The organism is Hydrogenobaculum sp. Y04AAS1 (assembly GCF_000020785.1).
Classification (GTDB): domain Bacteria; phylum Aquificota; class Aquificia; order Aquificales; family Aquificaceae; genus Hydrogenobaculum.
This window is the reverse complement of sequence record NC_011126.1, coordinates 909,165-965,809: the sequence shown is the minus strand read 5'-3', so window position 1 is coordinate 965,809 and position 56,645 is coordinate 909,165. Positions and strand designations below refer to the sequence as shown.

Below are 56,645 nucleotides of genomic sequence, written 5' to 3'. Positions count from 1 at the left end.
TCCAACCCAAAAAAATATAGTGGTAGAAAACGGTGTTTTTAAAATGTTTTTGCACAACATATACACAGCTAAAAAATCCAATAAAGAGTCTACCGCCAACAGCGTAAGAGCAGGTTATAGATCTGTACCACAAACTGGAATTCACAACTTTTATTTGGTACCTAAAAACAATTCTTTAGAAACACTTCTTGGTGCTTATGAAGAGTGTGTATATATTACGGAGCTTATGGGTCTTCATATGGCAGACCCTATTTCTGGAAACTTTTCTTTGGGTGCTTCTGGTATTGTTTATCAAAATGCAAAACCTATGTATGCTATAAGAGCGGTAACTGTAGCCTCAAACTTTTTGGAGCTTTTAAAGAAAATAAAATTGGTAGGAAATGACTTTAGGTTTTTTGGACATGTGGGATCTCCTTCAGTGTTGGTAGAAAATATCACAATAGGGGGAGTATGATATGAACATCTTTACATCGCTTTTTGCCATGTTTTGCGCAATATTTTTTATAGTGGGAAGTTTTTACATAGCTTCAGATTATTATTATTATACAAAAGAAGAGCATATATCAAAAGATATGGCAATGGCTTTATACAGCATAAAATCAAATTCAAATCAAATAGTGTTACCCTATGGTGAAGATATGGTGGTGGTTGTGAGGACTCCAAACGGTGTTATAAAATCTACAAACCTTATAAACCATCCCATAGACCAAAACCTATTTCATGGGGCCACCCAGAAGATAGGAAACGATACAGTAATAGTAGGTATCAAGATAACTAGTTTTGGCGATATTATGACAGAGCTTTTTAGGACGCCTATAGCCGTTGGTATGTTTTTGATAGGGCTTGCGATAGCAACATGGATAGTATGGAGTCTTAGGAAAACCTTTGTAGATTATCTTGATGAAGAGTTGATAGAAAGGCTAAAGGCGTTAAGGCTTACCATCGCCACAGCAAAGATAATACCCCAAGAAAGCTCGGAAGAAGCAAAGCGTATAATAGACATAATACTAAGTTATGCAAAAGAACGCTCTAAGGAGAGCAAATCATGAAGATTTTGGTATCTTCTTTTGATAGGCTTTTAATAGAAAAGTTACAATATCTTCTTTCGGGAGAAAACATTATTTTTGTGAAAAACGGCGAGGAAGCTATAAGAAATGCACTAAAAGACATAGATATAATAATTTACGATGCGGTCTCTGGCCTTGTGTCTGAGAACGATTTGAACTCTTTATTTGAAAAAGCCTATAGAAACTCAAAATATATTGTCCTGATGGATGATCTTTTTCCCATAGACCCAGACAACCTAAAAATACCTGGTAAGATCATTATATCAAGGGATAGAGAGTTATCTGTTTTACCAGAGCTTATAAAGAAATACAAAGAGCTAATTACATCAAATACAAATGTTTCAAGAGATAAATCTGTAAACGAATATTCTTTAAAAACTCAAGGAAGTTATGAGTATGATAAGGAATCTCATACAGGCGTTGAAATATCTGTAATATCAAAAGACAAAGAGCTCCTAGACAACATAAAAAGCGCTTTAGAAAATATAGCTTACGTAAAAATATTTTCACCAGAACAAATAAATAAAGATGAGATATTTAATTCAGATATTATAATATACGATACCACAGAAGGCGTATCGGCGGCAAGAGAGCTTATAAACATGTATAAAAATGCAGATATTCCTGTTATCATCGTGTTAGATGATATGTTTCCTATAGATATAAGCCGTATACCTATCGTCAAGAAGGTGGGTATCGTAAAAGCAGAAATAGAAAATTCTTTAAAAACAATAGTTTTAAAGCTTATATCGGAATATAATATTAGTTCAAGAAAGGCTAAGAAAGGATTAGATAAGATATCGGAGGTTTTAGCTATGGATTCTTCAAAAAGCCATTTAAAAGATATTATAGTAGATGTACTAAAAGAAGAGATAAGAAACTCTGTAAGAGAGTCTTTGTCTGGTATAGATTTTAGAGAGCTTGCAAAAAACGCTATACAATCTCAGATAGCCACTGAGGATATAAAATCACTTATGTTAAACAGTGTCAACGAAATAGTAAACAACATGAGAAATGAAATTATGAACATAGCCACAAAAGAGATAGAAACAGCTATAAAAGAAGAAGATATAAAAGCTATAATAAGAGAGATCACTACTACAATATTAAAAGAGCGAATAGATAGCTTGTTGGCATAAAAAGTTATGAAAAGACTTATATTGGCTGAAAAACCATCTGTGGCAAGAGATATAGCTTCGGCTTTATGTAAAAGCCTAAACAAAGACGCTTCAAAGAAAGGGTATTTTGAATGTGAAGAAAAAAACCTATATATCACTTGGGCTATAGGGCATTTGGTAGAAATAGACGATGAGATAGCCCCAAGAAAGTGGAGCTTAGAAACGCTTCCAATACTGCCAGAGACTTTCAAATATAAAGTTATAGATAAAACTTCGAATCAGTTTAAAGTAATATCTAAGCTTTTAAAAGAAGTAGACGAAGTGGTGATCGCCACAGATGCTGGAAGAGAAGGTGAGTTGATAGCAAGGCTTATTTTGATGTTAAACCACTTTAAAGGCTCTGTAAAAAGATTTTGGACATCCGATGCTCTTACAAAAGAAGTGATTATAAGGGAGATGGAAAATTTAAAAGATGCTTCTTTGTTTGATAGTTTATATTATTCTGCTTTAGCTCGTTCACATGCCGATTGGATAGTGGGTATAAATCTTACAAGGCTTATGACGGTAAAAGCAGGAGGTGGTGTATGGTCTGTAGGTAGGGTACAAACTCCTACTCTTAAGCTTATAGTTGATAGGTACAAAGAGTTTAAGGATTTTATACCAAAAGAATACTATGTAATAAAAGCTGTGTTTAGTGCTTGTGATGATTGTATAGATACTATATCTAAATCTTATGTAGGGCTTTTGGTATTAGACAAAGCTCAAGAAAAAACGTATAAGACGTTAAAAGATGCTTTGGAAGAGGAAGAGTCAGAAAAGACTGCAGGTGCTCCAAAGTCCAAATATTTTACACCGCTTTTAAAAGAATCAAAAAATCAAATAATGGAAAAACTGGAAAAAGTTAAAGAAGGTATTGTAAAAGATGTAAAAATCACTAAAAGAAAGGAAAACCCACCGCTTTTACACTCTTTGACGTCTTTGCAAAGAGAAGCCAACAGAATATATGGATACTCTTCCATGAGAACGTTAAATATAGCTCAGAAGCTTTACGAATCTTACAAGTGTTTATCTTATCCAAGAACGGACTCAAACTACCTTGGAGAGGATCAAGAAACCAAAAATCTTGTTAAGAACCTTTTAAAAAAGTTAGTTGATAAAAATATTTATGAGTTTTTATCAAAAAATATAAACAAAGTTGGCAAGAGGGTATTTGATAGTTCAAAACTTACAGACCACCACGCTTTAATTCCTTTTGGACCTATACCGGAAGATGCTTCTAATGAAGAGAAAAATATATACAACCTCGTTTTTAGACGATTTGTAGGTGCTTTTATGGAACCTTACGAATATGCCATTATTACTATAAAAACGATGTTAGGAGAATTTACTTTTATATCAAATATAAACATAGAAACGTTGACAGAGGAAGAGTATCAAAAGACTTACCTTTCTTTATATAGACCTTACAAGCTTGAAATTAAAGAATCTTTGTCTGAAGATGAGGATATAGAACCTAATAATATAGAGCGATATCAGCGTGTTTCGGAGCTAAGGAACAGGCGCAGCCACCAAGGAGAAGAGAGAAATGCTTACAGCACACTAGATTTTGATTATATTAAAAGCCTGAAACCAGATGATAAAGTTTATAAGAGATCTTTAGAAGCTTTACAAAAGTTTACCAAGCCACCAGCTCTTTACACAGAAGGTACACTCCTCAAAGTTATGGAAAAGCTAGGCCTTGGTACACCAGCTACGAGGGCTTCTATAATAGAGACGCTTTTAGAAAGAAAATACATATCAAGGGTAGATAAATCTTTACTACCTACGCTAAAAGGAGAGGAGCTTATAAAATCTCTAAGAGATAGCGATGTATCCAAGCCAGAGATGACCACAACATGGGAAGAAGAGCTTGAACGAATATACAAAGAAAGAAAATCAAAAGAGGGTTATATAAGGTTTATGCACAATATAAAAGAATTTGTATCAGACAACATAGATAGACTTAAGTTTGTAGAAATGAAAAGAGTGCCGATGGCTACAAAGAAGATGATAGAGTTTGCAAGATCTTTGGCAAGGGCAAAAAATATAAAACCACCTCATTCTACGGATTATGAAACTATAAAAGCTTTTATAGAAGAGCATAATCCTAAAAAAGAGGGAAATACCGAAGAAAACACAAATGGATATACACCCCCCACAGAAAAGCAAATTGCTTTTGCCAAATCTTTGGCCCAGAAATTAAACCAAGAAATACCAGAAGACGCTTACGTTTCTACGAAAACGATGTCAGAGTGGATAAAAAACGCCATAAAACAAACCGGGTATAAAAAATCCTACAGAAGGGGCAAAAAATGACAATAAAGGATGTACAAGAACTAAAAACTAAGATAGACCAGCTTAAAATACTTTACAAACAAGGTAAAACGGATGTAGAAAAAGATTTGAGGGCTTTTCAAAGAGAATCAAAACAAATATCAAAAGAGTTTTGTAAAAATTTAAGCCCTTGGGATAGGGTAAGTATAGCAAGACACAACGAAAGGCCCCAGACTTTAGATTATATAAAAGCTGTTTTTAAAAACTTTGTAGAGCTTCACGGAGATAGATGCTATGGAGATGATCCAGCCATAATATCTGGGTTTGCGAAGTTTTACAACAAGAGCGTATGTATAATGGGGCATCAAAAAGGAAGGGATACGAAAGATAAGATATATAGGAACTTTGGCATGGCTCATCCGGAGGGTTATAGAAAAGCACAGAGGATAATGAAGCTAGCGGAGAAATTTCAAATACCTATTATAACTTTTGTAGATACGGCAGGTGCTTATCCTGGTATAGGGGCCGAAGAAAGAGGCCAAGCTCAAGCTATAGCTACAAGTATAGAGCTTATGGGTAGTCTAAAAACCCATATCATAACAATTATAATAGGAGAAGGTGGTTCTGGCGGTGCTTTGGCTTTGGCGGTGGCTGATAAAGTACTTATGCTTGAAAACGCCTGGTATTCTGTAATATCACCAGAGGGTTGTGCAGCTATACTCTACAAAGATCAATCAAAGGTTCAAGAAGCTACAAAATCCCTAAAAATAACAGCTCAGGATTTGTATGAGCTAGGTGTAATAGATTGTATAATACCAGAGCCCTACTGCGGGGCTCATATGTCTCATAGGCTTACCTTTTACAATGTAAAGTTTTTCCTAAGAAAAGCCTTAAACGAAGTATTGAAATACAATATAGATGAAATAGTACAGAAAAGACACGATCGCTATCTAAATATAGGCTTTTACGAAAACGCTTAATTATTAGTCTCTATGCCACTTTACCCTTAGAAAATGAGCCCCTTCTTGGTAGTGTAGCTCTAGTTTGCCTTTATAAGCTTTGTGTACAGCTTCTCCTATGCGTCTTGCTATATGTTCGTAAGTGGTTTTGATTGTTATATTGTCATCGTTTTCTTCTATTAGGGCTATTCTTTCTAGGGGTCTTAGGTTTTTCTCTTTTTCTTCTTCATTTTTTATAAGATTCATTATCTCTTCTTTATGAGTTTTTAGGAAATTTCCGCTTAGTTCCACTATACCACCGTAATACTTATCTTGAATTCTTCTGCAAGCTGGGCATATCATCTTTTTTGCATTTTTTGGAGCTTCTTCCCATCTAAATGCTCCATCCCTAAAGACAACCCCACAAACTTCGCATACAGATGGTTCTTCAAGCTTTTCTTTGTTAAAGTAAGGATCGTGAATGTACTCTTCTATCATCTTGTCTTTTCTGTTGTTCATACTGTTAACCTCCTTTTAAATTTCATCTTTCTTCTCTAGCTACACCACGTTTCGAGTTTTTAATAAAATCCACAAACATAAGAGCGTATTTGTTGTCTTTGTACAAAGAGAGGACTTCTTCAATGGCATCTTTTTTTAGTTTTTGGCTTCTAAAAATTATTTTGTAAACATGCTTTATAATCTCTATATCTTCTTTGGAAAAGCATCTTCTTTCAAGCCCTATTGTGTTTATTCCATAAAGCTTAGCATGAGGACCAGCCGCTTTTACAAAGGGTGGAATATCCAAAGATACTCCGCTTAGTCCCCCCACCATAGCATAAGCTCCTATTTTTGTATGTTGATGAGCTGCTGAAAGCCCTCCCACAAAAGCGTATTCACCTACCTCAACATGCCCACCAAGTGTAGCACAGTTTGCCATAATAACACCGTCTTTTACCACACAATCGTGAGCTACGTGTGTATAAGCCATCAAGAAAACGTTTGCACCAATTGTTGTTTTCTTCTTATCAAAAGTGGTACCTCTATGTATTGTGACGTACTCTCTTATGATGGTATTTTCCCCTATTTCTACAGTAGAACCCTCGCCGTTATCTTTTAAATGTTGTGGGTCTTCGCCTATTATTGCTCCGTCGTATATCTTTACGTTATCTTTTATGATAGTACCTTTTTTTATAAGTACTTTGTTCTTTATCTTTACGTTGTTTCCTATCTTTACATCATCTTCTATGATGCAAAATTCACCTATTTCTACATTTAAACCTATTTCAGCTTTTGGACTTATTATAGATGTCTTCATAAGTCTATAATTTTACCATATATTTAACGAAGGGTATAAAAGTTTAGATAAATTTCTAAGCTTAGCTCTTACTTCTTCAACATCTCTCCCAACAACGTTTATATGTCCTAATTTCCTGCCTTCTCTTGGTGTTTTCCTATACCAATAAAGACTAGCACCTTCTAAAGACAATATACCATCTTTTAGTTCTTTTGTAAGATTTATATTGCCTATTATGTTTATCATCCCACCTTGTGTTATAAGAGAGGGAGAGTATATTGGCATATCTAACATTGTTCTTAAAAGCAGTTCAAACTGGGAGTATTCGGCATCGTTCAACGTGTGATGACCGGTGTTGTGTACTCTTGGGGCAAATTCGTTTATATAAACGTCTTTGGCTTTTACAAAAAATTCCACCGCTAAAACACCTTTTTCTATACCAAGGGCCTTTAGAAGCCTTGAGGTTATAGCTTTAGCTTTTTCTTGCACTTCGTTTGTAAAAAAATCTGTATGGTTGTATAACAAAATACCGTTTTTATGTATATTTTTTGTCATTGGCATGAAGACGATTCTATCTTTTGATATACCAGCTATCAAAGACATTTCAAAATCAAAATAACAAAACTCCTCTATTAAAAAACTGTCTTTAGAATCTTTTAGTTTATCTTTTAAAAGTTCCAAATCTTCTCTTGTATGTATTACATACTGTCCTTTACCATCGTAGCCGTTTGATATTGTTTTTACTACCGCTTCTTTGTTTAAACTTTCTACAATCTCAAAAAGTTCATCTGTATTTTTAGCTTCGTAAAAAGGGACTGTTGGAAAGTTGTGGTCTTTTAAAAACTTTTTTTCTAAAAGCCTGTTTTGTTTTAACTCTATTGGTTTTACACCAGGATAAAGCTTGTCCAGTAGTTTCGTGCAGTCAAATATCTTTTTGTTAAAATGCTCAAACTCATAGGTTATCACATCGCTAAAAGCCACAAACTCTTCCACTTCATTTTCTTTGAAAACATGTTTAGTTACGTAAGAAGCTGGAGGGTCTTTTTCAAAAGATAAGACAGCAAAATCTATATCCATCATGAGCCCTTCCATTACGCTCATCATGGCAAGTTGTCCATCGCCTATTATACCAACTCTCATAAAATAATATTATAGCATTATAAGGTTTTAATAAATATATCTCTTTTTGCTGGTGGATAATTCTTGTTTTTTAAGCCACAGCCTGCTCCACAATACGGACACCTGGCTTTTGCAGCGAGGTTTTATCATGCTTTTACCTCATATGTGTTCACGATGTATTGAACTTGTACACAACTTATACAATGTGTGTATTATAATAGTATTATGAAAAAGTTTATTTTTATGTTAGGATTGGTTGGGGTTTTGTGTTTGGCTTTTGGTGGTGAGAAAGATACGCATCAAGTTATATACCAGACAATATATCAAAAGCAAATGGCAGCTGGGCCTAAGATACCAGCGTCAAATCAACCAGCTTACATACAGCAATCTTATAGCAGAGAATATTATTATAGATCATGTATGATGGACCATGAAAAGCCAATAACAAGCGTGGATGAGATGGCAAAGGATATAGCAAATCAGTTGGTTTGTAGTGAGCTTACGCCTATACGAGCTCCAATAGGTGTCTCTGTGATAGTAGATCTAAACAAGTTGCATCAAACCACGGATTTTGGTAGGCTTTTATCGGAAGATTTGATATCCCAACTTCAAAGGAAAAATATGGCAGTTATAGATATAAGGGCTCAAACCTTCATGCTTATAAATCCAAAAGGGGAGTTTTATCTATCAAGAGATATAAATAATTTAAGAAAAGAATACAAGATAGGTTATGTGTTAGTTGGGACATACTCGGTAGGGGATTACTCGACGTCTGTAAATGCTAGAATAATAGATGCCTCAAACGGTTTAGTGGTGGCTACTGCACATGCTTCTATACCTACGCAAATAATAAGCGATCTGCTTTACAACTCATCCCAATCTGTGCCAGAACTACAGCTAAGAGGTTCTTCAATGGTACCCTCTTATCAAAACGCAGCTCAAGCAATGAGTGTACCAGCACAAACTACTCCAGAGGTAAAAAATCCTTCTAAAAGCGTGAAAAAATAGTTTAAGCCGGTGTAGCTCAGTCGGCAGAGCGAGGCATTCGTAATGCCTAGGCCGTGGGTTCGAGTCCCATCGCCGGCTTTTGTTGATTTCAAAATATAAACATGCTATAATAGTAAAAACTTTTTAAAAGGTGGCAAGTATGAAAGAAGGAAAGGTGGTTCAAGTAATAGGAGCGGTGTTAGACGTAGAATTTGATACAGAAGAATTACCCCCAATAAGACATGGGCTCGTTATGGACAGAAGGTTTATGGGGGACAACGACGAGTGGCTTACTGAAAAGCTTTACTTAGAAGTGGCTCAGCACATAGGAGAAAAAAGAGTAAGAGCTATAGCAATGGGACCTACAGATGGTATACAAAGAGGTGCCAAAGTTCAATATTTTGGCGGTCCTATAAAAGTACCAGTGGGTGATGGTGTGTTGGGAAGAGTTTTTAATGTAGTAGGACAGCCTATCGATGAAGCTGGCGATGTAAAAGCCACAGACCATTGGCCGATGTTTAGGGACCCACCACCTCTTACAGAACAATCAACTAAGGTAGAAATACTTGAAACCGGTATAAAAGTTATAGATTTGTTAGAGCCCTACGTGAAAGGTGGTAAAGTAGGCTTGTTTGGTGGTGCTGGTGTTGGTAAAACCGTTTTAATGCAAGAGCTAATACACAACATAGCAAAATTTCACAAAGGTTATTCTGTGGTTATAGGTGTTGGCGAGCGCACCCGTGAAGGAAACGACCTATGGCATGAAATGAAAGACTCTGGTGTTTTGCCATACACCGTTATGGTTTATGGACAGATGAACGAGCCACCAGGTGTTAGGTTTAGAGTAGCTCAAACAGGCATTACAATGGCTGAATATTTTAGAGATATTCAAGGGCAAGATGTTTTGACATTTATAGATAACATATTTAGATTTGTTCAAGCGGGTTCTGAGGTTTCTACGCTTTTAGGAAGATTGCCATCTGCCGTTGGATACCAGCCCACGCTGAATACAGACGTTGGTGAAGTGCAAGAGCGTATTACTTCCACCAAGAAAGGTTCTATTACATCTGTGCAAGCGGTTTATGTGCCTGCTGACGACATCACAGACCCTGCTCCTTACTCTATATTTGCTCATTTGGACGCCACAACGGTGTTGGCTCGTAGGCTTACAGAGCTTGGTATATACCCTGCTATAGACCCGCTTGAGTCCACATCCAAATACTTGGCTCCAGAATTTGTAGGACAAGAGCACTACAGCGTAGCCATGGAAGTAAAGCGTATACTACAAAGATATAAAGAGCTCCAAGAAATCATAGCTATACTTGGTATGGAAGAGCTTTCTGATGAAGATAAGGCTATAGTAAATAGAGCTCGTCGTATACAAAAATTCTTATCTCAACGCTTCCACGTAGCAGAACAATTTACTGGTATGCCTGGTTCTTATGTAAAACTTGAAGACACTATAAGAAGCTTTAAGGAAATACTCACTGGTAAATACGATGATCTTCCAGAAAATGCTTTCTACATGGTGGGGGGCATAGATGAAGCTATAGAAAAAGCTAAGAAAATGTAATATATTATATATATATGAGAAACTTAGCTTTGACTTTAGGACTTCTGGCCATGGTGAGTTTCGGGGCTTTTGCTTTGACCCCGCAAAAGATATTTGAAATGCATTGTATGAAATGTCATAACGGCAAGAGAGCCCCATCTGCTAAAGAGCTTCACACAAAGTTTGCTGGCAAGAAAAAAGAACTCGTAAAAGCTATATCTCACTGCAGACCAGCTATGGCTCTGCCAGCATCAGAAAGAGAAGCTATAATAAATTGGCTTTCTTCTAAGTAATATAAAGGCGGTATAGCTCAGGGGCTAGAGCGGAGATCTCATAAGTCTTAGGTCGGAGGTTCGAATCCTCCTACCGCCATTTTTATTTTATATAACTTCTTCTACTATCTCAAAGTCTAGCTTTCCTTTTTGTTCATCTACTTTTATTACTTTTACTTTTACACTATCTCCCAACCTATAGGTTTTATGGCTTTTGGTATCTATAAACCTATGATTTTCTTGGTCGTAGATAAAATCACCTTCCATAGAGCTTATGCTTACAAACCCTTCGGCCAATATGGTTTTTATCTGCACGAAGATACCGTTTTGTATTATACCGGTGATAATGCCTTCAAATATCTCTCCTATCTTATCTTTCATAAACCTTGCTCTTAAGAAATCTATAGCTTCGTATTCAATTTTATCAGCCAAACGTTCTTTTTCAGACAAATGCACTGCTGCTTCTTCAAGATAGCTCATATTAAAAGCTAAAGGTTTTTTCTTTAAAATAGATTTTATTATCCGATGTACTATAATATCTGGATACCTTCTGATGGGAGAGGTAAAGTGCGTATAATGTTTTGATGCAAGGCCAAAGTGTCCTATGTCTATGGGTGAGTACTTGGCTTTTTGCATACTTCTTAAGGTTAAAAATCTCACCAAAAACTCCTCATCTTTTCCCTCAAAATGTTCTATAATACGTTGGAAAAATTTTGGCTCGAAATCATCTGGCATTGTAGTTTTGTATCCAAGTCCAGATAGTATATCTAGAAGGTTTTGGACTTTGTCTTTATTTGGTTTTTCATGAACTCTATAAAAGCCTAAATCTGATTTCTCATTCATGAATGTCGCTATTACCTCGTTGGCAGATACCATAAATTCCTCTATTATCCTATGAGCTATATGTCTTTCGTAAGGTAGTATAGCACTTGGTTCACCCGTTTCGTCTATTACGATCTCAGCCTCTGGTAGGTCAAAGTCTATACTTCCTAAGTCCCATCTCATCTTATGTCTTTTTCTATAGAGATTTTCCATCTCAATAAGGGTTTCTCTTATGCTTGGAAGTGGTGGCTTGATTTTACCAGTTATTATATCTAAAGCTTGGTCGTAGGTGAGCCTTGCCTTTGAATTTATAACGCTTTCATATATCTCGTAATGTTTTAATTTTGCGCTTTTATCAAAAACCATCTCCACGCTAAGACAAAATCTGTCTTCATTTGGCACAAGACTACAAAGGTTTGAAGATAGCTCTTCTGGAAGCATATGTATAGCTTCTCCTGGAAGGTAAATTGTGGTACCTCTTTCGTAGGCTTCTTTGTCAAGGGCACTTCCAAATTTTACAAACAAAGACACATCTGCTATATGTACAAAAAGCCTGTAGTCATCACCTTCTTTTTCAAGATAAACTGCATCGTCAAAGTCTTTTGCTCTTATTGGGTCTATGGTAAAACAAGGTTGGTCTCTTAAATCTTTTCGTCTTGATATCTCCTTTTGAAAATCAAATTTTTCTAAAAACGAGTTTAGATCTTTTATAGCCTCTTTTGGGTATTGATTTTTTAAGTTGTATTTTCTTTTTAAAAGCTCCAAAGACAAGAAACTTTCAGATGGATTTCCTATTACTTCAATTATTTTTCCTTTGGCTTTTTGAGTCTTTGTAGGGTATTTTGTTATCTTTACAAGTACAAGCTGCTCTGGTTTTAAATTTTTGCATTGGTTTTTAGAAAGCTCTATATCGTGAAAGTGGTTTTCGTCTATTGGGTTTGCAATGCATTTTTTGAAATTTGATATGCTGCAAACAAACTCTTTTCTAGCTCGTTTTAGGACTCTTTCAATTCTTATCTCTTCTTTTCCTTTGTAAAGGACAACATACCCTTCCACCTCGTCTTTGTCAAACACTTTCTGCATTTCAAAAAACGGTATGTATATATCTTTAGAACCATCCTTTCGTATTAAAAATCCAAAACCTGCTGGATTTGCCTCTACAGCACCTACTACCTTTTTTATAGATTCTCTGTTTAGGCTAAAATGTCCTTTGGTGGTGATGATTTTATCTTGTTTGATTAACTCTCTTAAAGTCTTCCTAAGTATCTTTTTATCTACTGGTATATGTTTTGTAAGTTCACCAAAAGAGACTGGTTTTTTCTTGGAAGACAACAAACTCTCTATAGCTGTAACTATTTCTTCTTTTTCCATTAGAGCTTTACTCTCCCTTTAAACTCTCTTTGTAGTTCTCTCTTTATATCTTTTTCTTTTAGCTCTTTTCTTTTATCGTAAAGTTTTTTACCTTTGACAAGAGCTATATCTACTTTTACTTTGCCGTTTTTAAAGTAAAGGCTAAGCGGTATTATCGTATAACCTTTTTCCTTTGATTTTCCTAAAAGCCTCAAAATTTCCCTTTTATGAAGAAGTAGCTTTCTCTTTCTAAGTGGATCCGGAGGTTTTATAGTGGCGTACTTGTAAGGAGCTATGTATAAGTTGTGTAAAAATGCTTCGCCGTTTTCTATCCTAACAAAAGCATCTTTGAAAGATACGGTTTGTTTGTTTCTTATGGATTTTATTTCTGGTCCTAAAAGCTCAATACCCGCTTGATAAGTTTCCACAACCTCATTTTCATGCAAGCCTTCTTTGTTTACATACCTTGGTGTATTATTTTGTTCTTGTTTTTTCATAATATATAATATACTATATCTACATTAGTAAGTGTATTTAATTTGCGCAAAGCTATGGAGCCATGTTATAATAATACTTTAATGGAGGCTTAGTATGAGTATAGGCATTATACCCAATGAAACCTTGTTTGTGGAGATTGTCCTTTTTCTAGTTTTTGTAGCCATTGTAAATTATATGGTTTTGAAACCGTATCTTGGTATAGCTAAAGAAAGACAAGATCAAGCTGATAAAACGCTTAAGGAAGCTCAGGCTCTTGCCAAAGAACGTGAAATGCTTTTAAAAGAAGCTCAAGAGATCTTAGAAAAAGCTAAAAAAGAAGCTCAAGAGATTTTGGAAGAGGCTATAAAAAAAGCAAACGATGAGAAACAAAGAATCTTAAAAGAAGCTGAGGAAAAGGCTGAACTCGAATACCGTACTCAAATAGAAAAGATAAAACAAGAACTAGAAGAACAGAAAAAAGTTTTAGAAGCTTCTTTGGACTCTTTGGTAGAATCGCTGGTAGAAAAGGTAATAAAGGGGTAGTTTATGTCTAACTATGTATTTGAAAATATATGGAAAGCTGTTAACGTAATATTATTTTTTGCTTTAGTTTATAAGTTTGCCGGTAAGCAAATAAAAGATATGTTTGAGAAAGCTTACAAATCATTTATATCTCAAGTAGAAGAACCTCTTTCTAAGCTTTTATCCAATAGAGAGACTGTGTCTTTGGCAAAGAAAGAAGTTGAAGAAGCAAGAAAGAAATATGAAAAAGCTCTTGAAAATCAAAGGATACTTGCAAAAGAACAATACGATGAGATACTGTCTCATGCGAAGATGGTGGCCGAGAACATAGAGAAGATGGGTAAAGAAATAGTAGAGGTAGAAGCCAACAGACTAAAGTCTCAACTTATATCTGGACTTAGTTCATCTTTGATATCAAAAGCAGAGGTGAAGCTAAAAGAGGCTTTTAAAGATGAGAAGGTAGAAGTTTCTTATATAAAGTCAAGGCTTGAGAGGTTAGGTAAATGAAGGTAAACAAGGAGTTGGCTAGAAAGCTGTCAAAGAAGATTGTTTTTTCCGTTCCAAAAGACAAAGAATCTCTTAGCGCAGTATCTGATTTTTTAGGGCTTTTAGGGGTATTATACAAAAAAGAACCTAAGTTTAGAGATTTTGTTTTGTCTCCTTTTGTGTCAAATGAGCAGAAAAAACTTTTTATAAAAAGTCTTATACAAAAGGGTAATATACCAAAAGAAATAGAGTTTTTTGTGGATGAACTTATTGACTTAAACCTTCTTAGAATTGTTGGTGAGATTAAAAGGTTGTTTGATTACGAATCTGAAAAGATATTGTCTATTTATAAAGGTAAACTTATCTTTGCCAAAGAGCCCGTCAAAGAGCTTGTAGACGAAATAATACAAAGAGTTGAAAAGGTTTTAAATAGAAAGATAGAGCCAGAAATATCTGTTAACGAAGCTCTGATAGGTGGCTTTGAATTAAGGCTCTCTGGATTGGTGCTTGATACATCTGTAAGAAGTGTTTTGCAAAATTTATCCAATAAAGTTAAAAGCTTATAAAACGGTGTGAAGGTAAAAGCCGCCGGCTGGAAGGGCCTTCACGCTAAAAAGAAGGCGGGGTAAAAATACCAGCATCAAGGGTATCCTTGATAAAAGGGTGTGAGATATGACACTTGCTTACGACGACGCTTTGGAGATACTGAAATCTCAGCTTCAAAGCTTTGAAACAGACATAAAGATGGAAGAGGTTGGCGTAGTTTATGCTGTAGGTGATGGTGTTGCAAGAGCCTACGGTCTTGACAACGTTATGGCCAACGAGCTTTTGGAATTTGACAGTGGTGAGGCTGGACTCGCTTTTAACCTTGAAGAAGACAACGTTGGTATCATAATACTTGGTTCAGAGTCTGGTATAAAAGAAGGCAGTATAGTAAAGCGTACGGGTAGAATATTGGACGCTCCTGTGGGCGAAGAACTTGTAGGTAGAGTTATAGATCCATTAGGTAATCCACTAGATGGCAAAGGCCCCATCAATGCAAAGCATAGGAGCCCAGTAGAAAAGATAGCTCCGGGTATAGTGAAAAGAAAGTCTGTTCACGAACCTCTTCAAACAGGTATAAAAGCTATAGACGCTATGATACCAATAGGTAGAGGGCAAAGAGAGCTTATAATAGGAGATAGGGCCACAGGTAAAACCACTGTTGCTATAGACACCATACTTAACCAAAAAGATACAGATGTATATTGTATATATGTGGCCATAGGTCAAAAGAAATCTACTACTGCCCGCATCATAGAGCTTCTTGAAAGGGAAGGGGCTATGAAATATACCACCGTTGTAGTGGCTTCTGCCACGGACCCAGCTCCTTTGCAATATTTGGCACCATTTACTGGTTGTACAATAGGCGAGTATTTTAGAGACAACGGTAAACATGCTCTCATCGTTTACGATGACCTATCAAAACATGCCGAAGCTTACAGACAGCTTTCTTTGTTGGTAAGACGTCCTCCCGGAAGAGAAGCTTATCCTGGTGATGTATTCTATCTACACTCAAGGCTATTGGAAAGAGCGGCTAAGCTATACGATGAGCTTGGCGCAGGTTCTTTGACAGCTCTTCCTATCATAGAAACAAAGGCTGGTGATGTGTCGGCTTACATACCAACAAACGTTATATCTATTACAGATGGTCAGATATACTTAGAGCCAGACCTTTTTAACAAAGGTATAAGACCAGCTATCAACGTAGGTCTTTCTGTTTCAAGGGTTGGCGGTAGTGCTCAGATAAAAGCTATGAAGCAAGTGGCTGGTACTTTGAGGCTTGACTTAGCTCAGTTTAGAGAATTGGAAGCTTTTATGCAGTTTGCTTCTGATTTGGATAAGGCTACTCAAGACACCATCAATAGAGGTTTAAGGCTTGTAGAATTGTTAAAGCAAGGTCCTTACAGTCCTATACCTGTAGAAAAGCAAGTAATAGCTATATACGCAGGTACAAACGGTTACCTTGACGATATACCTGTGTCATCTGTAAGAAAGTTTGAAATGGAGTTGTATGGATTTTTAGATGCAAACTTCAAAGACCTCTTAGATGAGTTAAAAACCAAAAAAGCTATAGATGATTCTGTAAAATCTAAGCTAAAAACAGCTTTAGACAAATTTAAGGCAAGCTTTATTCCATGATAGTTTAATCTAATAAAATATATTTAGCCCCGTTTGGGGCTTTTATTTAAATAACGACCTTCTTTTTATAATATTTATCAGTTAATCATTGCAAAATTGTTTACTTGTTATATATATAGTTATACCAATTTTGAAAGGAGGTTGTTTATGGCTTACGAACGACTTATAGGTACTCTTAAACAAGAAAGCAAAGTTTTAGTGTCTGAAGAGATTAAAAGACGAAAAGCACTTTTAGATAAACTTAAATCTAGTCCTAGAAGCGATTTTGAAGATATATATAGGGAGGAGAAAGAAAAACTTGAAAATAAACAAAAATTGATGTAAAATATACTTAGTTTTATTTAGGGGTCGTAGCTCAGTTGGGAGAGCGCCGATATGGCATGTCGGAGGTCACGGGTTCAAGTCCCGTCGACTCCATTAAGGCTTCATAAAGTATAATAATTTTCAAGGTTTTCAGGTATAATAATAGTATGTCAAAGAAAAAAAGCGGTATAAGGTTAAAAGATTTTGTTGAAACCTACGGTTTAGAGGACAGAGTAGACGAAATAAAAAGTGTACTTAGAGAATGGCGTAGCAAAAACATATCCCAAGTTACGCAGTATATAGAAGAAGAAGATAAAGATTTTTTGATAGATTACTATGAGCTTTCCGAAGCTGTGCTTGTTGAGGAAACTCCAAAAACTGTTGCTAAAGAAATAGAAAAAGAGCGTATTAAATCTGCTAAAAGCCAAAAACCAACTTCTAAAAAACCTCAAGTAAAATCAGTGCAAACACCAAAAAAACAAGAAGTTCCAGCAAGAAAGCCAGAAATAAAACAAGAAACAAAAGATCAAGTTGTTCTATCAGAGCCAAAGAAAGAAGAGCAACTATCAGCACCAGTACTCTCAGAGACTTTTCAACCTGTAGAATCAAAACCTGTAGCGGAAGAAAAACCAAAAGAAAAGATAGAGCAAGATAAATCTGTTGGAAAACCTGTAAAGCGTATGGATAAGGTTGTTGAGGAAAATATTGCTCAAGAACAGCTAAAACAAGAACCTTTAACTGAAATAAAGCCCAGTGAAGAAAAGCTGGTAGTTCAAGAAAAGAAAGAACATACTGAAGAAAAAAGCAAGATAAAAGAAGAAAAACAAGAGAAGGCAAAAGAAGAGCTAATACAGGTAAAAGCTGAAAAACAAGAAAAAGTTGAAACAAAGCAAGAATCTCAAAAAGTGTCTTCTCAAAAGCCTAAAAAAGAACCCCAAAAACCATCTCCACCAAAAGAAGAAGTAAAGAAAGAGGAAGAAATAAAGATAATAGAAATTCCTGAAGTGATATCTGTAAGAGAGTTCGCCGAGCTTTTAGGAGTAGGCCCAAATCAAATTATAAAAGAACTTTTCCAAGAAGGCATATTAGTAACCATAAATCAGAATATAGATCCTAACTTAGCTGCTAAAATAGCTGATAAGCTTGGATATCTAGCGGAGATAAAAAAACCGGAGATAGTTATAGAAGAGGAAACGGAAGAAGAGGAAGATCAATCAAAGCTAAAATCACGTCCTCCGGTAGTAGTAGTGATGGGGCACGTAGACCATGGTAAAACTACGCTTCTTGATACCATAAGAAAAACAAACGTCGCTGCCAAAGAAAAAGGCGGCATAACCCAACACATAGGGGCATCGATGGTGAAAACCAAAGAAGGAAAACTCATAACCTTCTTAGATACTCCAGGTCACGAAGCGTTTACAAGTTTGCGCGCTAGAGGTGCTCAGGTAACAGATGTTGCTATATTGGTTGTGGCAGCTGATGATGGTGTTATGCCCCAAACTATAGAAGCTATAAATCATGCTAAAGCTTTTAACGTGCCAATGGTGGTAGCAGTTAACAAGATAGATAAGCCAGGTGCTGACCCTTCTAGAGTAAGAAGAGAGTTATCGGAAGTGGGAATTATACCAGAAGAATGGGGTGGAGATACTGTTTTTGTAGACGTATCTGCCAAGACTGGGCAAGGAGTTGATGAGCTTCTTGATATGGTTATGCTTGTGGCAGACATGCTGGAGTTAAAAGCCAATCCAGACAAAAAGGCTAAGGGTACTATTATAGAATCGAGACTAGACAAACAGAAAGGTCCAGTAGCCACTGTGCTTGTTACGGAAGGTACTTTGAAGGTAGGGGATATATTTGCGGTGGGCGCCACTTACGGTAGAGTAAGGGCTATGATGGACAGTCTTAGCCATAGAGTAAAACAAGCGATGCCTTCTATGGCTGTAGAGATCATAGGCTTTGAAGAAGTGCCGGAGGCTGGAGATGTGTTAAAGGTTGTAGATTCTGAAAAGCAGGCTAAAGAACTTGCTCAAATAAGGAAAATGGCCAAAGAGCAAGAGAAAAACAAAGAGCTTGGTATATCTTTAGATGATATATTTAAGAAAATCAAAGAGGGTGAAGTAAAAGAGCTTAAACTTATAGTCAAAGCTGATGCCGTAGGTTCTTTGGAAGCCATTAAAAAATCTTTGTCAGATATAAAAACCTCAGAAGTTAGCATAAAGGTAATCCATGAAGGCGTAGGTTCTATTACCGAAGGCGATGTAATGCTTGCAAAAGCTGCAAAGGCAATAATACTTGGTTTTAATGTGAGACCAGATGCCAAAGCAAAAGAAGCCGCTGAAAGAGAGAAAGTTGATATAAGGGTTTATGGTATCATATACGAGCTTTTAGACGATGTGAAGAAAGCCATAAGCGGTATGCTTTCTCCGGTGAAGAAAGAAATTACACTTGGCCTTGCTGAAGTAAGAGCTACTTTTAAAGTAAAGGGCGCTGGTACTGTAGCTGGTTGTTATGTATTAGAGGGTAAAATTGTTAGAAATCAAAGAGCAAGACTTATAAGAAACGGTGTTGTAATATACGATGGTAAGATAGAGTCTTTAAAGCGTTTCAAAGAAGATGTAAACGAGGTAGCTAGAGGTTACGAATGCGGTATAAAGCTTGAGAACTACAACGATATAAAAATGAAAGATGAAATAGAATGCTATGAAATAAAGGAAGAGAAGCAAACCCTTTAACGTTTAATGTTATGGTTTAAAAATACATCGAGTTTTAGATTAAGACTCATAACCCTTTTTAGTGTTCTTGTAATTTTAAGTATGGGTTTTGTAGCCATTAGCACATCATTTGTTCTTCATAAAATCCTAATAAACTATATGTACACATATCTAAACAATCAAGCAAAACCTGTTATAGAGTTCTATTCTATATATTCAAACAATCTTGCTAAAGAGGCTAAAGATATGATAGACGACATTACATCCGAAAATATAACTGCTGTTGTGCTATCTTCAAATGGTAGTGTGCTAAGTGTAGGGTCTTTTGAAGATTCTGAAAAACCTATACCCATAAACAGCTATATTTTAAATCTATTTTTAAAGAAGTCAATGGGTACTTTTGAAGAGGACGGAGAAGATTACGCTTACATAGTCAAAAAAACAAAAGATGTGTATTTTGTGGTAATAGGCAGATTAAGAGAGATAAATAAAGTAATAAAGCAATTTATTTATATGCTTATTGTTCTTACGGTAGGTATTGTCATATTTTCTGTACTTACCATATATACAATTTTAAACAGGATATTGAAACAGCTTGATGATATCACAAGAATATCTGAAAATATATACGCTGGTAATATGGATATAGATATTCCAGATAGTAGTACCAGCGATGAATTCGGAATAATGTTTAGGGCTTTCAAAAACATGGTAGAAAAATTAAACAACACCATAAAAATTCAGAAAAACTTTATAGCGGATGTTTCTCACGAATTTAAAACGCCAATTAGCTATATAAAAGCTCAAATTGAGTTTATTTTGACAGGAGTTTATCAAGAAGATGAGGTGTTTGGCGTGCTTAAGAAGGTTTATAAACAGACGGACGTGCTTAGCAAGTTTACAGAAGACCTTTTGGCTTTGGCTCGTTTAGAATCAAATATACCTATTTCAAAGACTGAGTTAGATGTGGTTTTGCTTCTTAATCAACTAAAAGAAGAGTTTGCTATTCAGAATAGAAATATCATTCTTGATATTAAAAGCCAAGATACTTGGATAGCAGACCCACACTATTTAAAAATAGCTGTGAAAAATCTTTTGGAAAATGCTATAAAGTATTCTGATAAAGATATCATACTTGGATATACTGGTGATTGTATATATGTGAAAGATTTTGGGCCTGGTATACCTAAAGAGAGTTTACCTTTTATATTTGAACGTTTTTACAGGGTTTCAAAAGATAAAAGAGGTCTTGGCCTAGGGCTTTCTATAGTAAAAGCGGTGGCCCAAGTGCATAATTTTAACCTAAAAGTAGAAGTAAAAGACGGCACAACTTTTTATATATGCAAATGATATAATATTTTAAAATGAAAATAGGTCTTATAGCTGGTGCTGGAGAACTACCAGAAATATTTAGAAAAAATGCCTTAAAAAACGGTGATGAAGTTTTTACCATAGGCGTAAACGATATCACTACGATTAAATCAGATATAACGTTTCCTATTGGTAAGCTATCAAAGCTTGTAGAGTTTTTAAAAGAAAAAAACGTAGAGCAAATAGTTATGCTTGGTAAATTTGAACATAAATTAAGCTTAGATCCGAGAGATTATGATATAAAAGCTATTTCTATATTAGCTTCATTGAAAGATAGAAAACCATCTAGCATAGTAAAGGCTTTTATAAAGTTTATGGAAGAGGAAGGGCTTAAATTTTTGGATCCAAAACCTTATTTATCTGAGCTTTTAATAGAAAAAAGGGGACTTTTAAACGATGTAGAGTTAGATAAAAATGTTGTTGAAGATATAGAGTTTGGCGCAAAGATAGCAAAGAATATTGCCGATATGGATATAGGCCAAACGGTGGTGGTAAAACAAAAAGCCGTTGTGGCTGTGGAGGCTATGGAAGGCACAGACAAAACTATTCTTAGGGCTTTTGATATAGCTGGTAAAGGTATTGTTGTGATAAAATCAGCTCGTACAAATCAAGATTTTAGGATAGATGTGCCCACCGTTGGTATAGATACGTTAAATACTTTAAAAGAGACAAAGGCAAAAGCCATAGCTATTCAAAAAGGTAAAGTTTACGTACTTGAAAAAGAAAAGTTCATTAAAATGGCTAACCGTTTTGGTATAGGTGTATACGCTTATGAATAGAAATATGCTTATATTGTTTTTAGCAACACTTTTTCTCTTAAACCCTTCTTTTGCCCTTGATAGATGTGATGTTTATGGTTTGTTTTTAGAAACTTGTGCTAATTTTGGTCAAAAACACGATTTTAGTGCCTGTGGTGATCTCGAAAATGAACTATCAAAGATCATTAAGTCCAATTCTAAAAGCACAAAACTTTTTATAGAAGCTTGTACTGCGGCTTGTAAAGGCGCTGTTTTAAACAAGGGGATTTCTAAATTTGGTGTTGAGGCTTTTGTGAAAATGTGTAAAGTACTCAAATGAGAATAGTTTTAGAGCTTTTAAAAGAAAACATTTTAAACAACATAAGCCAAATATACAATAGTGTGAATAAACCCATCATTGCTGTGGTAAAGGCAAATGCCTATGGCATGGGAAGTGCTGAGGTTTCTAAAGTTCTTGATGATAATCCCTATGTAAAATCTTTTGCGGTGGCTTGCATAGAAGAAGCTGTAGAGTTAAGAGAAGTCGATGTAAAAAAACCTATCCTTGTACTAGGAGGTGTTCTTGACCTAAAAGATGTAGAATATCTAAAACATTATAAACTTACGCCGGTTATTTCAAGTGCCTATCAGTTTGATATGATAAAGAATGCCGGTATAGACTTTCACGTAAAGTTGGACACTGGTATGGGAAGGTTGGGATTTTTTGAGCTTCAAGAGGATATAATCGGTCATCCTAATTTAAAAGGTATTATGACTCACCTTGCTTCACCGCTAGATAAAGATTATAGCGCTTTTCAAATACAAAAGTTTAAAAATATTGTTAAAAGCTTAAAAAGAAATAGTATTGAAATACACTATCAAAGTTCTGCTGGGCTTATGTATGAAAAAGACTTTACAACGGCTATAAGAATAGGCCTTGCAATGTACGGTGAGAAACCATATGAAGGCTTTGACATACCTATAAAGCCAATATACAAAGTAAAAGCTAAGGTTATATCGTTAAAAAATTTTAAAAAGGGCGATAAAATCTCTTACGGAGGGACATATACTTTGACAAAAGATGCTACTATAGGCGTAGTTTCTATGGGATATGCCGATGGTATTCCAAAATCTCTTGCCAACAAATGGTATTTTGACTTTAACGGTGCAAAGCTTCCAATGGTTGGTGCAGTGACTATGGATATGACGATGTTTGAACTTCCCGAGGGAGTAAATATAAAAATAGGAGATTATGTTGATTTTGTAAACGAAGGGCAAACGTTTTCTATGGCTTCTAAAATCGTAAAAACAATACCTTATGAGTTGATGTGTAGGATGGGCAAGCGGGTAAAAAGAGTAGTGGTTTAATATGTCTTTGATAATTGACTTTTAATTTATATATGGTATAATAATAGGCTATTAAGTTTTATAAAATGGAGGCAATATGGATAGCGTGAAGACTATAAGGCCAAAACCACAGGATATTAAAAGAGAGTATTGGATAATAGACGCTAAGGATATGGTGTTAGGAAGACTTGCGGCTAAATGTGCCAGTATCTTAAGGGGCAAGCACAAGCCTATATATCAACCGGATGTAGATTGTGGTGATTTTGTAATAGTTATAAACTCTAAACTAGTAAAAACCACAGGTAATAAGCTAAGAGATAAAGTCTATAAGTTTCATACAAACCATCCAGGCGGCCTCAAAGAGAAGTCTCTTGGTTTCATGTTGGAAACCAATCCAAACCAAGTTATTATGTTGGCGGTAAAGAGGATGCTACCTAAAAATAGGCTTGGTCATAGGATATTGAAAAGGTTGAAAGTTTATGAAACCGATAAGCATCCTCATATAGCTCAAAACCCTAAACCTCTTAAGTAAAAGGAGTATATTATGGCAACAGTGGTTAGAAATTTTAAGGTTTTAGAAGATAACTCTTATCACGGTGTAGGTAAGAGAAAAGACAGCGTAGCTAGAGTATGGCTTGTCAAAAATGCCAATGGTTTTATAGTAAAAGCTAGAGACTCACAAAAAGAGTACGATATGAGAGAGTATCTCCAAAGAGACAGCTCTTTTGCTAAAGTGCTTTTGCCCTTTAACATTACAAATACCAACGGTAAATTTGGTGTTTACGCTATAGTAAACGGTGGCGGTTTGTCTGCTCAAGCAGAAGCTATAATGTATGGCATAGCCGATGCACTTTTGACCTATAATCCAAATTTTAGAACTACCCTCAAAAAAGCAGGTCTACTCAAAGTGGACGCTCGCATTAAAGAACGTAAAAAATATGGTAAGATGGGTGCTCGTGCCAAATTTAGATGGAGCAAGAGATAATAAAAGTTGGTATAGCTGGATTTACTGGCTATACCGGTTTAGAACTTTTAAGAATATTATCAAAACATCCTAAAGTAAAGATAACGTCTTTATCTTCTTCTACACACTACGATAAGTACCTATACGATGTTTTAGATTTTGCCAATATAGAAAACATTAAAATCACAAAAGAGCTTGAAGATATGGATGTGGTGTTTTTAGCTTTGCCTCATGAGGCTTCTTTAGACCAAGTTCCTTTTTACGCTTCTAAAGGTGTAAAAATTATAGATTTGTCTGGGGCTTTTAGATTAAAAGATAAAAATATCTTTAAAGAATACTACAATTTAGAGTATAAGCTTGAGCATGAGTCTATTGTTCAAGAGGTTATTTACGGCTTACCGGAGCTTTTTAGAGAAGATATAAGAAAAGCCAATATCGTATCAAATCCAGGATGTTATCCTACTGCGGTGATACTGGGAGTTCTTCCTATTGTAAAAAATACCTCTTATAGAAAGCCTATAATAGTAAACGCTGTTTCTGGGGTTTCTGGGGCTGGTGCTAAGTTAAAGCAAGAATTTCATTTTCCATACATGGAACAAAACGCTTTTTACTACGGCATAGGAAAGCATAGACATACCCCGGAGATGTCTTTGCACCTTGGTTTAGAAGTGCAGTTTAGCCCTATGGTTATCCCGGCTTCAAGGGGGATGATTGCAAACATAAAGCTTTTTGATATAGAAGAGATGGATTTTAAAGCCCTTTATGAGAATTTTTACAAAGATGAACCTTTTGTAAAACTAACAGATAAACCACCCCACACTAAATGGGTAATAGGTACAAATATGTGCTATATATATATTTATTATCATAAAAGCTTAAAAATGCTTGAAATAATAAGCGCTATAGATAACCTTGGTAAAGGGGCCTCTTCTCAAGCTGTCCAAAATATGAATATCATGTTTGGTTTAGAAGAAACGCTTGGTATTGACACATTTCCTGTGATACCTTGAAAGCTTTGCCGATATTTGCCATACTTTATAATAAAAACTATGAAGAAAATTTATACACCGCATTAGAAATGCTTGGAGATTTTGGTGGATTTTGTATGTCGGAGCATTTTTACTTTGAAAATCTTCAAAAATATTACTCAAAAGAAATGGAAAAACCTCTTTTCAAAGTTTACCTCTACGCAAAAAACCTTTTTGAAGATGCAGATATTTTAAGTCTAAAGCTAAAAACAATGGAGATAGAAAAACTCTTTAGTATAAATTCTAAAAGGACCGTTAACATAGACCCTGGTTATATAAATAAACAACATCTTATTTTGGCTTCTTCAAAAGAAAGAGGTGCTAGAATTCATATAGGTAAACACATATTTTTAGAGATGGAGTATATCTATATCTATAAAGATTTTAAGCCCTTTTACTGGACTTATCAAGATTATAGATACGAAAAAGTAAAGCTGTTTTTCAAAATGTCAAGAGATTATTATCTTAGTGCTATCTAGATTTTTGGTATAGAGTATAAAAATTGCCTTGTTTTCTCATGAGCTCTTCAAAAGTGCCTTCTTCCAATATCCTTCCATCCTCTATGTAAAGAATTCTGTCACAATTTATTATATTTGAGAGCCTATGAGCCACTATTAGTATTGTTTTATCTTTAAAAACCTCAAAAATGTTTGATATAACAGCTTGCTCTGTATGTACATCAAGAGCTGAAGTAATTTCATCTAACAAAATTATATCTGGATTTGTTAGAAAAATCCTCGCTATGGCTATTCTTTGTCTTTCGCCCCCTGATACTGTATATCCGTATTCTCCTAAAACGGTGTCAAGACCGTTTTTCAATGTAAACAAAAACTCTGCTTTTGCTAGTTTTATAGCTTTTATTAAAAGCTCTTCTGATGCGTTTGGATTTGCTATTAAAAGGTTGTTTCTAACAGTATCGTTGAATATGAAAACATGTTGAGAAGCAAAGGCTATTTTAGATCTTATCGATTTGTTTGTTATATCTTCTAAACTTTTATCTTTTATATATACATCTCCTTTGTAGCTTACAAGCTTTGGAAGTATATCAAGAAGCGTAGATTTACCAGCACCGGTAGGTCCCACTATACCTATTTTTTCACCTGGGTTTATAGTTAGATTTATATCTTTGAGAATTTCCTTAGAATCTATTGTTACATATACATTTTTCATGACAATGGGTACTAAGAGATTGCCTATATTTATAGTGCCATCTTTTTCTTTTTGGAGCAAGAGCATCTCTTGAACCCTTTTTACAAGTGGGATTGAGGAGCGCATATTCATAAAGCCTTTTTGAGTTTCCATGATGGGCATTTGTATGAGCAATAATGCAGTTATATAGGAGATAAAATTCCCAGCGCTAGTATAACCATGGACTATTCTATAACCTCCATATAAAAGCACCAAACCAAAAACTATATAACCAGTAGATTGATTGAATATTGAGTTCATTACTGTGTAAAATATGGTTTTTATACCAGCTTTAAATAAATTTTTATTTGCTTGGACAAAGCGTTCCAAAAATTTGTTTTCAGCTCCAAATATTTTTATGTTTTCTATGCCGCTTATGAGTTGCGTTACATGTTGATTTATGATACCCAACCTTTCTTGGTTCAGTTTTACATATTTAGCTCTTTTTGTTCCAAAGTATTTTACCGAATAAGATATGATGGGAAAAGCAAAGATTATTATAATGGTTAGGTATATATCTCTATATATTAAAACACCTAAAAGCAAAAGAACTGTAATGGGTTCTTTTATGAGGGATAGCATATAGTCTATAAGTATGTTTTTTATTGCGTTTATATCGTTGTTGAATCTACTTATTATATCGCCGCTTGGGTGATTTATGAAAAAATCTACTTTTGAATAAAGGAGCGATGAAAACATCTTTTCTCTGAAATCCATTAGGAGTTTTTCTGATACCATATTCATGAGGAAGTTCCTTAAGAAAAATCCAATTTGGATGACAACAGCCGCCGCTGCAAAAAGATATAGTATCATGTAAAGCTTGTTTGATTCTTTTAATATGAATACATCATCCATTATTCTTTTAACAAGGTATGTCATGAAAGACGTGCCAAGCCCTTCTAAAATGGAGCCAAATATAACAAGGCTTACAAACGCCCAATAGGGTTTTAAGTTAGATAGAAGCCATTTGATTTGTTCCATTAAACATCAAATGCATCAGAGCTTTTTGTGTATGAAGTCTATTTTCTGCCTGATTGAATATAAAATCTGCATATTTCTCGAAGACATCTCTTGTTATTTCTTGTTCTTTTTTAGCTGGTAAACAATGCATGACTTTTACATCTTTTTTAGCGTAAGAAAGCAACTTGGTATTTACCTGATAATCCTTTAACAAATTTATTTTGTGATCTTTTGAACCTTCATCGTTCATTGAAATCCATACATCCGTATATATTACATCTTTGTCTTTAGCAGCTTTTATAGGATCTTCTTCCAATATAATCTCTGCCCCGGTTTGTTTTGAAACTTCTAAAGCCCTTTTTAAATTTTCTTCATCTGGTCTAAGCTCTTTTGGTGTACACACAGTTAGGCTTAGCCCAAATATAGCAAAAGCTGATATTAGAGCGTTTGCCATGTTGTTGCCATCACCTATGTAAAGCACTTTTATATTTTTTGTTTTTTCTCTAAAAGCTTCAAAAAGTGTGAATATATCTGATATAGCTTGGCAAGGATGAGTATAGTCTGTAAGAGCGTTTATAACAGGTATACTGGCGTATTGGGAAAAATCTAAAAGCCATTGATGAGAGCCAGTTCTTATAACTACACCGTCTATATAGCGAGACAATGTCCTAGCGCTATCTGAAGCATCTTCTCCTCTTGACACTTGAAGGCTTGATTCTTGTAGAAAAATTGGGTTACCGCCAAGCTCTTTTATACCTACTTCAAAAGATACTCTTGTTCTTGTAGAGGGTTTGCTAAAAAGGAGAGCTATGTTTAAGTTTTGTAGGCTTTTAGGATTAAAGTTATTGTATTTAAAATCAAAAGATAAATCTATGACATGCTTCGCTTCATCGAAAGTGATATCCCACACGTCCAAAAAGTGCGCTTTCATATATCTATTATAACAAATTATACGCCTGTGAAAAGCCTTATTATATCGCTTAGTATTGCAACGGCTGATAGAGAAATTACAAAAGCTATACCTATTTTTTGCCAATATTCTTTAAACTTTTCTGATAATGGCCTTCTTATGATAGCTTCTATTAAAAACAGCACTATAAGACCGCCATCCAACATGGGTATAGGTAAGATGTTTATTATGGCAAGTTGCAAAGAAACAAAAGCCATAAATCCTAAAAACTCCCCTAAACCACCTTCCGCTGCTTGGCCAGACATTTTTGCTATGCTTATTGGCCCGCTTAGGTTTAAAACAGATGCATGCATTGTGACTAAAGCTTTTATAGAATCTATACTAAGGATTGTCAGCTCTTTTATTTTTCTTATAGCTTGAACCATTGCTTCGCTTACCGGGTATCTTTTTAATACATATTTAGTTTCTGGGTATATTCCTATGTAGTACTCTTTTAGCTTGGCAGAATATTTTGGTATAACCTCTTTTACTAATAAAGCATTTGATCTTTCTATTACAAGCGTTATTGGATTGCCTTTGTCTTTTCTCATGTAATCTGTTAGCTCATACCAATTTTTTATAGGTATTGCCGTAGGCATATCGTTCATTTTTACTGCAAGTATTTTATCGCCTTCTTTTAATCCTATTTGAGAAGCCGGTGAATTTTTTATGATACCACCTACCATAGAAGCTATCTCAGGTAATATTCCTATGGAATCTTTATTTAGAATCTTGCCTACTGTTATGGTGGTAGTATATACATGTCCGTTTCTTTCAAAAACCACTTTAGAACTTTTACCTACAGCTTTTATCTCTACGATATATAGGTCTTTCCACGTTTTTATAGGTACGTTGTCTATTTTTATTATGGTATCACCAGGTCTTATACCAGCTTTGTAAAATGGTGATTTCTGCGTTATATAACCAACTTTTACTGGTTCTTCTATATAAGCTGGTTGATGTATACCTATGTAAAAAGACAGTGTAAAACCTATAAAAGCTATAATTAGGTTAAACAATGGTCCTGCCGCTGCTATGAGGATCTTTTGCCACGGTGCTTTTGAGGAGAATGCCCTTGAGTCTTTGGAACTTACCTCCTCTTCTTCGCCGTAGAGTTTTACATAGCCTCCCATCGGTATATATGCTATTTGATATTCAGTTTCTCCTATCTTTTTTTTAAATATTGGGCTTCCAAAACCTACGGAAAATACTTCTACTTTTACACCAAAGAGTTTAGCTAATATAAAATGACCAAACTCGTGAAATACTATTAAAATACTTATCAGTATTAAAAACGCTAAAACCGTATGTATCATGAAGACCTCACTATACTTACAATCACTTCTCTTTCCCTTGGTCCGTCAAATTCTGCTAAAAATACAGCTTCCCATTTTCCCAACATAAGCCTTCCCTCTAATATAGGTATTATTCGTGAATTTCCTATGATAGAAGATTTAATGTGAGCTGCGGCGTTCCCTTCCATATGATAATAGCCGTTTGTCCAAGGTATTAGTCTATCCAGTGTGTTTAATATATCTTTTACAACATCAGGGTCTGCCCCTTCGTTAATAAACACCGCCGCAGTAGTATGAGGCACATACACTATGCAAAGTCCATTGTCTACGGAAGAGGCCTCTACAATCTCTCTTATCCTTTGGGTTATATTTACTACCGAGGTATGCTTTGCTGTTTTTACTTTGATTCTCTCTGTCATAGTTTTATTTTAGCACAGTTAAACATCTTTTGTTTTTGAAATAACCTTTTAACATATTCTCAAAATCAGCATTTTTCTTATATTCCCACTTTAACTTAAGTTCAAATTTATCAATTATGTTTGCGTTGCTTAAAATAGCCCCATTTTTATCATCCAAGGAAAAGAAATACACTTTTTCTATCCTAGCCAAGCTTATGGCGTAAGTGCACATGGGGCAAGGTTCTAAGCTTACATAAATATCGCATCCATCAAGCCTTTTTGTATTTAATACATTCATTGCTTTTTCTATAGCCAGTATTTCTGCATGCTCTATACTTTTTATGCCGTTAAAAGCCCAAGATACTATTTCATCATTTTTTGTAACTAAGGCACTTACTGGTATTCTATCTTGGGCTATAGCTTCTTTGCAAAGTTCTAAAAGCTTTTGTTCTATATACTCTATTTGCACACTTCTTCTGATGTAAGTCTTTCTAAATTCATATCTTCAAGCATCTTGTAATCTTTTTTGATATCTCTTCCAGCTCTTGTTAGATATCCACCTGCCATCAGTGCGTTTGTCATAAAAGCTGCCATACCATGAAAATCACCTAGAGTTTGTTCTCTGCCACCACAAAGCCTTAACTCGGCACTTTTGTTTATAAATCTAAACATGGCTATTATTTTAAGAGCATCTAAAGCTCTTAAAGGTTTGTTGTTTTCTAAAGGTGTGTTTGGTATAGGCATAAGAAAGTTTAAGGGTATTGAATCTACGCCAAGCTCTTTATAAACGAAAGCCAGGTCTACTCTATCTTCATCTGTTTCTCCAAGTCCAAATATAACCCCGCTACACGTGGAAAGACCAGCTTTTTGAACGTTTTTTATGGTTTCTAACCTTTCTTTCCAAGTATGCGTAGAAACTATGTTGGGAAAGTAGTTTTCGGAAGTTTCTAGATTGTGATTTATCCTTGTTACACCAGCTTCTTTTAGTTTTAATAGACTTTCAAGCCCTATGGTCCCGGCAGATACACATACGTTTATAGGTATGTTTTGAGCTTTTATTTCTTGTACAGCCTCGCAAAGCTTTTCTACCTCTTCATCAGAAGCAGCTCTTGAGCTTAAAACCATGCAATATCTATTTGCTCCAAACTCTACACCCCTTATAGCGCCTTCTACTAACTCTTCTTTGTCCACTAACTTGTATATGTTGATTGGCGTCTTATAAAATTTAGATTGAGCGCAAAATTTACAATCTTCTGAACAAGCACCACTTTTTGCATTTATGATAGAGCAGAATTCAAACTTTTGAGAATCAAAAAACTCATCCTTTAGTTTAGAAGTCAAATATACTATAAGTGGTATATACTTGTCTTCGGCTTTTAGTATAAACAAAGCCTCTTCTTTTGAGATCTCGTCGTTTTTTGCCTTTTGATATATATCAAAAAAAACTTGTTCCATGCCAAACTCCTTTAAGTAGTTGTTTTAAAAACATACAATAAAATTTCAATATTTCAATGATATTTGTTATTCTAGCTTTCTGTTGGCTGGGAAAAGTATCACATCCCTTATGGAGTCTACGTTTGCAAAGAGCATTACGAGTCTATCTATCCCTATTCCTTCACCGGCTGTGGGTGGCATACCGTATCTAAGAGCCTCTACAAAATCATCATCAGTTTCCATAGCTTCTTCGTCACCGGTGGCTTTTTGAAGCTTTTGTTCTAAAAACCTCTTGGCTTGGTCTTCGGGGTCGTTTAACTCTGAGTATGCATTTGCTATTTCTTTTTTGTTTATATAAAGCTCAAAACGTTCCACCAACTCATCGTCATCTCTGTGGGTTTTAGCAAGTGGGGACAGCATTTTCGGGAAATCTATGATGAAAGTAGGTTGGATAAGCTCGTCTTCTACTGTATATTCAAATACTTTTTCTATAAGCTTTGGTTTTGTTAAAGTATAAGCTTTTGGTATGCCAAGCTCGTTGGCAAACTTCTTCAATTCTTCTTCATGGTGTAGGAAAAAACTTTTATCTTTTGATGTTTTTTCTTCTAAAAGCTCAAAAAACTTAGCTACTCTGAAAGGAGGCTTTAAGTTTATAACACCATTTTGAGTTTCTATGCTTTTGATACCGGTAATATCTGTGAGATAGTCAAACAGCTCTTCGGTAAACTTGATGAGTTTTTTATAATCCCAATAAGCAGCGTAAAATTCTACCATGGTAAACTCTGGGTTGTGCGTAGTGTCTACGCCTTCGTTTCTGAAGTTTTTACCAATCTCATATACCCTTGGTATACCGCCCACTATTAGTTTTTTTAGATAAAGCTCTGGTGCTATCCTAAGGTAAAGCTCAGATTCTAAATAGTTGTGATATGTAACAAAAGGCCTTGCGGTAGCTCCTGATGCTATTGGCTGAAGAATTGGTGTTTCTACTTCCATGAACTTGTTTTTATCAAAGAAATCTCTAAGGGCTTTTATAATCTTTGATCTCAAAGTAAAGACCTTTCTAGAGCTTTCGTTGGCTATTAAATCTAAATATCTTTGTCTATACTTTATTTCTATATCTTTTATTCCATGCCATTTTTCTGGCATGTTGTTTAGGGCTTTTGTTAAAAGCTCAATATCAAAAACTTCTACGGTGAGCTCTCCGGTATGCGTTCTAAACAGTTTTCCTTTTATGCCTATTATATCTCCTACATCTATATAATCTTCTACAAATTTAAACTTCTCATCTCCTACTATATCTTTTTTAATATATATCTGTAATTTCCCAGTAAAATCTTGTATATGTCCAAATATGGCCTTACCCATGCTTCTCAAGGCCACAAGCCTTCCAGCTATCGATATATCTTCAAAGTTCGGATCTAAATCGTGCTCTTTTTTAATATCATCTATGCTTGTGGTGGGAGTTTCTTCTGTGGGTTTTGCATCTATTAGGCTCAATTTTTCTTCTACCCTTGATAGGACACCTTCTATGTTGTAAGCTTTGTTTGGCTCGAAAGTCTCTTTTGTATATGCAAGCATTTCAACGCCACTTTCTGAAGTCATTCTTAAAACAAAACCCTCTTCTACTTTTGAAACTCTTTTGATGGTGGCTTTTACAACAATTTTATCTTTTCTTGGTTCTTTTTCGTATTTCTCTCTTATATCGTGAATAAAGTAAGGGCTTTCAAATTCATATTTGTAGACGTGTTTTTGGCTTTTAGCAAGCTCTTCTAACTTTTTTTTCCTAAATTCTTCCATAGTGAAATTATTTTAGCATACAACTTATTTATTTTCTTTGTAAGCCACCAATGCTACATTCCCCATGTTTTTAAATCTCTTTTTAAAATCTTTAAAACTCATAAACCTATCTTTTTTGTAGCCGTCGTTCATAAAAAACCCTTTTTCATTAAAACCAGTTATCACTACGTAATGTGGTATTGATACGAGAAAATTTCCCATATCTAAAAGGGCTATAACAGGCCTACATTTTTTTATTTGGTGCTTTATAGAGTTTACGCTTCTTATATACTTAGTTTTAAAACCTTCTTTCTGGAAATAATCTTGTATGTCTGTTATAAGGCTTTCCTCTATAGAAGGTGTGTATACAGCTTTTATTACGCTGTTGAAAGGCTTTTTATCTTTATAAAACATGAGAATCTCTTCCACTGCCACAGGACCGCAAAGATTCTCTTTTTGTTTTATAAATGCTACGTTGAGATGGGAGCAAAACTGCCCCCCGTAAGATAAAAAGATAATAAAGGTTGTTGTAAAAATGAAACGTTTTATCTTATAATCACCTCTTTACCGGTAAGTCTTAGTATCAATACCACTAGCAATACTATAACAAGCACCGCTATTGCAAGTCCCAATGCATCACCACCAGCATTTAACTTTTTTGAAGCGTTTGCCAAAAGCCTTAGCTGTTCTTCATTCATGGATTTCAGTTTTTCTTTAACTTCTTTAGGGTTCATGCCGTATTCTTTTAGCTTTTGGGCTACTATTTTACTCTCAAGAGCTTTTTGTATCTCTTTTATGTACTCACTTTTTTGTGAGTTTTCTTGTATGGGGGCTTTTGAACTTATGAAAGAAGCCATGGCTGGCGATACGTTGTAGAACATCGTCCAAGCTGCCAAAGCAATAGCTATTCTTTTTAACTTCATATAAACCTCCTTAATTATTATCTATTATATACTAAAAGCTCAAAAACTCTTGTATAAAAAGCGGATTTACTGTTCTTATGCCAAATTTGTCTGCCCAGCTGTTTATGCCTTCATCCCCAGATAATATAACGCCGTTTAGTTCTAAAGCAAGCAATATAACATCCACGTCTTCTTTGCTATCTAATGTACCTTGTCTTAGAGCCTCTTTGTACTTTTCCCTTAGCTTTGATATAGTATTTTGTATATCTTGTGTTTTATCTCTGGCAAATTCTTCGGCTATTCTTAAGCCTTTGTTTATTCTTATACGCATATCCTCTACAAAATCAAACAACGCCAAAGCGTTTATGGTAATGTTGCATCTGTTTGGGGATTTTATAATGATGCTAGATTCAAATCTGCTTTTTATTGATTCTAAATCCACAACCTTGCATAGCTCTATATAAACTGTCCTAGGCATATATATTTTTTTACTGCTTTTATGGGTTAAGCCGATAAAAGCTTCTATGGCGTCTATGGGTTGCTCTAAGGATATGCTTTTGTAGATATTTGGATTTGTAAATATACTTGTATCTATTATTACATTATCTTGCATTAATATATTTTATCATAAAGTTAACCAAAAAGCCCCCATTAAACTTGGGGGCACTAAACCTTTGTTATTGACCGTTTGAGCCAGATGGAGCTGCTGGTGCTGGAGCTGGTGTTGAAGATGAATTTGAGCTGTTGGAGCTTGAGCTGTTTGAGTTTGATGACGAAGCATTGGCGCCATTGCTTGTAGAGCTTGAAGAACCAGATGATGGTGTAGTAGCTGATCCGTTGTTTGAAGAACTTGAAGATGAAGAACCAGCTTCTGGCGTTGCTGGTGTTGGTGGTGGTGGTGCTGCGTTTTGGGTAGCTGCTGGTGCGTTTTCGCTACCGCTGCTTTGTTCAGCGGATTGTTGCTTTGAGCAAGCAACAAGTGCCAAGCCTGCGGCTGCTATGATGAGTAACTTTTTCATCTTACTCCTCCTTTAAAAAAAGTATAATTATATTATAAAGCAATTTTATAAAATTTTCAAGATTTAATTTACAATGTTGATTTTGAAAACATTTTTAATTTTGTCCCATACGGTGGGTTCTTTTGGTTTTAGTAAGAATTTGTCTAGATGATCATCAAGATATATAAATTTATCACAAAGTCTTCTCAAAGAGTATGAAGATGTTTTTTTGAATGTGGCATTCTCTACTCTTTTACCTAAGAATTGTACCGCTTCTACTGTGTATGAAAAATCGCTATCTCCACTTACAAGTACACATGAATCGTAAGCATTTTTATAGGCTAAAGATAGCATATCTGTGGCTAACATTATATCTACTTCTTTTTCTAAAAAATTACCATCTGGTAGTTTTCTTAATTTTGCAAGCTTTACTTTGATTCCCATAAAAGCCAAATCTTCCAAGAACTTTTTTTGTTTGTTAAAACCTTCTTTTGATTGCTTATCTACATCTTTGTCGCTTGGAAGTGCAGAATAAAAATATGCTCTTACCAAATATCTATCGCCTGTTAAAAATTCTATTAGCTTTAAGTAATCTAATCTGAAGGTTTCATTTTTCAATCCATGAAATACATTTGAACCATCTATGAAGATAACCAGTTTCTCTTTTTCCATCTTTCTTTTTACGATACTAGTTTTTGAGCTTTTAAAAGCAAGGTATTTAGCAAATCTTTTGAAGAAGCTTCTGCGTATATTCTAATAAGAGGTTCTGTGCCTGAGGCTCTCAACATTACCCATGAATCATCTTCAAATATGAGTTTTAATCCATCTTTTGTGTTTACTTTTTGTACTTTTATGCCATCTAATGTATCAGGTGGATTTTTGATAAGATTTTTTAGCCTATCTTTTATATGTTCTTCTACTTTCAGATCTACTCTGTTGTAGTAGGCTTCCCCGTATTTGTCAAAAATATCTTTTATAATAGCTGATAAAGACTTGTCCTCTAAAAGCATCATTTCTATTATAAAAAGTCCCGATAAAAATCCATCTCTTTCTGGTAGGAAAAATGGAAATCCGTATCCACCAGATTCTTCCCCGCCAAATATTACATCTTTTTTTAGCACTATTTCGTTTATATATTTAAATCCCACAGGTGTTTCTTCTACTTCTATGCCAAAGTCTTTACATATTCTATCTACCAAAAAACTTGTAGATACTGTTTTTACCACCACTCCCTTTTTTATACCTTTGTTTTTAAGAATATGAAGCATAAGAAGTATATAAACAAGCTGTGAATTTACAAACTCTCCGTTCTCGTCCACAAGCGCTATTCTATCGCCATCTCCATCGTTTGCTATACCAAGGTTGGCTTTTACTGTTTTTACTTTGTCTTTTAATATCCTTAAATTTTTCTCTACAGGTTCAGGAGCTCCTTCTCCAAAAAGTGCATCTTTGTGATGTCTTATAAAAAAAAGATTTAATTTTTTATCTTTAAAAGCCTCTAAATAGTATTTAAAAGCTGGTCCATACATAGAATCGTGTACTATGTTTAGCTCTTTTTCGAAAAGAATATTTTTGTCTATATTTGACAACGTTTTTTCTATATATTGAGATATGATATCAGCTCTTTTTATGTCGTGTTCTTTAAAATCAATATCTTTTATATTTTTAATCTCGTCTTCTACTTCGCTTATAAACTCTGGTGTAGCTGCCCCCCCAAAAGACTCTTTTATCTTATACCCATTGTAATAGTAAGGATTGTGGGAAGCTGTTATCATCACGCCCTGATGATACCCCATATATTTTACTGCAAAAGATATATTTGGTGTGCTAACAGCTCCTTTCGTTATATCGGCCTCTATACCATCTGTTTTCATTATATCGGCAACTAACATTGCAAATTTCTCCCCTAAAAATCTGTGGTCGTACCCCACTATAACTTTATTTAAACCGTGCCTTTTTAACGCTTTCGCATGGGCTTTTGCAACTTTTACTATGTTGTCCTGGCTAAACTCAAAACCTATTATTGCTCTCCAACCGTCTGTACCAAATTTTATCATGCTGATTCTCCCTTCTTTTCTAGCTTTTTCTTACGTTCTTCCAACCTATCTTTTAACGTCCTAAACCTTGGTCTTTTCTCTTGAAACTCTTTTGCTATATTTTCTAAAGCTTCACTTATAGCCATGCTTTTGTTTAATGTGTCTATTTCTAAGTTAAACATGTTTTGCTCTTGTTGCTCTAATTCTTCTTTTGATATTTGGGCGTTCATTATTGATTGAATGGCGGATATTTTGAAGTTTAGCATAAGCTCTTCAAAAAGCCTAAAAGCCTCTTTTTTAAATTCTACTAGAGGGTCTCTTTGAGCGTAGCTTCTTAGGTATATCCCCTCTCTTAATTTATCTATAGTGTGAAGTTGTTCTCTCCAAAGGTTGTCTATGATGTTTAAAGTAAATACCTTTTCTATTTCTCTCATGGTTTTTTCGCCTATTTCTTGTTCTTTCTGGGCGTACTTTTCCATGACGAGTTTAAATATTTCCTCTTCTAACTCTTCTCTGTCTTTTGCTTCAAATTTTTCTGGTAAATCAAGATCTATCCATTCTTTAAAAAATGTTTTTAGAGGTTCTAACTCCCATAGTTCTGGTTCGTCTTCTGTTAAAAGCGTAAAAACTTGGGTGTGTATTACATCTTTTATAAAATCTTTTATCTCTTCTTTTATATCATCTTGAAAGAGAATAGAACGCCTTATATCGTATACCACAGAACGTTGTATATTTATCACTTCATCATACTCTAGTAGCCTTTTCCGAGATTGGAAGTTTTGAAGTTCCACTCTTTCTTGGGCGCCTTCTAAAGATTTTGATACTATAGAGCTTTCTATGGGTTCTCCTTCGGGTATTTTCATGAATTCCATAAGCTTTTTAACCCTATCTCCACCAAATATCCTAAGAAGATCATCCTCTAAAGACAATATAAACCTTGACTCGCCTGGATCTCCTTGCCTTCCTGCCCTACCTCTTAGTTGATTATCAACCCTCCTTGATTCATGCCTTTCGGTACCTATTACCAAAAGACCACCAGCTTTTATAACTTCTTCTTTTTCCTTTTGGGTAATCTTTGTGGCTTCTTCATAGGCCTGTTTCCACTCTTCTTCTGTAGCTTTATCCTCATCTATACCTTTTTGCTTTAAAATCTCCCTTGCCAAAAATTCAGGATTACCACCAAGAAGTATATCTGTGCCTCTTCCTGCCATATTTGTTGCTATTGTCACAGCGCCTTTTCTTCCGGCTTGAGCTATTATCCAAGCTTCTTTTTCGTGTTGCTTGGCGTTTAATACGTTGTGCTTTATACCTCTTTGTTCTAAAAGCTTTGAAAGTGTTTCAGAGTCTTCTATCGATACAGTCCCTACTAATATAGGTCTTCCTTTGGCATGGTTTTCTTCAATTACTTTTGCTATATATTCCCATTTTTCTTTTTTAGTTTTAAATATTGCATCTGGTAGGTCTTTTCTTATGTTTGGTTTGTTGGTGGGTATAACAACGACGTCTAAGCTATATATTTCTTTGAATTCAAGAGCTTCTGTTTCTGCTGTACCTGTCATGCCAGCTAATTTTTTATAAAGCTTAAAATAATTTTGGAATGCCGTGGTGGCGAGAGTTTGATTTTCTTCTTGAATTTCAACTCCTTCTTTGGCTTCTATAGCTTGGTGAAGACCTTCGCTCCATCTTCTACCTGGCAAGGCTCTTCCAGTAAACTCATCTACTATGAGTATTTCTCCGTCTTTTACCATGTAATGTACGTCTTTTTTATAAAGATTGTGAGCAAGAAGAGCCTTGTTGATAGCGTGCACTAAGTCGATATGTCTAATGTCGTATAGATTTTGAATATTAAAATATTTTTCTGCTTTTTCTATACCCTCTTCTGTGAGCATCGCTGTTCTATTTTTTTCGTCTACTATGAAATCTTTTTCTATTTCAAGTGTTTGCACAAATTCGTTGGCTTGCAAAACAACCTTGTTATCTAAATTTGATGGACCGGCTATTATAAGAGGAGTTCTAGCCTCATCTATCAAAATACTGTCTATTTCATCCACTATGGCATAACCATGACCTTTTACTTGTACTATCTGGTCTTTTGATACTGCTAAGTTGTCTCTCAAATAGTCAAAGCCAAATTCGTTGTTGGTACCGTAGGTTATGTGAGCTTCATAAGCCTTTGCACGTTCTACTGATATCGCCTTTGTAAAATAGGAGGTCTTGGCATGCACATCTATTTTAGAGTAATCTATGGCATCTCCTACCATACCTTTGGGCCACACCCTTATATCTTTTTCTATAGCTTCCATCGCTTTTTCTGGGTCTTGCCAATCTATTATATAGCTCATGTTGTCTGAGTTTATAACACCTACATCAAGCCCAAGAAACCTATATATAGGGCCTATCCACGTTGCATCTCTTTTTGCCAAATAATCGTTTACAGTGACAACATGTACTCCTGTATCGGTTAAAGCTGTGAAAAATGCTGGGGCTGCCGCCACAAGGGTTTTTCCTTCGCCGGTTTTCATCTCGGCAATTTTACCTTGATACAAGACTATACCACCTATTAGCTGTACATCAAACTGCCTTAAGCCCATGGTGCGTTTTGAAGCCTCTCTTACTAGAGCAAACGCCTCTATTAGCTCTTCTACCATTTCTCCTTCTATTATGGCTTGTTTTATATGTTCGTTTTGGTTTACTCTAAAGTATAAGTCTTGGGCTTTTAAAACAATATCTTTGTTAGAAAGCTTATCCAGAGATTCTTCTAAAGCATTTATCTTTTCTACCCATTTCCTTATCTTTTTTATCTCTCTATCGTTTTTTGTACCTAAAATTTTTTTTAAAACATATCCTATCATAAATATCCTGCCTCAACTCCTATACAAGCTTCATAAACAAAATGAATCTTATCTTTATATTTTTCAATGACTTCGTAGTTCTCAGCGCCAGGCTGAAGCCAAACTGTTTTTGCCCCAAGCTTTATAGCCTCTTGAACTATAGGTTCTACGTGGGCAGGGTTTCTAAAAACGTTTACTATATCTATAGGCTCTGGTATTTCCTCTAAAGACCTATATACTTTAAGACCCATTATCTCCTGTCCTGCTAGCTTAGGGTTAATTGGATATATTTTATGAAGGCCTTTCTTTAAAACTCTCTCTGTAACATAGTAAGATGGTCTTTCTGGGTTATCTGAAAACCCCACTACGGCTATGACTTTAGCATCTTTAAGAGTTTTAAAAGCATCATCTTTATGTGGTGTGTTGTTGTGTCCTGCCATAGTCCTTACTCCTTTTAAAATCTAAAAGTTTACTTAATATATTATACCTCAATATTGATAAATACCCAATATCTTAATTTGAACAGGTGAATAATAAATTTTTGTAGTAAGTCTTTGTATTATACTACCCATTTTGATTTTTGAGATTATCTTTATGACTTCTACGCTTGATTTTGTGGATACGATGCTTTGTATTTTATAAATATCATCTAAAGATAAGCCTCTTATATTCACCAAATCCTGAATATTTTTGATAGGGTGTAAATTTACATAATTTAGAATTTCTTTTGCTATAGAGTTTGTAATATCTTTGTTTAGAGCTTTTAATATAGGTATTGGTATTGTATTTATATTTAAACTTTGGTTTTTCGTATCTAAAAAATACCATATGCCTTTTTCCCGTTTTTTGCCGTGGCAGTTGTTTTTGTATAAAAAGTTAACATAAGGTGTAGCGTATATAATTTCTTCTTTTGACTGCATATCTTTAAAAGGAGCTGTATATGAAAGTGCATCAACGTTTATATTGCTTTTGTTTTTGCCGGTTATCCAGTAATAAACGTAGTATGGAAAATCTTTTGGCATACAGAACTCTTCCGATAAACTTTTAAAAACGTTAAAATAAATAGGGTTTTTTATGGAATTTACGTTGAACTTGTTGTCATCTTTTATTAAAAGCTTAATACTTATATCTTCTACTTTCATACTTTCTTTGTAGTATGGATTGTATGGGTTTTCTAGATAGATTTCTTGAGCTTTTTTCAATACAATAGGTATCAAAGAATCGTTGGTAACGCTCAAGCTTTGCTTTAGGTATAACTTTAGCGTATAGTTGTAATAATTTTTTGCTTCTTTGAAAGCCTCTAAACTGTAAAATATAGCTCCTAAAGAAAAAAACAAAGCTAGTAGTACTATCATTCTATGTTTATAGTAGGGTTTACAACGGTACCTCCAAAAACAAGGCGCATCCTTTTAAAAGGAAGATTTATAAGTCCCACACCAGATATTTTTGAATTTGTAAGGGTATTTTGGTTTATGCTAACAATACCGTCTCCTTTTACATCAACGGTTGTGTTGAAAATATCTGCTTTACCTTCAAATGTAAAGTGGGTTTTTTTGAAGTTTAGTTTTAGGCTTTTAATATAATAACCTTTTATGTTTAACATTTTAAAATCCATAAAACCATCCACATAGTTTGGTGTAAGAAGCATTTTCGAGTTCATTTGACCTTGAGATTTTGAAGCTTTAATACAAGAAAGTGGAAACCTTTTAGAGTTTATGTTTATATGTTTTAAAAGCATGTTTTCTCTTAGATCAACGTATCCATTTTGACAAGTAAAAGAAGCGCTTAGCATAAAAGGTGGATAAAATCCAATACCTACGTAGGAAAGATGCGCTAAGTATTGAAAGTTCGTTGATGGGCTCTTGGGATTTTTGTAAAAGATTTTCACATCGTTTAAGTCTATGCTTGTTATATATTCTTTTGCTTTTTTATAGTAGACATAATACCCGTTTTTTGCTATTATGTATCTTGCTATTAAAATCTTTTCACCAAATAGTATGATTCCCAAAAATACTGTAATCATGGAAGCTACCAAATAAAGCAAATATAATGGTTTAAAAACGTTTTTTAAACTAAAAGAGCTTGAGTTCATATGATATCTAAGATAAAATCTTGAATAGAATACCACTCTTCTTCTGTGAGTTGTACATATACTCTATCGTTGTCTTCGTAAATCTCAGATGTTAACTCGGAGATGTAATCTATAAAATTTTTGGCTTTTTGTTTACCTACACTTATGGTGTATATTTTGTTATCCCATTCACCGTTTTCGTTTTTTTCTAAAGATATATCAATCCATATGTCGTTAAAATCGTAAGACAGCATAAACCCAGATGGCTCGGAAAGCTCTAGCTCTTTTGTTATCTCTTTTATAGCTTTTGCTATAATATCCTTGTTCATGCTTTTACCTTTTTCCTTTCTATATACATGAGTATTAAAGTGAAAATCATAGCTATAACAAGCGTAAAAGACCCAAACCTCAAAACAGATTGCACAGCGTAAGCTTGGGATATAAGAGACTGAAGTCCTATTACAAGAGCTTTAGCCTTTAGGAGACTTATATTTAAAATCCACTTCAACGTTTCAAGTCTATAGTATATATAATGTGTATGCGTATAGTTCATATTGTTTATATTATCATATATATAGGCGCTACTTTTGGTAAATGTGTTGGTGGCTATAGAGGTCCCAGCGGCAGCACCTATAAGTCTTGCATAGTTATATAAAGCAGAACCGAGCGGGACTAAATCATGTCTTAAATGCCTAAGAGCCAAAGCTGTAAGAGGTGCAAAGAAAAGTCCCATACCAATACCCACAAAGAACATATAAAAAGATATGTTTAGCTTAGGTGTGAAAAAGTCTACATGAGAAAGGAAAAAGTGTATGTCTATAAAAATAATGCTTTGACAAGCAAGAAGAAGTATCTTTGGATCCAACCTATCGCTTAGTCTTCCACCTATAGGAGAAAAAAGCACTATGCCTATTGCAAAAGGAAATATGTATAAACCTGTATCAAAGCTTCCAAGTCCTCTTACCCTCTCAAAGTAAACTGGCATTATATAAAGAATTTGGAAAAAAGCAAGTCCATACACCAAAACAAACGTTATCACAGCATAATCGAATTCCTTGTATTTGAATATGTCAAAACCTATGAGAGGATGTTTTGATATTAAATCTGATATTAAAAAGGCTAAAAAGCAAAGTATAGCGATACTCAAAAAAACGATAGTTTTTATAGAGCTAAACCATTCCCATTTCTCTCCTCTTGATAACAAGATTATAAGGCTTGTGGATGCTGTGGCTAAAAGCCCAAAACTTATATAGTTAAAAGGTTTTTCATGCTTTTGTTGATTGTGAAAATCCGGTAGCAATATCAAAGATGCAAAGAATATTGGTATAATAAAAGGTAAATTCATATAAAATACCCATCTCCAAGACATATATTCTACTAGATAACCACCTACAGTAGGACCAAGACCCGGTGCAAATGCAACACCCATGGCATACATTCCCATAGCCATTCCCCGTTGTTCTGGTGGAAAGATCCTGAATATGATAGCTTGAGCAGCTGGTATCAAAAATCCTTCTCCTATACCTTGTATGGATCTTGCCATTATCATTGTGCCTATGTTATCTACTGCACCAGAGAGTGCGCTTCCAATTGCAAAAAATACAATACCGGCAAGATAAACTCTTTTAAGACCGTAAAGGTTTGTAAAATGATTAAAAACCAATATTGTGATAGCTGTAGCCACAAGATAGCTTATAGAAACCCACTGTATACCGTAAATATCTGTAGAAAGAGGGGCTATCATCTTTGGCATAGCCACATTTACGCTGGTTATACCTAATACTGCTACAAACGTACCACTTAAAACAATAAACGTATATAACCATTTCATATAGCTTCCTCTAAATGTTTCCTTAATTTTTCTAGAGCCTGAGATTTTATTTGAGATACCCTTGATAAAGATACATTTAAAATCTCTGCCACCTCTTTTATACCAAACTCTTCATAAAATAAAAGCTGTAAAACCAACTTTTCTCTCTCTTCAAGTTTATCAATAGCTTCTTTTAACTTCTCTGCTAAATCTGATTTTACAGCATATTCTTCTGGGGTTTCAATGCTTGATATTACAAAGTTGTCGTAGGAACTTTCATTTTCTTCTGTTATTTTATACACCATGTCCTCTAAACTTTGTAGATAGGAAAAAGATATCTTATAAAGGCTGTTTTGATACTCTTCTAAGCTTTCACCTAAAATGCTGCTTATCTCCTCGTCGGTAGGCTCTCGTTGATATTCGTTTTGAAAGGTTCTTATAATTTCTTTTATTTTATGCTCTTTATCTCTTATGTTTCTACTACCAAAATCAAGACTTCTAAGATAATCATAAATAGCTCCTTTTACTCTAATTTTTATGTAAGACTCTGGATTTTTCAACTCATCAAGATGGTCTATAGCGTTGATAAGCCCTATTATACCGTTGCTAACTAGATCGTTGTAATCTACGCTTGGGGGTAAATTTCTTGACATTTTACCGCATATCTTTTTTACAAGTGGTATATATTCTAAAATTTTCTTTTCTCGTTGTTCTTTTTTTTCTATATCAAAATCTTTGTTTATGTTTGTAGACATTTTATGTCCTCGTATTTGATGTATAACATACATCTATTATATTTGTTGAAGTCTTTTTTTTCAAGGATTTTAAAGAAAGATTAAGAATAAATACCTTGAAAGAAGTTTGGATAAGATATGCTTACACATTCTGGGTCATCTAACTCGGCTTCTGTTCCAAGCACCATACCAAGTATACTCATACTCATGGCAATCCTATGGTCTTTAAAAGATTTTATCTCTTTTAGCTTTAGCTTGCAAGGACCTTTTATGCTAAAACCATCTTCAAATTCTTCTATGATGGCTCCAGCATTTTTGAGATTTACGTAAATAGCTCTTATACGGTCACTTTCTTTTTTCCTTAGTTCTTTTGCTCCTTTTACCAAACTAATACCTTCTGCAAAGCACATAAGTACAGATAAAATTGGTATTTCATCTATCAAAGAAGGTACATCCTTTTCATCTATACTTATTGCTTTTAAATTTGGTGAATATCTAACCTCTATATCGGCTATGTCTTCCCCGTTTTGATGTCTTTTGTTTATATAGTTTATATTTGCTCCCATGTCTTTTGCTTTTCTAAAAAACCCATCCCTGGTTGGATTTATAAGGACATCTTTTAAAACAACGTAGCTATCTTTGGTAAGTATCGCAAGGGCTGCTATAAAAGCTGCTGAAGAAGGATCGGCTGGTACGTCTATATTTATCGGATTTAAAACTCCGCCTGATTTTATCTTTACTATATGTTTATTATTGGAAATGATGTTTATATCTGCCCCCATGCTAGAAAGCATCCTTTCGGTATGGTCTCTTGAGGTGTAAGGCTCTATTACCTCTGTGATAGTGTTTTCTTTTGCCAAAAATCCAGCCAAAAGAATACAAGATTTTACTTGGGCAGAGGCTTCTTTGTTTTCAAAGCTACCACCTATTAAATCCCCACCTTTTATAGCTATAGGAAGCAAAGAGGCATCTTCTCTTCCTATTATTGTAGCTCCCATCAAAGATAGAGGTCTTGTAACCCTTTTCATAGGTCTTTTTTTGAGGCTTTCATCTCCTGTTAAAACGCTAAAAAAATTAAAGCCTGCCAATATACCAGACGTTATTCTAGCGGTGGTGCCGGAGTTTTTTGCATCTAGTATATCTTCTGGTTCTTTGAAGTATTCTTTACCACCCTTTATCTCTAAGATGTTGTTTTCTCTTCTTATATTTATGCCAAGCTTCCTAAAGATATCTAACGTAGCCAAAGTATCTTCTGCCACTAGCCAATTTTTTATATACGATGTACCGCTTGCTAAAGCTCCAAACATTACACTTCTATGAGATATAGATTTGTCTGATGGTACTCTTAGTTCTTTTTCTATTTTCTCTACTTTTTTTATTATCATAAATTAACTCCTATAAGCATAGATGCCAATATTATCATACATACAAATATTATAAGTCCATAAGCGATATAAAGAGCTTTATGTGTTTTGTAAGTGCCTTTATTTATATCGTCTATAGTTTTTATAAAATTTAACCCTCCTATTATAAGCGTTGATATACCAAAAAATATAAATACAAAACCCATACCCTCAAAGTGACCGTTGATGTTTATATTGGTATGAAGCATTATGGATAATTGCTTTAAGAAAAAATCGAACTTTTCTACTACAAAACCAAAGGCTATAAGACCTATGGCGGTTCTTATCCAAGCTAAAAATGTTCTTTCTGCAGCCATGTATATACGAGGATCTATTACTTCCTTTTGGCTCACCTTTTCGCCTCCTTGTATATATTTTATATCTAAGTAAAACTTAACAGCTAAGAAAAGAAGAGCTAAAAGCGATGGCCAAATCAATATAGTGTGAAGTTCTCCGAAAAAAATTGCCAGCTTATAGAAGCCCGTATAGAAAAAATATATTTCAAGCCTCTTTGCCACTATCCCGCTACCAAAAGCAAGTAGTATAAATTTAAGATATGTAAGGTATGTTCTTTCTAAAGACATGTAGAGCCTTGGCTCATCTACGGATGGCAAATTCTTAAATATTATCACTTGTTCCTCATCTCTCTAAAGATAAATAAAATTACACCTATTATTGCAAGTATAAGTATAAGCGGTTCTAACAAAAAAATAAGTCTCATGCGCTAGCTAACTTTTCCTCCAATTCTTTTGCTTGTAAAGAAGATATTATATCGTCCAAGTCTCCGTCCAATACATCTTGAAGTTTGTGTAACGTAAGGTTTATCCTATGGTCGGTAACCCTGTTTTGGGAGAAGTTGTAAGTTCTTATTTTTTCGCTTCTTTCTCCGGTGCCCACCTGTTCTTTCCTTTCTTTGTCGGTTTCCTCTTTTTTCTGTTTTTCATAAAAATCTTTTAATCTAGCGTAAAGTATGCGCATAGCTTTTAACTTGTTTTGAAGTTGGCTTCTCTCGTCTTGGCAAGATATGCTGATGCCAGTAGGAATATGCGTGATTCTCACCGCCGATTCTGTGGTGTTTACGTATTGTCCACCGGCTCCAGAGGCTCTAAAAGTTTCTATTCTTAGATCTTGAGGGTTTATAACCACGTCGGTTTCGTCGGCTTCTGGTAATACTGCTACTGTGATAGTAGATGTGTGTATTCTACCACCAGATTCTGTTATTGGTACCCTTTGGACTCTATGTACGCCACTTTCGTACTTTAGGTGAGAGTAAACATTTTTACCCTCTATTGATACAATAACCTCTTTGTAGCCTCCTAAGCCTGTTTTGTTGGCTTCTAATATGTTGAATTTCCAACCTTTTCTTTCAGCATACCTTTGGTACATTCTAAGAAGGTCTGCAGCAAAAAGCGCTGCTTCCTCTCCTCCGGCTCCAGCTCTTATTTCGAGTATGACGTTTTTGCTATCGTTGGCATCTTTTGGTGTAAGTACGTTGATAAGTTCTTTTTCTTTTTGTAAAAGCTTAGTGTTTAGGTTCTCCAGTTCTTTTTCTGCTAATTCTCTTAAGTCTTTATCTTTTAAAAGTTCTTTGGTGTCTTCTATATCTTTTAGTATTTTGTTGTAATCTTTGTAAAGCTCATGTATGTAGGATAACTCCTTTAAATCTTTGCTAAGAGCTTTGTAAGTATCTGCATCTTTTGTTATATCAAGGGATGCTAGCTTCTCTTCCGTTTGCGCATACTTTTGTTCTATATCTTGGATTTTCTCTAAGAAGTTTTTTGGAAGCATCACCCCTTGACCGCGCTAGTTTTTCTTATCAAGCTCCAAAAATGCCGGTCTTAGCTTTAACTTTCCGGCATAAAAAGGATGACACTGGTTGCATGTTTCCAAATACACTGTACCACCTTTTACCGAAAGAAGGGTGAACGTGTTACCACAACCGCAATGAAATACAGTTTCCTTTAGTTCAGGATGTATATCCTTTTTCATAAAAAACCTCCTTTTAAAATTCTAAGTCCAATATTGTATCATAGATTAGGAGGAGTTTGTATGAGTTTTACAATGAATGAAGTAGATATCAAAGATTATCAAATATACTAAAATCAACGTTGTTGGTTTTTGGTTTATATACATCAGATGTAGGAGAGTAGTCTTTTACCTTGGTGGATAGTATCATCTTGATGTCCGGTATACAAGCCCCACAGGAGGTGCCGGCTTTGGTCATTTTTTCTATGTCTTGAACTGTTTTTGCACCGTTTTCTATGGCTTTTAATATGGTACCATAAGTGACAAAATTACACCTGCATACGATATGAGATAGATCAAACTCCCTGTTTTCGGATTTTTCAATCAAATCTTCCACAAGAAAGTCTGTGTTTACACCAAGGACGCTTGTCTTGGACTGAGCTAAGTGTAAAATTTCGCTAAAACCATGTGTGTTGTAGAGTATAGCCCCTGTTATAAAACCGTTTTTTATTATTACCTTTTTGTATATATCTTTTAGGGTGTTTTTGTAAATGATTTCGTCGGCATTAGCTTCATCTTTTGTATTGCCTATCACAACTATGCTTATATCAAAGGATTTTAAAATAGCATAGTCTGGTTCATGCATAGTGTATCTTTCTTTGTTGGCATTTAGTATGTTTTTGGTGCATACTTTTACTTGATCCATTATAGGCGCTACCGAGCCAAAGGTTCTTCCTTGAAATTCTATGCAATCCCCTATTGCGTATATATCAGTTTCCGATGTCTCTAAATATTCATTTACCACTATACCCTTGTTGACATTTAGCCCAGAGTTTTTCGCAAGCTCTACATTTGGCGATACACCAGTGGCAAGGATCACAAAGTCTGTTTCTATCGCGGTGCCATCTGAAAATTCAATCTTATCAACAAGTTTATCTCCGTTAAATTTTGTGGCTTTTTTAGAAAGAAGCACATCTATATCTAATTTCTTTAGATATTTAACAAGCATATCGCTGGCTTCTTTGTCTAACCAATTTTCCATTAGGATATCAAAGATATGTACGATTGTTGTTTGAAGACCTATATCTTTTAAAGCTTTTGCCCCTTCAATGCCTATAAAACCACCACCTATTACAACAGCTTTTTTAGAATGCTTGGCGTAGTTAGAGATCTTGTATATATCTTCTATGTTGTTTACAAAAAATACGTTTTCTTTGTTTAAACCTTCTATTGGTGGTACTTTTGACACACTCCCAGTAGCCAATATTAGCTTATTGTAAGAAAACGCCTCACCTTTATCGCTAACAAAGGTTTTATCTTTAGGATAAATTTTAGTTATTTTGGTATTTAATAAAACCTCAACACCATGTTCTTTATACCAAGCTTCATCTTTTAAAAGTATTTGCTCAAAGGTCTTTTTACCGCTTAGTACATCAAGTATATATATCTTGTTGTAGGGCAAAAACTTTTCTTCTGAGAAGATATGTATATCTACATTTCCTTGTTTTACGAGCTCCTCGGTAACATTGTAAGCCCCTATACCGCCTCCTATGATACAAACTTTCATAATCACCCCCTAAAAATTATTGTAAATATTATAATACGTTAGAGCATTTTCAAAGATATCAACGTTTTTGCATAGCTTTTACAATCGTAATCCAAAACTCTTTTCTTAGACATAATAGAGTAATGTTTTTGTTTTTCTTTATTCTCAAGCATTTCTATCATAGCATTTGCTAAAGCGTCTACGTCTTTTGGTGGCACTAAAACTCCGAACTCATTTTTTATTATCTCTTTTGGTCCACCGGGCACTCGTAAGATATAACGGGTAGTCCAAAGTGCATAGCCTCTATTATCACATTACCAAAACCTTCAAAAATGGAACTTAATACAAAGATTTTTGAATTTTTAAGATATTTGTAAGGGTTTGTTTGATATCCAGTGAGTATGACATCGTTTTCAAGCCCAAGTTCTTTGATTTTGTTTTCTATTTTATCTCTCAAACTACCTTCTCCTATTATGACAAGCTTTGCATCTTTAAATCTATCTTTTACTTTTTTAAAAGCCTCAATAAGATAGATTTGGCCTTTTTGGTCTATCAACCTACCTATATTTATAAAATCTCCTTTTATATCGCAATGTTCTTCCGATAGTTTATCAAGTTTTTCAAAGTCTATACAGTTTGGCCTTGTCTTAAACTTATCTTCTTTTATAAAAAATGTCTTTTGAAGATCTTCTTTAATAGCTTCTGATGGTACTACGATGTAATCTAAGCTTTCGTATAAAAACTTTATCAAATATCTATAAGGTATATATACATTTTTCCCGTAAGCATAATAATTGTCGTTGTTGTGTATACTTCCTAAATAAATAGTATTTTTAGATGGGTTTATAAGCTTTGAAAGAGATAGTACAATAGTCTGGGCTTTCATAAAAGACATCACTATATCTGGTTTTTCAGCTTTTAATATATTTGATAGTCTGATGGCGTAAGGCAATTCTCCGTTTAAAAACGTGTTTTCTTTGTAAAGGTGATAGACTTTAAAATCTATATCTTCTTCTACTATAGGTTTATTTAATACAAAGAAAACCTCATGGCCCAATTTTTTGAGTGCATTTGCTATATCTATAGACATGATGGTTATAGCCGTACCATTTTGCGAAGCTCTTCCTAAATTATGTACATAAAGACAAACAGTGTGCTTTAGCATTTCTCTTAGCTCCTTAGTGGCTTTGTCTGTTCTTTAGCTCCTAAATGCGCTGATAGCGCTCTAGTGTGCTTTAGCATTTCTTTCTTCTCCTAAGTTTCATTGCTTGTTCTTTAGTCCCGAAATGCGATTTCATCGCTCTAGTGTGCTTTAGCATTTCTCACATCTCCTTGAGTGGCTTTGTCTGTTCTTTAGCCCCGAAATGCGATTTCATCACTCTTTCACTCTCTTATTATAACATCTTATCTATGTTAAAATACTATTATGAAAGCGCTTTTTATTGGGGCAAGTTCTGATTTGGCTATAGCTACAGAAGAAGAGTTTGCCAAAAACGGTTTTGAGCTTTTTTTGATAGCAAGGAATAAAGATAAGTTAGAAGAGATTGCAAATCATATAAATGTTTTATCTTCGAAAAAGCCTAATACTTATGTTTGTGATTTAACGGATTACGACAGTTTAGAAAAGATAATGGATGAGATATTTTCACAAAATATCATAGATGTGGTATTGATATTCCAAGGATATTTGCCAAAAGATACATACGATAAAAAAGAGATTTTAAATACTATAGACGTAAACTATACCTCTTGTGTGATGAGTGCAAACTTTGCCATAAAACATTTGTTAAGACAACATCACGGCATGCTTATAGGTGTTTCTTCGGTGGCAGGAGATAGGGCAAGACCATCAAATTCTTTGTATGGCTCTTCTAAGGCAGGTTTTAGCTTTTACCTTGAGGGTTTGAGATACTGCATGGCTTCAAAAAATATTCATGTGATGAGTGTAAAACCTGGATTTATAAAAACTAAGATGACCAAAGATATATCTTTCCCAAGCTTTTTAGCAGGAGAAAAAGAGACTGTGGCAAAAGATATATACGATGCTATGCTAAAGAAAAAGGATGTTCTTTACACACCTTATTTTTACGAGTTTATAATAAAAGCCTTAAAACTTGTACCATCTTCTTTGATGAAAAAACTCGGTAAAAACAAATGTTAGATGTTAAAATCAGAAGGCTATATACTAAACAGGTTTTATCTTTTAGAGGCTGAGGAAACCGAGGCTCTTACAAAGATTGTACAAGTTTATTTAAAATCAAGAGGTCTTGTCACTCTTTATGTAAGAGACATATACGTAGATTCCAACTTTTTTGGTAAGCTGGAGCTTTTTGATAAAGTAAACATATGGTGGGAATCTGCAAAAGATTTGGCAAATTTGGTAGATATAATAGATTATAAGAGAAATAAAAATCTATACTCTTATGAAAATTATATGGGGCTTTCCTATATTTCAAAAGCAATAAAAGAAGATATAAAACTCTACGATGAATATGTTTATGAGCTTTTGGAGTTTTTCTGGGGTTATGATTTTGGTAAAAACTTTTATATTCCAGTTTTGTGGTTTTTAATAAATGTAGCAGACTATTTTGGTTTTAGACCTATCTTTTTGGATAAAGATTTTTCTAAAAGCCCAAATTTTCTGTATATAAACCTTCAGGATGGGGATATAGGGATGTCAAAGTACTCTATGAAAGTAAGAAAACATGTTTTAGAGCTTTTAAAAATCATATCAAACACCGATTTAGAAAATATAGGTGATGTAAAAATGAGCATATCAGATACCAAAGAAGGGACTAAATTTATGATGAGACTTTTTAGGGGTTTAAATAGATGAAGATATTTGGTATTACGATGGGCGATCCAGCGGGTATAGGACCTGAGCTTATACTAAAGCTTCAAAAAGACATGGAAGATGAAAACGCATACGTAATATATGGAGAAGAGTATATTTTAAAACATGCTTCAAGTGTTTTGGGGCAGAATTTTTATTATGAGAAAGTAAATAGCGTAGACGATGTAAAAGATAAAGGTATATATCTTATATCTCTTAGTCTAAAGGGTGCTTTGGAGCCATCTCCTTCTTCTGGCAAGCTTGCTATAGCTTATCTTGCAAGAGCTACAGCGGATGCTATTTCAAAAAAACTAAATGGTATTTTAACGATGCCCATAAACAAGTATTTTGCAAAAGCCTCTGGTTTTAGCTTCAACGGTCAAACGGAATATCTTGCTTTTGCAGACAACAAAAAAGATTTTGCCATGATGATGTATAGCGATGCTATAAAAGTGGTGCTTGCTACCATACATATACCTTTAAAAGATATAGCCAATGCAATAAATGTAGAACTCATAAAACAAAAGATAAAACTTATAAAAGATTACATACCAAAATACTTTCGTTTTATACCAACTATAAAGGTGCTTGGCTTAAACCCGCACGCCGGAGAAGGCGGGCTTATAGGTGATGAAGAGGCAAAGATTATAATACCAGCCATAAGAGATGAGGATGTTGTAGGACCAATCCCACCGGATACAGCTTTTATAGACATAAAAAAAGATGATATATTTCTTTGTATGTATCATGATCAAGGCCTTATACCTTTTAAGATGTTAGCTTTTGATAAGGGCTCAAATGTTACTATAGGCCTTTCATTTTTAAGAACATCACCAGATCATGGTACCGCTTACGATATAGCTTACAAGGGTTTAGCAAGGGTAGATAGCGCCGGATACTCTTTGGAGCTTTTAAAACGTTATGGATATTAAAAGACTTGAAGGTACAGCTTTAAACGAGACTATTTTAAACTCACAGCCCTTAGAGGTTTCCAAAGAGTCTGAAAACCTTGCCATAGCTATAAAAACCACCGTTTCCCAAGCACTTCTTGGAGCTTTGAGTGATGAGTTATCAAAACAAGGTTTTATAGAAGCCACTGTAGAAGATGTGAAGCCAAACGCCTATAAACTAATGCTTAGCAATGGTATAGAGATTGAAGTAAACGCCGCCACTACGCTTGATATAAAGAAAAACGATATGTTAAAACTAGTTATAAGCTCTATAAATCCTCTTGTTCTAAAGATAGCTGATGTAAAATCTCCTTCATCTCCTATAGGTGCTTTAAATAAAGCAATGGATTACGAATCTTCGGTCCTCTCTCAAAGCCTTTCTAAAACCGATATTGAAAATAGCGGCCTTTTTTATGAAAAAAAGCTTTTAGATTTTCTTTTAAAAGCCAAAGACCTTTCAACTCTCATCCAAGATAACAAATATAAGCTTCTTCAAGACATAGTAAACACCGCTAAAGATATAAAAAGTCTAGAAGCTTTTAAAAACCTAAAAGAAGATATGAAAGTAGCCATCGAAAATATATCAAACGCCAACTTTTCAAAAGCAGATTTGGAAGCGCTTTTTAAATCACAAAGCTCACCAGAGGATATAAAAGATATACTCAGCTTATTGCTGACCCAAGAACCTAAAGGCATTCCAAAAGATGTTTTAAACTATATACCAAAAGCTCAAAGTATATTAGCTAATATAGAAAAAAATTTTATTTTTAATGCAAAATCCCTTCCAAACTTTGTATTGGAACTTTCAAGTGTATTGAAAAATATGCCCTCCGATGTAAAAGATATCTTTTTTAAAAGCCTCCAAGACATTTTAAACATAAAAAATCAAAGCGCCAAAGAACTTTTAAAATCAAACCCAGAGCTCTTTCTTGATATTTTAAACGCAAAAGACCCTAAGGAGCTTGTGGCAAATATACAAGACAACGCTTTAAAAACTATTATTGGTGATGTGTTAAAAGATATAAACAGTATCAAACAGGATGTGTTAAACCAAATATCTCAAAACCCCGTAAAGGTGTTGGAATTTTCAAAACATATAAAAGAAGCCTTAAACAACTTGCAAAACAACGTAAGCTTTGATACTAAGCTCAACCATCTTAAGGAAGATGCAAATATGCTATACAATATTAACTTAGCCCAGCAGTTTATACTACAAAACAACGCATTTTTTATAAATTTTGAAGAGGGTTCAAGAAAAGGTTTTGGGGCTTTTAAGAAAGAAGAAAACACCTATAGAGCTTTTATAAAACTAAACTGGGAAGACGGATTTTTAGGGAGTATTTTAGAGATGCCAAAAAACGATACAAAAAAAATTTCTATAAAATTTTACACAGATATAGAACCTCTTTCGAAGCTTTTGGAATCCTCTAAGGACGAGCTTGATAACGTATTAAAAGAAGAAGGTTTAAATTTAAGTGCTTTGGAAGTTTTTATGTTAAAAGCCCAAGACTTTGACTTAGAAGTAGCAAGAAACATAACCCAAAATTCAAATTTAAATATTTTTACATAGTATGGATGAGAAAGAGAAAAAAGCTATAGCCTTAAAATACGAAAGAGGAAAAGACAACGCCCCTCGTCTTGTGGCAAAAGGGAAAGGTTATATAGCCCAAAAGATTATAGAATTTGCTAAAGAGCATCAAGTACCTGTTATCCAAGATGAAAAACTCCTATCTGCCGCTTACAACCTAGATATTTATGAAGAAATACCGCCAGAGCTTTACAAAGCTGTCGCAAAAGTCCTTGTGTTTGTAGAAAAGCTAAAAAAGAGGCTATGAATCTGCTGGAGCTTTATAACATTTTTCTTGATAGTTATGGCTATCAAAACTGGTGGCCAGTAGATATCGATTATCATAAGACCTATAACACAGATCCAAAAGATGAGATTATAATAGGAGCAATACTTACCCAAAACACAAACTGGAAAAACGTAGAAAAGGCTTTAGAAAACCTAAAAAATTATAAACTTTTAAGCCTAAAAGCTATAAAACATGTAGATATAGAGCTTTTAAAAGAACTAATAAGACCATCTGGCTTTTTCCAAAGAAAAGCTAATATACTAAAAGATGTATCAAATATAGAGTTCGAGCTCACAAGAGAAATCCTTTTAAACATTAAAGGTATAGGGAAAGAAACCGCCGACTCGATACTTCTATACGCTTACAACAAACCTTATTTTGTGATAGATATGTATACAAAAAGGATTATAAAAAGGTTGTTTGGACTTACCTTTAAAGAATACGATGAATACGCAGATTTTATAACTTCTAATATTCCAAAGGATATAGATATATACAAAGAATACCACGCACTTATCGTAGAGCATGCTAAAAGATACTGCCAAAAAACTCCAAACTGTGATGAGTGTATACTTAGAAACGCATGTTTAAACAAAAATGTTATCTTTACCGTATAAATTTTAATTATTTAGAATCAATCTATCGCTTGAGAGTTTAAGCTATGGTATAATATCTATTTATTAAAAGCTTTAAAAGGGGTAAATTGCATGGAAAGGACGCTTGTGATAGTAAAACCAGATGCTTTTGAGAAAGGGGCCACCGGAGCCATCATTGATATACTTTCTAAAAATGGTCTTAGGCTTTTGGCGCTCAAAATGTTTAAATTTACTAAAGAAAAAGCAGAAGGCTTTTACTATGTACATAGAGAAAGAGGGTTTTTTGGTGAGCTTGTAGAGTTTATGTGCTCTGGTCCTGTGGTGGCAATGGTTTTAGAGGGTGAAAACGCCATATCAAAGGTAAGAGAGCTAATAGGGCCCACCGATAGCGAAGAGGCAAGGAAGATAGCTCCAAATTCCATAAGAGCCCTTTTTGGTACAGATAAAGGAAAGAATGCTATACATGCCTCTGATTCCAAAGAATCAGCCTCTTACGAGATCCCTTACATATTTTCATCTTTAGAGATATACTCATGAATTGCTATAAATCCAACGAAAAGCTTTTCACACCAGGTCCTGTAGAGATACCAGAGGAAATAAGGGCTATTTTGGGAGCCCAGATAATACACCATAGAACCCCAGAGTTTAAACAAGCGCTTATAGATACAAGAACCCTTTTTAAAAAGCTTATTTCGAGCGAAAGCGATAATTTTGTATTTTTTGCGAGCTCTGGTACTGGAGCGATGGAAGCTGCAGTTATAAACTTCTTCAATCAAGGGGATAAAGTACTTGTTTTAAACGGTGGTAAATTTGCCGAAAGATGGCTAGAGCTTTGTAAAACCTATGGTCTTGATGTGGTAGATTTTAAGGTAGAATGGGGAGAGACTTACGATAAAGATGCACTTAAAAATATCATTGAAAAAGAAAATGTAAAAGGAGTTTTTATCCAAATTTCTGAGACCTCTACAGCCACATACCATGATCCTAAATTTATAGGTAATCTTTTGAAAGATTCAGATATTCTTTTGGTGGCTGATGCTATAACAGCTCTTGGTACTTACGATATAAAACCAGAAGAAGACGGTATAGATATAATAGTAGGTGGTTCCCAAAAATCTTTTATGCTTCCACCAGGTCTTTCTATGCTCTGGTTTT

62 protein-coding genes and 3 tRNA genes (2 of these 65 cut by a window edge) are annotated in these 56,645 nt (G+C 34.6%); 33 read left to right on the top strand and 32 right to left on the bottom strand.

The window, feature by feature from the left end; translation table 11 throughout:
- The 5 genes in view from HY04AAS1_RS05210 to HY04AAS1_RS05190 are tightly spaced (at most 6 nt apart) and all read left to right on the top strand, a layout consistent with a single transcriptional unit that may run on beyond the window.
- Positions 1–454, top strand: partial view of a TldD/PmbA family protein gene (locus tag HY04AAS1_RS05210; RefSeq protein WP_012514072.1) — the final stretch only. It extends 875 nt beyond the left edge of the window; the window shows 454 of its 1,329 coding nt (coding positions 876–1,329); its start codon lies off the left edge, out of view; its stop codon occupies positions 452–454.
- Between the two features lies 1 nt (position 455).
- Complete coding sequence (locus tag HY04AAS1_RS05205; RefSeq protein WP_012514071.1) at positions 456–1,049, top strand: hypothetical protein; 594 nt, start codon at positions 456–458, stop codon at positions 1,047–1,049.
- Positions 1,046–2,206 (top strand): hypothetical protein, encoded by a 1,161-nt coding sequence (locus tag HY04AAS1_RS05200; protein ID WP_012514070.1) that lies wholly within the window; start codon positions 1,046–1,048, stop codon positions 2,204–2,206. The genes HY04AAS1_RS05205 and HY04AAS1_RS05200 overlap by 4 nt, the downstream gene beginning before the upstream one ends.
- Before the next feature lie 6 nt (positions 2,207–2,212).
- A complete protein-coding gene (locus tag HY04AAS1_RS05195) occupies positions 2,213–4,540 on the top strand; it encodes a DNA topoisomerase (RefSeq protein ID WP_012514069.1) in 2,328 nt (775 codons plus the stop codon).
- Entirely contained in the window at positions 4,537–5,478 is a 942-nt protein-coding gene (locus tag HY04AAS1_RS05190) for an acetyl-CoA carboxylase carboxyltransferase subunit alpha (RefSeq protein WP_012514068.1), read from the top strand. Before HY04AAS1_RS05195 ends, HY04AAS1_RS05190 begins: the two co-directional genes overlap by 4 nt.
- A 3-nt stretch (positions 5,479–5,481) precedes the next feature.
- Here the strand turns inward: HY04AAS1_RS05190 and HY04AAS1_RS05185 are convergent, their stop codons facing one another.
- From HY04AAS1_RS05185 to HY04AAS1_RS05175, 3 genes are read right to left on the bottom strand one after another with little or no spacing between them, the layout of a single operon-like run.
- The gene (locus HY04AAS1_RS05185) at positions 5,482–5,955 is read right to left on the bottom strand and encodes a BCAM0308 family protein (protein WP_012514067.1); all 474 of its coding nucleotides are present in this window, start codon (positions 5,953–5,955) and stop codon (positions 5,482–5,484) included.
- A 22-nt stretch (positions 5,956–5,977) separates the two neighbouring features.
- A complete protein-coding gene (gene lpxA / locus HY04AAS1_RS05180; protein WP_012514066.1) occupies positions 5,978–6,751 on the bottom strand; it encodes an acyl-ACP--UDP-N-acetylglucosamine O-acyltransferase in 774 nt (257 codons plus the stop codon).
- Positions 6,752–6,763: 12 nt separating this feature from the next.
- The gene (locus HY04AAS1_RS05175; protein ID WP_012514065.1) at positions 6,764–7,870 is read right to left on the bottom strand and encodes a 5-(carboxyamino)imidazole ribonucleotide synthase; all 1,107 of its coding nucleotides are present in this window, start codon (positions 7,868–7,870) and stop codon (positions 6,764–6,766) included.
- 204 nt (positions 7,871–8,074) lie between these two features.
- On the opposite strand from HY04AAS1_RS05175, the gene HY04AAS1_RS05170 reads away from it, so the two are divergent.
- From HY04AAS1_RS05170 to HY04AAS1_RS05150, 5 genes are all read left to right on the top strand, one after another.
- Positions 8,075–8,857 (top strand): FlgO family outer membrane protein, encoded by a 783-nt coding sequence (locus HY04AAS1_RS05170; RefSeq protein WP_012514064.1) that lies wholly within the window; start codon positions 8,075–8,077, stop codon positions 8,855–8,857.
- A 5-nt stretch (positions 8,858–8,862) separates the two neighbouring features.
- Positions 8,863–8,935 (top strand) — tRNA-Thr (locus tag HY04AAS1_RS05165).
- 61 nt (positions 8,936–8,996) lie between these two features.
- Positions 8,997–10,409, top strand: coding sequence for a F0F1 ATP synthase subunit beta (gene atpD / locus HY04AAS1_RS05160; protein ID WP_012514063.1), 1,413 nt, complete (start codon positions 8,997–8,999; stop codon positions 10,407–10,409).
- Between the two features lie 14 nt (positions 10,410–10,423).
- Positions 10,424–10,681, top strand: coding sequence for a cytochrome c (locus tag HY04AAS1_RS05155; RefSeq protein ID WP_012514062.1), 258 nt, complete (start codon positions 10,424–10,426; stop codon positions 10,679–10,681).
- Between the two features lie 6 nt (positions 10,682–10,687).
- Positions 10,688–10,760 (top strand) — tRNA-Met (locus HY04AAS1_RS05150).
- A gap of 8 nt (positions 10,761–10,768) precedes the next feature.
- Here HY04AAS1_RS05150 and rnr read toward each other — a convergent pair.
- Both rnr and smpB read right to left on the bottom strand, forming a co-directional pair.
- Positions 10,769–12,853, bottom strand: coding sequence for a ribonuclease R (rnr, locus tag HY04AAS1_RS05145; RefSeq protein ID WP_012514061.1), 2,085 nt, complete (start codon positions 12,851–12,853; stop codon positions 10,769–10,771).
- Complete coding sequence (smpB, locus tag HY04AAS1_RS05140; RefSeq protein WP_012514060.1) at positions 12,853–13,329, bottom strand: SsrA-binding protein SmpB; 477 nt, start codon at positions 13,327–13,329, stop codon at positions 12,853–12,855. Before smpB ends, rnr begins: the two co-directional genes overlap by 1 nt.
- A gap of 94 nt (positions 13,330–13,423) precedes the next feature.
- On the opposite strand from smpB, the gene HY04AAS1_RS05135 reads away from it, so the two are divergent.
- From HY04AAS1_RS05135 to HY04AAS1_RS05070, 15 genes are all read left to right on the top strand, one after another.
- On the top strand, positions 13,424–13,852 hold the full coding sequence (locus HY04AAS1_RS05135; protein WP_012514059.1) for an ATP synthase F0 subunit B: 429 nt from the start codon (positions 13,424–13,426) through the stop codon (positions 13,850–13,852).
- A 3-nt stretch (positions 13,853–13,855) separates the two neighbouring features.
- Positions 13,856–14,338 carry an ATP synthase F0 subunit B gene (locus HY04AAS1_RS05130; protein WP_012514058.1) on the top strand — a complete coding sequence of 161 codons (483 nt, stop codon included), beginning with the start codon at positions 13,856–13,858 and terminating at the stop codon, positions 14,336–14,338.
- Positions 14,335–14,883: an ATP synthase F1 subunit delta gene (gene atpH / locus HY04AAS1_RS05125; RefSeq protein ID WP_012514057.1), complete on the top strand. Its 549-nt coding sequence runs from the start codon at positions 14,335–14,337 to the stop codon at positions 14,881–14,883. Before HY04AAS1_RS05130 ends, atpH begins: the two co-directional genes overlap by 4 nt.
- A 106-nt stretch (positions 14,884–14,989) precedes the next feature.
- Positions 14,990–16,498, top strand: a complete 1,509-nt coding sequence (gene atpA, locus HY04AAS1_RS05120; protein WP_012514056.1) for a F0F1 ATP synthase subunit alpha — start codon at positions 14,990–14,992, stop codon at positions 16,496–16,498.
- Positions 16,499–16,645: 147 nt separating this feature from the next.
- Positions 16,646–16,822 carry a hypothetical protein gene (locus tag HY04AAS1_RS08495; RefSeq protein WP_012514055.1) on the top strand — a complete coding sequence of 59 codons (177 nt, stop codon included), beginning with the start codon at positions 16,646–16,648 and terminating at the stop codon, positions 16,820–16,822.
- A 20-nt stretch (positions 16,823–16,842) separates the two neighbouring features.
- Positions 16,843–16,915, top strand: a tRNA-Ala gene (locus HY04AAS1_RS05115).
- 53 nt (positions 16,916–16,968) lie between these two features.
- Positions 16,969–19,533, top strand: a complete 2,565-nt coding sequence (infB, locus tag HY04AAS1_RS05110) for a translation initiation factor IF-2 (protein ID WP_012514054.1) — start codon at positions 16,969–16,971, stop codon at positions 19,531–19,533.
- Positions 19,534–19,614: 81 nt separating this feature from the next.
- Positions 19,615–20,862: a HAMP domain-containing sensor histidine kinase gene (locus tag HY04AAS1_RS05105; protein WP_337954063.1), complete on the top strand. Its 1,248-nt coding sequence runs from the start codon at positions 19,615–19,617 to the stop codon at positions 20,860–20,862.
- 14 nt (positions 20,863–20,876) lie between these two features.
- A complete protein-coding gene (lpxI, locus tag HY04AAS1_RS05100; protein WP_012514052.1) occupies positions 20,877–21,662 on the top strand; it encodes a UDP-2,3-diacylglucosamine diphosphatase LpxI in 786 nt (261 codons plus the stop codon).
- Positions 21,655–21,960, top strand: a complete 306-nt coding sequence (locus HY04AAS1_RS05095; RefSeq protein ID WP_012514051.1) for a hypothetical protein — start codon at positions 21,655–21,657, stop codon at positions 21,958–21,960. Before lpxI ends, HY04AAS1_RS05095 begins: the two co-directional genes overlap by 8 nt.
- Entirely contained in the window at positions 21,957–22,988 is a 1,032-nt protein-coding gene (gene alr, locus HY04AAS1_RS05090) for an alanine racemase (protein ID WP_012514050.1), read from the top strand. The genes HY04AAS1_RS05095 and alr overlap by 4 nt, the downstream gene beginning before the upstream one ends.
- A gap of 76 nt (positions 22,989–23,064) precedes the next feature.
- Positions 23,065–23,499 carry a 50S ribosomal protein L13 gene (gene rplM, locus HY04AAS1_RS05085; protein ID WP_012514049.1) on the top strand — a complete coding sequence of 145 codons (435 nt, stop codon included), beginning with the start codon at positions 23,065–23,067 and terminating at the stop codon, positions 23,497–23,499.
- 12 nt (positions 23,500–23,511) lie between these two features.
- Complete coding sequence (rpsI, locus tag HY04AAS1_RS05080; RefSeq protein WP_012514048.1) at positions 23,512–23,952, top strand: 30S ribosomal protein S9; 441 nt, start codon at positions 23,512–23,514, stop codon at positions 23,950–23,952.
- Positions 23,937–24,941 carry an N-acetyl-gamma-glutamyl-phosphate reductase gene (gene argC, locus HY04AAS1_RS05075; RefSeq protein WP_012514047.1) on the top strand — a complete coding sequence of 335 codons (1,005 nt, stop codon included), beginning with the start codon at positions 23,937–23,939 and terminating at the stop codon, positions 24,939–24,941. The genes rpsI and argC overlap by 16 nt, the downstream gene beginning before the upstream one ends.
- Before the next feature lie 5 nt (positions 24,942–24,946).
- Positions 24,947–25,438, top strand: a complete 492-nt coding sequence (locus HY04AAS1_RS05070; protein WP_337954062.1) for a DUF4416 family protein — start codon at positions 24,947–24,949, stop codon at positions 25,436–25,438.
- Here HY04AAS1_RS05070 and HY04AAS1_RS05065 read toward each other — a convergent pair.
- From HY04AAS1_RS05065 to HY04AAS1_RS04935, 27 genes are all read right to left on the bottom strand, one after another.
- Complete coding sequence (locus HY04AAS1_RS05065) at positions 25,431–27,128, bottom strand: ABC transporter ATP-binding protein (protein ID WP_012514045.1); 1,698 nt, start codon at positions 27,126–27,128, stop codon at positions 25,431–25,433. The genes HY04AAS1_RS05070 and HY04AAS1_RS05065 overlap by 8 nt on opposite strands.
- The gene (gene argF, locus HY04AAS1_RS05060; protein WP_012514044.1) at positions 27,100–28,038 is read right to left on the bottom strand and encodes an ornithine carbamoyltransferase; all 939 of its coding nucleotides are present in this window, start codon (positions 28,036–28,038) and stop codon (positions 27,100–27,102) included. Before argF ends, HY04AAS1_RS05065 begins: the two co-directional genes overlap by 29 nt.
- Positions 28,039–28,055: 17 nt before the next feature.
- Positions 28,056–29,372, bottom strand: a complete 1,317-nt coding sequence (rseP, locus tag HY04AAS1_RS05055; RefSeq protein WP_012514043.1) for an RIP metalloprotease RseP — start codon at positions 29,370–29,372, stop codon at positions 28,056–28,058.
- The gene (locus tag HY04AAS1_RS05050; RefSeq protein ID WP_012514042.1) at positions 29,369–29,770 is read right to left on the bottom strand and encodes a secondary thiamine-phosphate synthase enzyme YjbQ; all 402 of its coding nucleotides are present in this window, start codon (positions 29,768–29,770) and stop codon (positions 29,369–29,371) included. Before HY04AAS1_RS05050 ends, rseP begins: the two co-directional genes overlap by 4 nt.
- Before the next feature lie 4 nt (positions 29,771–29,774).
- Positions 29,775–30,218: a nucleoside deaminase gene (locus HY04AAS1_RS05045; protein ID WP_012514041.1), complete on the bottom strand. Its 444-nt coding sequence runs from the start codon at positions 30,216–30,218 to the stop codon at positions 29,775–29,777.
- The gene (gene bioB, locus HY04AAS1_RS05040) at positions 30,209–31,204 is read right to left on the bottom strand and encodes a biotin synthase BioB (protein ID WP_012514040.1); all 996 of its coding nucleotides are present in this window, start codon (positions 31,202–31,204) and stop codon (positions 30,209–30,211) included. The genes HY04AAS1_RS05045 and bioB overlap by 10 nt, the downstream gene beginning before the upstream one ends.
- A gap of 66 nt (positions 31,205–31,270) precedes the next feature.
- Positions 31,271–32,980, bottom strand: coding sequence for a lysine--tRNA ligase (gene lysS, locus HY04AAS1_RS05035; protein ID WP_012514039.1), 1,710 nt, complete (start codon positions 32,978–32,980; stop codon positions 31,271–31,273).
- A 24-nt stretch (positions 32,981–33,004) separates the two neighbouring features.
- Positions 33,005–33,475, bottom strand: a complete 471-nt coding sequence (locus tag HY04AAS1_RS05030) for a cysteine peptidase family C39 domain-containing protein (RefSeq protein WP_337954101.1) — start codon at positions 33,473–33,475, stop codon at positions 33,005–33,007.
- A 29-nt stretch (positions 33,476–33,504) separates the two neighbouring features.
- Positions 33,505–33,882: a PA2779 family protein gene (locus HY04AAS1_RS05025; protein ID WP_012514037.1), complete on the bottom strand. Its 378-nt coding sequence runs from the start codon at positions 33,880–33,882 to the stop codon at positions 33,505–33,507.
- A gap of 31 nt (positions 33,883–33,913) precedes the next feature.
- Positions 33,914–34,474, bottom strand: a complete 561-nt coding sequence (locus tag HY04AAS1_RS05020; protein WP_012514036.1) for an RNA ligase partner protein — start codon at positions 34,472–34,474, stop codon at positions 33,914–33,916.
- 64 nt (positions 34,475–34,538) lie between these two features.
- Positions 34,539–34,880, bottom strand: coding sequence for a hypothetical protein (locus HY04AAS1_RS05015; RefSeq protein WP_012514035.1), 342 nt, complete (start codon positions 34,878–34,880; stop codon positions 34,539–34,541).
- 63 nt (positions 34,881–34,943) lie between these two features.
- Entirely contained in the window at positions 34,944–35,531 is a 588-nt protein-coding gene (locus tag HY04AAS1_RS05010; protein ID WP_012514034.1) for an NYN domain-containing protein, read from the bottom strand.
- A gap of 8 nt (positions 35,532–35,539) precedes the next feature.
- A complete protein-coding gene (locus HY04AAS1_RS05005; RefSeq protein ID WP_012514033.1) occupies positions 35,540–36,916 on the bottom strand; it encodes a phosphoglucomutase/phosphomannomutase family protein in 1,377 nt (458 codons plus the stop codon).
- Positions 36,913–39,747 carry a preprotein translocase subunit SecA gene (gene secA, locus HY04AAS1_RS05000; RefSeq protein ID WP_012514032.1) on the bottom strand — a complete coding sequence of 945 codons (2,835 nt, stop codon included), beginning with the start codon at positions 39,745–39,747 and terminating at the stop codon, positions 36,913–36,915. The genes HY04AAS1_RS05005 and secA overlap by 4 nt, the downstream gene beginning before the upstream one ends.
- Positions 39,744–40,166, bottom strand: a complete 423-nt coding sequence (locus HY04AAS1_RS04995) for a CoA-binding protein (RefSeq protein ID WP_012514031.1) — start codon at positions 40,164–40,166, stop codon at positions 39,744–39,746. The genes secA and HY04AAS1_RS04995 overlap by 4 nt, the downstream gene beginning before the upstream one ends.
- Positions 40,167–40,214: 48 nt before the next feature.
- Positions 40,215–41,081 carry a general secretion pathway protein GspK gene (locus HY04AAS1_RS04990; RefSeq protein WP_012514030.1) on the bottom strand — a complete coding sequence of 289 codons (867 nt, stop codon included), beginning with the start codon at positions 41,079–41,081 and terminating at the stop codon, positions 40,215–40,217.
- Positions 41,078–41,818 carry a hypothetical protein gene (locus HY04AAS1_RS04985; RefSeq protein ID WP_012514029.1) on the bottom strand — a complete coding sequence of 247 codons (741 nt, stop codon included), beginning with the start codon at positions 41,816–41,818 and terminating at the stop codon, positions 41,078–41,080. The genes HY04AAS1_RS04990 and HY04AAS1_RS04985 overlap by 4 nt, the downstream gene beginning before the upstream one ends.
- On the bottom strand, positions 41,815–42,126 hold the full coding sequence (locus HY04AAS1_RS04980; protein WP_012514028.1) for a hypothetical protein: 312 nt from the start codon (positions 42,124–42,126) through the stop codon (positions 41,815–41,817). The genes HY04AAS1_RS04985 and HY04AAS1_RS04980 overlap by 4 nt, the downstream gene beginning before the upstream one ends.
- Positions 42,123–43,628, bottom strand: coding sequence for a DHA2 family efflux MFS transporter permease subunit (locus tag HY04AAS1_RS04975; protein ID WP_012514027.1), 1,506 nt, complete (start codon positions 43,626–43,628; stop codon positions 42,123–42,125). The genes HY04AAS1_RS04980 and HY04AAS1_RS04975 overlap by 4 nt, the downstream gene beginning before the upstream one ends.
- Positions 43,625–44,362: a FliA/WhiG family RNA polymerase sigma factor gene (locus HY04AAS1_RS04970; protein ID WP_012514026.1), complete on the bottom strand. Its 738-nt coding sequence runs from the start codon at positions 44,360–44,362 to the stop codon at positions 43,625–43,627. Before HY04AAS1_RS04970 ends, HY04AAS1_RS04975 begins: the two co-directional genes overlap by 4 nt.
- An 80-nt stretch (positions 44,363–44,442) precedes the next feature.
- Positions 44,443–45,726, bottom strand: coding sequence for a 3-phosphoshikimate 1-carboxyvinyltransferase (aroA, locus tag HY04AAS1_RS04965; RefSeq protein WP_012514025.1), 1,284 nt, complete (start codon positions 45,724–45,726; stop codon positions 44,443–44,445).
- Entirely contained in the window at positions 45,723–46,376 is a 654-nt protein-coding gene (locus tag HY04AAS1_RS04960) for a DUF202 domain-containing protein (protein ID WP_012514024.1), read from the bottom strand. Before HY04AAS1_RS04960 ends, aroA begins: the two co-directional genes overlap by 4 nt.
- A gap of 85 nt (positions 46,377–46,461) precedes the next feature.
- Positions 46,462–47,532 carry a peptide chain release factor 1 gene (gene prfA, locus HY04AAS1_RS04950; RefSeq protein WP_012514022.1) on the bottom strand — a complete coding sequence of 357 codons (1,071 nt, stop codon included), beginning with the start codon at positions 47,530–47,532 and terminating at the stop codon, positions 46,462–46,464.
- Positions 47,533–47,547: 15 nt separating this feature from the next.
- Positions 47,548–47,733: a 50S ribosomal protein L31 gene (rpmE, locus tag HY04AAS1_RS04945; protein WP_012514021.1), complete on the bottom strand. Its 186-nt coding sequence runs from the start codon at positions 47,731–47,733 to the stop codon at positions 47,548–47,550.
- Positions 47,734–47,821: 88 nt separating this feature from the next.
- Positions 47,822–49,276, bottom strand: a complete 1,455-nt coding sequence (locus HY04AAS1_RS04940) for an FAD-dependent oxidoreductase (protein ID WP_012514020.1) — start codon at positions 49,274–49,276, stop codon at positions 47,822–47,824.
- A 38-nt stretch (positions 49,277–49,314) separates the two neighbouring features.
- Positions 49,315–49,521: a glycosyltransferase gene (locus HY04AAS1_RS08535; protein WP_337954061.1), complete on the bottom strand. Its 207-nt coding sequence runs from the start codon at positions 49,519–49,521 to the stop codon at positions 49,315–49,317.
- Entirely contained in the window at positions 49,497–50,420 is a 924-nt protein-coding gene (locus HY04AAS1_RS04935; protein WP_337954060.1) for a glycosyltransferase, read from the bottom strand. Before HY04AAS1_RS04935 ends, HY04AAS1_RS08535 begins: the two co-directional genes overlap by 25 nt.
- Before the next feature lie 261 nt (positions 50,421–50,681).
- On the opposite strand from HY04AAS1_RS04935, the gene HY04AAS1_RS04930 reads away from it, so the two are divergent.
- The 8 genes from HY04AAS1_RS04930 to HY04AAS1_RS04895 form a co-directional block, all read left to right on the top strand.
- Positions 50,682–51,416, top strand: a complete 735-nt coding sequence (locus HY04AAS1_RS04930) for an SDR family NAD(P)-dependent oxidoreductase (RefSeq protein WP_012514019.1) — start codon at positions 50,682–50,684, stop codon at positions 51,414–51,416.
- Positions 51,417–52,091, top strand: a complete 675-nt coding sequence (locus HY04AAS1_RS04925) for a hypothetical protein (RefSeq protein WP_012514018.1) — start codon at positions 51,417–51,419, stop codon at positions 52,089–52,091.
- The gene (gene pdxA / locus HY04AAS1_RS04920; protein ID WP_012514017.1) at positions 52,088–53,020 is read left to right on the top strand and encodes a 4-hydroxythreonine-4-phosphate dehydrogenase PdxA; all 933 of its coding nucleotides are present in this window, start codon (positions 52,088–52,090) and stop codon (positions 53,018–53,020) included. Before HY04AAS1_RS04925 ends, pdxA begins: the two co-directional genes overlap by 4 nt.
- Positions 53,010–54,608, top strand: a complete 1,599-nt coding sequence (locus HY04AAS1_RS04915) for a hypothetical protein (protein WP_012514016.1) — start codon at positions 53,010–53,012, stop codon at positions 54,606–54,608. Before pdxA ends, HY04AAS1_RS04915 begins: the two co-directional genes overlap by 11 nt.
- A 1-nt stretch (position 54,609) precedes the next feature.
- Positions 54,610–54,873 (top strand): EscU/YscU/HrcU family type III secretion system export apparatus switch protein, encoded by a 264-nt coding sequence (locus HY04AAS1_RS04910; protein WP_012514015.1) that lies wholly within the window; start codon positions 54,610–54,612, stop codon positions 54,871–54,873.
- Positions 54,870–55,511, top strand: coding sequence for an endonuclease III domain-containing protein (locus HY04AAS1_RS04905; RefSeq protein ID WP_012514014.1), 642 nt, complete (start codon positions 54,870–54,872; stop codon positions 55,509–55,511). The genes HY04AAS1_RS04910 and HY04AAS1_RS04905 overlap by 4 nt, the downstream gene beginning before the upstream one ends.
- Before the next feature lie 90 nt (positions 55,512–55,601).
- A complete protein-coding gene (gene ndk, locus HY04AAS1_RS04900; protein WP_012514013.1) occupies positions 55,602–56,027 on the top strand; it encodes a nucleoside-diphosphate kinase in 426 nt (141 codons plus the stop codon).
- Positions 56,024–56,645, top strand: partial view of an alanine--glyoxylate aminotransferase family protein gene (locus HY04AAS1_RS04895; RefSeq protein ID WP_012514012.1) — the 5' portion only. The gene runs 503 nt beyond the window's last position; 622 of the gene's 1,125 nt are visible here — the first part of the coding sequence; the start codon lies at positions 56,024–56,026; its stop codon lies beyond the right edge, outside the window. The genes ndk and HY04AAS1_RS04895 overlap by 4 nt, the downstream gene beginning before the upstream one ends.

Coding starts and splice junctions, on each gene's coding strand:
- HY04AAS1_RS05205 (WP_012514071.1), top strand. CDS start 456: ATGAACATCTTTACATCGCTTTTTGCCATGTTTTGCGCAATATTTTTT.
- HY04AAS1_RS05200 (WP_012514070.1), top strand. CDS start 1,046: ATGAAGATTTTGGTATCTTCTTTTGATAGGCTTTTAATAGAAAAGTTA.
- HY04AAS1_RS05195 (WP_012514069.1), top strand. CDS start 2,213: ATGAAAAGACTTATATTGGCTGAAAAACCATCTGTGGCAAGAGATATA.
- HY04AAS1_RS05190 (WP_012514068.1), top strand. CDS start 4,537: ATGACAATAAAGGATGTACAAGAACTAAAAACTAAGATAGACCAGCTT.
- HY04AAS1_RS05185 (WP_012514067.1), bottom strand. CDS start 5,955: ATGAACAACAGAAAAGACAAGATGATAGAAGAGTACATTCACGATCCT.
- lpxA (WP_012514066.1), bottom strand. CDS start 6,751: ATGAAGACATCTATAATAAGTCCAAAAGCTGAAATAGGTTTAAATGTA.
- HY04AAS1_RS05175 (WP_012514065.1), bottom strand. CDS start 7,870: ATGAGAGTTGGTATAATAGGCGATGGACAACTTGCCATGATGAGCGTA.
- HY04AAS1_RS05170 (WP_012514064.1), top strand. CDS start 8,075: ATGAAAAAGTTTATTTTTATGTTAGGATTGGTTGGGGTTTTGTGTTTG.
- atpD (WP_012514063.1), top strand. CDS start 8,997: ATGAAAGAAGGAAAGGTGGTTCAAGTAATAGGAGCGGTGTTAGACGTA.
- HY04AAS1_RS05155 (WP_012514062.1), top strand. CDS start 10,424: ATGAGAAACTTAGCTTTGACTTTAGGACTTCTGGCCATGGTGAGTTTC.
- rnr (WP_012514061.1), bottom strand. CDS start 12,853: ATGGAAAAAGAAGAAATAGTTACAGCTATAGAGAGTTTGTTGTCTTCC.
- smpB (WP_012514060.1), bottom strand. CDS start 13,329: ATGAAAAAACAAGAACAAAATAATACACCAAGGTATGTAAACAAAGAA.
- HY04AAS1_RS05135 (WP_012514059.1), top strand. CDS start 13,424: ATGAGTATAGGCATTATACCCAATGAAACCTTGTTTGTGGAGATTGTC.
- HY04AAS1_RS05130 (WP_012514058.1), top strand. CDS start 13,856: ATGTCTAACTATGTATTTGAAAATATATGGAAAGCTGTTAACGTAATA.
- atpH (WP_012514057.1), top strand. CDS start 14,335: ATGAAGGTAAACAAGGAGTTGGCTAGAAAGCTGTCAAAGAAGATTGTT.
- atpA (WP_012514056.1), top strand. CDS start 14,990: ATGACACTTGCTTACGACGACGCTTTGGAGATACTGAAATCTCAGCTT.
- HY04AAS1_RS08495 (WP_012514055.1), top strand. CDS start 16,646: ATGGCTTACGAACGACTTATAGGTACTCTTAAACAAGAAAGCAAAGTT.
- infB (WP_012514054.1), top strand. CDS start 16,969: ATGTCAAAGAAAAAAAGCGGTATAAGGTTAAAAGATTTTGTTGAAACC.
- HY04AAS1_RS05105 (WP_337954063.1), top strand. CDS start 19,615: ATGGGTTTTGTAGCCATTAGCACATCATTTGTTCTTCATAAAATCCTA.
- lpxI (WP_012514052.1), top strand. CDS start 20,877: ATGAAAATAGGTCTTATAGCTGGTGCTGGAGAACTACCAGAAATATTT.
- HY04AAS1_RS05095 (WP_012514051.1), top strand. CDS start 21,655: ATGAATAGAAATATGCTTATATTGTTTTTAGCAACACTTTTTCTCTTA.
- alr (WP_012514050.1), top strand. CDS start 21,957: ATGAGAATAGTTTTAGAGCTTTTAAAAGAAAACATTTTAAACAACATA.
- rplM (WP_012514049.1), top strand. CDS start 23,065: ATGGATAGCGTGAAGACTATAAGGCCAAAACCACAGGATATTAAAAGA.
- rpsI (WP_012514048.1), top strand. CDS start 23,512: ATGGCAACAGTGGTTAGAAATTTTAAGGTTTTAGAAGATAACTCTTAT.
- argC (WP_012514047.1), top strand. CDS start 23,937: ATGGAGCAAGAGATAATAAAAGTTGGTATAGCTGGATTTACTGGCTAT.
- HY04AAS1_RS05065 (WP_012514045.1), bottom strand. CDS start 27,128: ATGGAACAAATCAAATGGCTTCTATCTAACTTAAAACCCTATTGGGCG.
- argF (WP_012514044.1), bottom strand. CDS start 28,038: ATGAAAGCGCACTTTTTGGACGTGTGGGATATCACTTTCGATGAAGCG.
- rseP (WP_012514043.1), bottom strand. CDS start 29,372: ATGATACATACGGTTTTAGCGTTTTTAATACTGATAAGTATTTTAATA.
- HY04AAS1_RS05050 (WP_012514042.1), bottom strand. CDS start 29,770: ATGACAGAGAGAATCAAAGTAAAAACAGCAAAGCATACCTCGGTAGTA.
- bioB (WP_012514040.1), bottom strand. CDS start 31,204: ATGGAACAAGTTTTTTTTGATATATATCAAAAGGCAAAAAACGACGAG.
- lysS (WP_012514039.1), bottom strand. CDS start 32,980: ATGGAAGAATTTAGGAAAAAAAAGTTAGAAGAGCTTGCTAAAAGCCAA.
- HY04AAS1_RS05025 (WP_012514037.1), bottom strand. CDS start 33,882: ATGAAGTTAAAAAGAATAGCTATTGCTTTGGCAGCTTGGACGATGTTC.
- HY04AAS1_RS05020 (WP_012514036.1), bottom strand. CDS start 34,474: ATGCAAGATAATGTAATAATAGATACAAGTATATTTACAAATCCAAAT.
- HY04AAS1_RS05015 (WP_012514035.1), bottom strand. CDS start 34,880: ATGAAAAAGTTACTCATCATAGCAGCCGCAGGCTTGGCACTTGTTGCT.
- HY04AAS1_RS05010 (WP_012514034.1), bottom strand. CDS start 35,531: ATGGAAAAAGAGAAACTGGTTATCTTCATAGATGGTTCAAATGTATTT.
- HY04AAS1_RS05005 (WP_012514033.1), bottom strand. CDS start 36,916: ATGATAAAATTTGGTACAGACGGTTGGAGAGCAATAATAGGTTTTGAG.
- secA (WP_012514032.1), bottom strand. CDS start 39,747: ATGATAGGATATGTTTTAAAAAAAATTTTAGGTACAAAAAACGATAGA.
- HY04AAS1_RS04995 (WP_012514031.1), bottom strand. CDS start 40,166: ATGGCAGGACACAACAACACACCACATAAAGATGATGCTTTTAAAACT.
- HY04AAS1_RS04990 (WP_012514030.1), bottom strand. CDS start 41,081: ATGATAGTACTACTAGCTTTGTTTTTTTCTTTAGGAGCTATATTTTAC.
- HY04AAS1_RS04985 (WP_012514029.1), bottom strand. CDS start 41,818: ATGAACTCAAGCTCTTTTAGTTTAAAAAACGTTTTTAAACCATTATAT.
- HY04AAS1_RS04980 (WP_012514028.1), bottom strand. CDS start 42,126: ATGAACAAGGATATTATAGCAAAAGCTATAAAAGAGATAACAAAAGAG.
- HY04AAS1_RS04975 (WP_012514027.1), bottom strand. CDS start 43,628: ATGAAATGGTTATATACGTTTATTGTTTTAAGTGGTACGTTTGTAGCA.
- HY04AAS1_RS04970 (WP_012514026.1), bottom strand. CDS start 44,362: ATGTCTACAAACATAAACAAAGATTTTGATATAGAAAAAAAAGAACAA.
- aroA (WP_012514025.1), bottom strand. CDS start 45,726: ATGATAATAAAAAAAGTAGAGAAAATAGAAAAAGAACTAAGAGTACCA.
- prfA (WP_012514022.1), bottom strand. CDS start 47,532: ATGCTTCCAAAAAACTTCTTAGAGAAAATCCAAGATATAGAACAAAAG.
- rpmE (WP_012514021.1), bottom strand. CDS start 47,733: ATGAAAAAGGATATACATCCTGAACTAAAGGAAACTGTATTTCATTGC.
- HY04AAS1_RS04940 (WP_012514020.1), bottom strand. CDS start 49,276: ATGAAAGTTTGTATCATAGGAGGCGGTATAGGGGCTTACAATGTTACC.
- HY04AAS1_RS04935 (WP_337954060.1), bottom strand. CDS start 50,420: ATGCTAAAGCACACTGTTTGTCTTTATGTACATAATTTAGGAAGAGCT.
- HY04AAS1_RS04930 (WP_012514019.1), top strand. CDS start 50,682: ATGAAAGCGCTTTTTATTGGGGCAAGTTCTGATTTGGCTATAGCTACA.
- HY04AAS1_RS04925 (WP_012514018.1), top strand. CDS start 51,417: ATGTTAAAATCAGAAGGCTATATACTAAACAGGTTTTATCTTTTAGAG.
- pdxA (WP_012514017.1), top strand. CDS start 52,088: ATGAAGATATTTGGTATTACGATGGGCGATCCAGCGGGTATAGGACCT.
- HY04AAS1_RS04915 (WP_012514016.1), top strand. CDS start 53,010: ATGGATATTAAAAGACTTGAAGGTACAGCTTTAAACGAGACTATTTTA.
- HY04AAS1_RS04910 (WP_012514015.1), top strand. CDS start 54,610: ATGGATGAGAAAGAGAAAAAAGCTATAGCCTTAAAATACGAAAGAGGA.
- HY04AAS1_RS04905 (WP_012514014.1), top strand. CDS start 54,870: ATGAATCTGCTGGAGCTTTATAACATTTTTCTTGATAGTTATGGCTAT.
- ndk (WP_012514013.1), top strand. CDS start 55,602: ATGGAAAGGACGCTTGTGATAGTAAAACCAGATGCTTTTGAGAAAGGG.